Annotated in this window: 52 protein-coding genes and 3 tRNA genes (1 of these 55 cut by a window edge); 25 read left to right on the forward strand and 30 right to left on the reverse strand. The window is 71.6% G+C overall.

What is annotated here, in order from left to right:
- Positions 1-132: 132 nt before the first annotated feature.
- From ACIRS4_RS32070 to ACIRS4_RS32095, 6 genes are all read right to left on the reverse strand, one after another.
- Positions 133-555 (reverse strand): hypothetical protein, encoded by a 423-nt coding sequence (locus ACIRS4_RS32070; protein WP_404202702.1) that lies wholly within the window; start codon positions 553-555, stop codon positions 133-135.
- A 19-nt stretch (positions 556-574) separates the two neighbouring features.
- Positions 575-1,462 carry a carbohydrate ABC transporter permease gene (locus tag ACIRS4_RS32075; protein ID WP_404202704.1) on the reverse strand — a complete coding sequence of 296 codons (888 nt, stop codon included), beginning with the start codon at positions 1,460-1,462 and terminating at the stop codon, positions 575-577.
- Positions 1,459-2,379 carry a carbohydrate ABC transporter permease gene (locus tag ACIRS4_RS32080; RefSeq protein WP_404202706.1) on the reverse strand — a complete coding sequence of 307 codons (921 nt, stop codon included), beginning with the start codon at positions 2,377-2,379 and terminating at the stop codon, positions 1,459-1,461. The genes ACIRS4_RS32075 and ACIRS4_RS32080 overlap by 4 nt, the downstream gene beginning before the upstream one ends.
- Positions 2,379-3,692 (reverse strand): ABC transporter substrate-binding protein, encoded by a 1,314-nt coding sequence (locus ACIRS4_RS32085; protein WP_404202708.1) that lies wholly within the window; start codon positions 3,690-3,692, stop codon positions 2,379-2,381. The genes ACIRS4_RS32080 and ACIRS4_RS32085 overlap by 1 nt, the downstream gene beginning before the upstream one ends.
- Before the next feature lie 251 nt (positions 3,693-3,943).
- Entirely contained in the window at positions 3,944-5,341 is a 1,398-nt protein-coding gene (locus tag ACIRS4_RS32090; RefSeq protein ID WP_404202710.1) for an ATP-binding protein, read from the reverse strand.
- Positions 5,338-6,027: a response regulator transcription factor gene (locus ACIRS4_RS32095; RefSeq protein ID WP_404202712.1), complete on the reverse strand. Its 690-nt coding sequence runs from the start codon at positions 6,025-6,027 to the stop codon at positions 5,338-5,340. Before ACIRS4_RS32095 ends, ACIRS4_RS32090 begins: the two co-directional genes overlap by 4 nt.
- 142 nt (positions 6,028-6,169) lie before the next feature.
- Between ACIRS4_RS32095 and ACIRS4_RS32100 the strand changes: the two genes are divergently transcribed.
- The gene (locus ACIRS4_RS32100) at positions 6,170-6,727 is read left to right on the forward strand and encodes a hypothetical protein (protein WP_404202714.1); all 558 of its coding nucleotides are present in this window, start codon (positions 6,170-6,172) and stop codon (positions 6,725-6,727) included.
- Between the two features lie 22 nt (positions 6,728-6,749).
- On the opposite strand, the gene ACIRS4_RS32105 is transcribed toward ACIRS4_RS32100, so the two are convergent.
- A complete protein-coding gene (locus ACIRS4_RS32105; RefSeq protein ID WP_404202716.1) occupies positions 6,750-7,616 on the reverse strand; it encodes a spermidine synthase in 867 nt (288 codons plus the stop codon).
- Between the two features lie 31 nt (positions 7,617-7,647).
- Complete coding sequence (locus ACIRS4_RS32110) at positions 7,648-8,040, reverse strand: hypothetical protein (RefSeq protein ID WP_404202719.1); 393 nt, start codon at positions 8,038-8,040, stop codon at positions 7,648-7,650.
- 297 nt (positions 8,041-8,337) lie between these two features.
- On the opposite strand from ACIRS4_RS32110, the gene ACIRS4_RS32115 reads away from it, so the two are divergent.
- Positions 8,338-9,807: a tetratricopeptide repeat protein gene (locus ACIRS4_RS32115; protein WP_404202721.1), complete on the forward strand. Its 1,470-nt coding sequence runs from the start codon at positions 8,338-8,340 to the stop codon at positions 9,805-9,807.
- Positions 9,808-9,865: 58 nt separating this feature from the next.
- Here ACIRS4_RS32115 and ACIRS4_RS32120 read toward each other — a convergent pair whose 3' ends face one another.
- Positions 9,866-10,459, reverse strand: a complete 594-nt coding sequence (locus tag ACIRS4_RS32120; protein ID WP_404202723.1) for a histidine phosphatase family protein — start codon at positions 10,457-10,459, stop codon at positions 9,866-9,868.
- Between the two features lie 211 nt (positions 10,460-10,670).
- Here ACIRS4_RS32120 and ACIRS4_RS32125 point away from each other — a divergent pair, with 211 nt between their 5' ends.
- From ACIRS4_RS32125 to ACIRS4_RS32155, 7 genes are all read left to right on the forward strand, one after another.
- Positions 10,671-11,627, forward strand: coding sequence for a phosphatase PAP2 family protein (locus tag ACIRS4_RS32125; RefSeq protein ID WP_404202725.1), 957 nt, complete (start codon positions 10,671-10,673; stop codon positions 11,625-11,627).
- Positions 11,578-12,699, forward strand: a complete 1,122-nt coding sequence (locus ACIRS4_RS32130) for a hypothetical protein (RefSeq protein ID WP_404202727.1) — start codon at positions 11,578-11,580, stop codon at positions 12,697-12,699. The genes ACIRS4_RS32125 and ACIRS4_RS32130 overlap by 50 nt, the downstream gene beginning before the upstream one ends.
- A complete protein-coding gene (locus tag ACIRS4_RS32135) occupies positions 12,690-14,303 on the forward strand; it encodes a hypothetical protein (RefSeq protein ID WP_404202729.1) in 1,614 nt (537 codons plus the stop codon). Before ACIRS4_RS32130 ends, ACIRS4_RS32135 begins: the two co-directional genes overlap by 10 nt.
- The gene (locus tag ACIRS4_RS32140; RefSeq protein WP_404202731.1) at positions 14,300-15,640 is read left to right on the forward strand and encodes an AAA domain-containing protein; all 1,341 of its coding nucleotides are present in this window, start codon (positions 14,300-14,302) and stop codon (positions 15,638-15,640) included. Before ACIRS4_RS32135 ends, ACIRS4_RS32140 begins: the two co-directional genes overlap by 4 nt.
- A 325-nt stretch (positions 15,641-15,965) precedes the next feature.
- Positions 15,966-16,334, forward strand: a complete 369-nt coding sequence (locus ACIRS4_RS32145; RefSeq protein ID WP_130436614.1) for a hypothetical protein — start codon at positions 15,966-15,968, stop codon at positions 16,332-16,334.
- A 151-nt stretch (positions 16,335-16,485) separates the two neighbouring features.
- A complete protein-coding gene (locus tag ACIRS4_RS32150) occupies positions 16,486-17,118 on the forward strand; it encodes a bifunctional DNA primase/polymerase (protein WP_404202733.1) in 633 nt (210 codons plus the stop codon).
- Positions 17,109-17,182 (forward strand) — tRNA-Lys (locus tag ACIRS4_RS32155). Before ACIRS4_RS32150 ends, ACIRS4_RS32155 begins: the two co-directional genes overlap by 10 nt.
- Before the next feature lie 87 nt (positions 17,183-17,269).
- Here the strand turns inward: ACIRS4_RS32155 and ACIRS4_RS32160 are convergent.
- A complete protein-coding gene (locus ACIRS4_RS32160) occupies positions 17,270-18,568 on the reverse strand; it encodes a M6 family metalloprotease domain-containing protein (protein WP_404202735.1) in 1,299 nt (432 codons plus the stop codon).
- Positions 18,569-18,852: 284 nt separating this feature from the next.
- On the opposite strand from ACIRS4_RS32160, the gene ACIRS4_RS32165 reads away from it, so the two are divergent.
- Positions 18,853-20,721, forward strand: a complete 1,869-nt coding sequence (locus tag ACIRS4_RS32165; protein WP_404202737.1) for a putative bifunctional diguanylate cyclase/phosphodiesterase — start codon at positions 18,853-18,855, stop codon at positions 20,719-20,721.
- Here the strand turns inward: ACIRS4_RS32165 and ACIRS4_RS32170 are convergent.
- Entirely contained in the window at positions 20,700-21,866 is a 1,167-nt protein-coding gene (locus ACIRS4_RS32170; protein WP_404202740.1) for an LLM class flavin-dependent oxidoreductase, read from the reverse strand. The genes ACIRS4_RS32165 and ACIRS4_RS32170 overlap by 22 nt on opposite strands.
- 97 nt (positions 21,867-21,963) lie before the next feature.
- A complete protein-coding gene (locus tag ACIRS4_RS32175) occupies positions 21,964-22,695 on the reverse strand; it encodes an aspartate/glutamate racemase family protein (RefSeq protein WP_404202743.1) in 732 nt (243 codons plus the stop codon).
- 362 nt (positions 22,696-23,057) lie between these two features.
- Between ACIRS4_RS32175 and ehuB the strand changes: the two genes are divergently transcribed.
- From ehuB to ACIRS4_RS32205, 6 genes are all read left to right on the forward strand, one after another.
- A complete protein-coding gene (gene ehuB / locus ACIRS4_RS32180) occupies positions 23,058-23,972 on the forward strand; it encodes an ectoine/hydroxyectoine ABC transporter substrate-binding protein EhuB (protein ID WP_404202831.1) in 915 nt (304 codons plus the stop codon).
- On the forward strand, positions 23,969-24,613 hold the full coding sequence (gene ehuC, locus ACIRS4_RS32185) for an ectoine/hydroxyectoine ABC transporter permease subunit EhuC (RefSeq protein ID WP_404202745.1): 645 nt from the start codon (positions 23,969-23,971) through the stop codon (positions 24,611-24,613). The genes ehuB and ehuC overlap by 4 nt, the downstream gene beginning before the upstream one ends.
- Positions 24,610-25,260 (forward strand): ectoine/hydroxyectoine ABC transporter permease subunit EhuD, encoded by a 651-nt coding sequence (gene ehuD, locus ACIRS4_RS32190; RefSeq protein ID WP_356684533.1) that lies wholly within the window; start codon positions 24,610-24,612, stop codon positions 25,258-25,260. Before ehuC ends, ehuD begins: the two co-directional genes overlap by 4 nt.
- A complete protein-coding gene (ehuA, locus tag ACIRS4_RS32195) occupies positions 25,250-26,032 on the forward strand; it encodes an ectoine/hydroxyectoine ABC transporter ATP-binding protein EhuA (RefSeq protein ID WP_404202747.1) in 783 nt (260 codons plus the stop codon). Before ehuD ends, ehuA begins: the two co-directional genes overlap by 11 nt.
- A 133-nt stretch (positions 26,033-26,165) precedes the next feature.
- On the forward strand, positions 26,166-26,924 hold the full coding sequence (locus ACIRS4_RS32200; protein WP_404202749.1) for an IclR family transcriptional regulator: 759 nt from the start codon (positions 26,166-26,168) through the stop codon (positions 26,922-26,924).
- A 112-nt stretch (positions 26,925-27,036) separates the two neighbouring features.
- Positions 27,037-27,110: transfer RNA gene (locus ACIRS4_RS32205), tRNA-Lys, on the forward strand.
- On the opposite strand, the gene ACIRS4_RS32210 is transcribed toward ACIRS4_RS32205, so the two are convergent.
- The 4 genes from ACIRS4_RS32210 to ACIRS4_RS32225 form a co-directional block, all read right to left on the reverse strand.
- Entirely contained in the window at positions 27,076-28,743 is a 1,668-nt protein-coding gene (locus tag ACIRS4_RS32210; RefSeq protein WP_404202751.1) for an AMP-binding protein, read from the reverse strand. The genes ACIRS4_RS32205 and ACIRS4_RS32210 overlap by 35 nt on opposite strands.
- A 55-nt stretch (positions 28,744-28,798) precedes the next feature.
- Positions 28,799-29,260, reverse strand: a complete 462-nt coding sequence (locus ACIRS4_RS32215; protein WP_404202753.1) for a DUF3592 domain-containing protein — start codon at positions 29,258-29,260, stop codon at positions 28,799-28,801.
- A 102-nt stretch (positions 29,261-29,362) separates the two neighbouring features.
- Entirely contained in the window at positions 29,363-30,511 is a 1,149-nt protein-coding gene (locus ACIRS4_RS32220; protein ID WP_404202755.1) for an SPFH domain-containing protein, read from the reverse strand.
- A gap of 125 nt (positions 30,512-30,636) precedes the next feature.
- Complete coding sequence (locus ACIRS4_RS32225; RefSeq protein ID WP_404202757.1) at positions 30,637-32,013, reverse strand: peptidoglycan-binding protein; 1,377 nt, start codon at positions 32,011-32,013, stop codon at positions 30,637-30,639.
- 180 nt (positions 32,014-32,193) lie between these two features.
- Between ACIRS4_RS32225 and ACIRS4_RS32230 the strand changes: the two genes are divergently transcribed.
- Positions 32,194-32,267: transfer RNA gene (locus tag ACIRS4_RS32230), tRNA-Lys, on the forward strand.
- Positions 32,268-32,321: 54 nt separating this feature from the next.
- Here the strand turns inward: ACIRS4_RS32230 and ACIRS4_RS32235 are convergent.
- The 5 genes from ACIRS4_RS32235 to ACIRS4_RS32255 form a co-directional block, all read right to left on the reverse strand.
- On the reverse strand, positions 32,322-32,987 hold the full coding sequence (locus tag ACIRS4_RS32235; protein ID WP_404202759.1) for a class F sortase: 666 nt from the start codon (positions 32,985-32,987) through the stop codon (positions 32,322-32,324).
- Complete coding sequence (locus ACIRS4_RS32240) at positions 32,984-33,613, reverse strand: hypothetical protein (RefSeq protein WP_404202761.1); 630 nt, start codon at positions 33,611-33,613, stop codon at positions 32,984-32,986. Before ACIRS4_RS32240 ends, ACIRS4_RS32235 begins: the two co-directional genes overlap by 4 nt.
- Before the next feature lie 153 nt (positions 33,614-33,766).
- Positions 33,767-34,546, reverse strand: a complete 780-nt coding sequence (locus tag ACIRS4_RS32245) for an HAD-IIA family hydrolase (RefSeq protein WP_404202763.1) — start codon at positions 34,544-34,546, stop codon at positions 33,767-33,769.
- A gap of 132 nt (positions 34,547-34,678) precedes the next feature.
- Entirely contained in the window at positions 34,679-35,632 is a 954-nt protein-coding gene (locus ACIRS4_RS32250) for a hypothetical protein (RefSeq protein ID WP_404202765.1), read from the reverse strand.
- A gap of 188 nt (positions 35,633-35,820) precedes the next feature.
- Positions 35,821-36,918, reverse strand: a complete 1,098-nt coding sequence (locus ACIRS4_RS32255) for an ROK family protein (protein ID WP_404202833.1) — start codon at positions 36,916-36,918, stop codon at positions 35,821-35,823.
- Positions 36,919-37,146: 228 nt separating this feature from the next.
- Here ACIRS4_RS32255 and ACIRS4_RS32260 point away from each other — a divergent pair, with 228 nt between their 5' ends.
- The 3 genes from ACIRS4_RS32260 to ACIRS4_RS32270 are packed head-to-tail and all read left to right on the forward strand — an operon-like array spanning position 37,147 to position 39,616.
- Positions 37,147-38,217: a Gfo/Idh/MocA family oxidoreductase gene (locus tag ACIRS4_RS32260; protein WP_404202767.1), complete on the forward strand. Its 1,071-nt coding sequence runs from the start codon at positions 37,147-37,149 to the stop codon at positions 38,215-38,217.
- Positions 38,218-38,225: 8 nt separating this feature from the next.
- Entirely contained in the window at positions 38,226-38,717 is a 492-nt protein-coding gene (locus ACIRS4_RS32265; protein WP_404202835.1) for a heme-degrading domain-containing protein, read from the forward strand.
- A 44-nt stretch (positions 38,718-38,761) separates the two neighbouring features.
- Positions 38,762-39,616: an LLM class F420-dependent oxidoreductase gene (locus ACIRS4_RS32270; protein WP_404202769.1), complete on the forward strand. Its 855-nt coding sequence runs from the start codon at positions 38,762-38,764 to the stop codon at positions 39,614-39,616.
- A 225-nt stretch (positions 39,617-39,841) separates the two neighbouring features.
- Here ACIRS4_RS32270 and ACIRS4_RS32275 read toward each other — a convergent pair whose 3' ends face one another.
- From ACIRS4_RS32275 to ACIRS4_RS32290, 4 genes are all read right to left on the reverse strand, one after another.
- Complete coding sequence (locus ACIRS4_RS32275; RefSeq protein WP_404202771.1) at positions 39,842-40,699, reverse strand: fumarylacetoacetate hydrolase family protein; 858 nt, start codon at positions 40,697-40,699, stop codon at positions 39,842-39,844.
- Between the two features lie 100 nt (positions 40,700-40,799).
- A complete protein-coding gene (locus ACIRS4_RS32280) occupies positions 40,800-41,546 on the reverse strand; it encodes a YidC/Oxa1 family membrane protein insertase (protein WP_404202837.1) in 747 nt (248 codons plus the stop codon).
- A 122-nt stretch (positions 41,547-41,668) separates the two neighbouring features.
- A complete protein-coding gene (locus ACIRS4_RS32285; protein ID WP_404202839.1) occupies positions 41,669-41,998 on the reverse strand; it encodes a DUF6412 domain-containing protein in 330 nt (109 codons plus the stop codon).
- Between the two features lie 115 nt (positions 41,999-42,113).
- Complete coding sequence (locus ACIRS4_RS32290) at positions 42,114-42,929, reverse strand: class E sortase (RefSeq protein ID WP_404202773.1); 816 nt, start codon at positions 42,927-42,929, stop codon at positions 42,114-42,116.
- Positions 42,930-43,229: 300 nt separating this feature from the next.
- Here ACIRS4_RS32290 and ACIRS4_RS32295 point away from each other — a divergent pair, with 300 nt between their 5' ends.
- The 3 genes from ACIRS4_RS32295 to ACIRS4_RS32305 all read left to right on the forward strand — a co-directional run bounded on the left by ACIRS4_RS32295 (position 43,230) and on the right by ACIRS4_RS32305 (position 46,736).
- Positions 43,230-44,702: a glycoside hydrolase gene (locus tag ACIRS4_RS32295; protein ID WP_404202775.1), complete on the forward strand. Its 1,473-nt coding sequence runs from the start codon at positions 43,230-43,232 to the stop codon at positions 44,700-44,702.
- Positions 44,703-44,797: 95 nt separating this feature from the next.
- Positions 44,798-45,814 carry an SEC-C domain-containing protein gene (locus tag ACIRS4_RS32300; protein ID WP_404202776.1) on the forward strand — a complete coding sequence of 339 codons (1,017 nt, stop codon included), beginning with the start codon at positions 44,798-44,800 and terminating at the stop codon, positions 45,812-45,814.
- A gap of 427 nt (positions 45,815-46,241) precedes the next feature.
- The gene (locus tag ACIRS4_RS32305; RefSeq protein WP_404202778.1) at positions 46,242-46,736 is read left to right on the forward strand and encodes a very short patch repair endonuclease; all 495 of its coding nucleotides are present in this window, start codon (positions 46,242-46,244) and stop codon (positions 46,734-46,736) included.
- 447 nt (positions 46,737-47,183) lie between these two features.
- Here the strand turns inward: ACIRS4_RS32305 and ACIRS4_RS32310 are convergent, their stop codons facing one another.
- From ACIRS4_RS32310 to ACIRS4_RS32320, 3 genes are read right to left on the reverse strand one after another with little or no spacing between them, the layout of a single operon-like run.
- Positions 47,184-47,993 (reverse strand): protein NO VEIN domain-containing protein, encoded by an 810-nt coding sequence (locus tag ACIRS4_RS32310; protein ID WP_404202780.1) that lies wholly within the window; start codon positions 47,991-47,993, stop codon positions 47,184-47,186.
- A gap of 28 nt (positions 47,994-48,021) precedes the next feature.
- Positions 48,022-49,866 (reverse strand): DEAD/DEAH box helicase, encoded by a 1,845-nt coding sequence (locus tag ACIRS4_RS32315; protein WP_404202782.1) that lies wholly within the window; start codon positions 49,864-49,866, stop codon positions 48,022-48,024.
- Positions 49,866-51,275, reverse strand: a complete 1,410-nt coding sequence (locus ACIRS4_RS32320) for a transcriptional regulator (protein WP_404202784.1) — start codon at positions 51,273-51,275, stop codon at positions 49,866-49,868. The genes ACIRS4_RS32315 and ACIRS4_RS32320 overlap by 1 nt, the downstream gene beginning before the upstream one ends.
- Positions 51,276-51,395: 120 nt before the next feature.
- Between ACIRS4_RS32320 and ACIRS4_RS32325 the strand changes: the two genes are divergently transcribed.
- Positions 51,396-52,085, forward strand: a complete 690-nt coding sequence (locus ACIRS4_RS32325) for a hypothetical protein (RefSeq protein ID WP_404202786.1) — start codon at positions 51,396-51,398, stop codon at positions 52,083-52,085.
- 228 nt (positions 52,086-52,313) lie between these two features.
- On the forward strand, positions 52,314-53,681 hold the full coding sequence (locus tag ACIRS4_RS32330; RefSeq protein ID WP_404202788.1) for a DNA cytosine methyltransferase: 1,368 nt from the start codon (positions 52,314-52,316) through the stop codon (positions 53,679-53,681).
- A 57-nt stretch (positions 53,682-53,738) separates the two neighbouring features.
- Here ACIRS4_RS32330 and ACIRS4_RS32335 read toward each other — a convergent pair whose 3' ends face one another.
- A complete protein-coding gene (locus ACIRS4_RS32335) occupies positions 53,739-54,296 on the reverse strand; it encodes a hypothetical protein (protein WP_404202790.1) in 558 nt (185 codons plus the stop codon).
- A gap of 165 nt (positions 54,297-54,461) precedes the next feature.
- Positions 54,462-55,375 carry the 3' portion of a PIN-like domain-containing protein gene (locus ACIRS4_RS32340; protein WP_404202792.1) on the reverse strand. It continues 502 nt past the right edge of the window, so only the last 914 of its 1,416 coding nucleotides appear in the window; the start codon falls outside the window, past its right edge; the stop codon is at positions 54,462-54,464.

Below are 55,375 nucleotides of genomic sequence, written 5' to 3' on the forward strand. Positions count from 1 at the left end.
GGGGCGCCCCGGGGGGGGGGGGGGGGGGGGCCGGGGGGGGGCCCCCCCCCCCCGCGGGGGGGGGGGGGGGGGGGGGGGGGGGGCGGGCCGGGGGGGGGGGCCCCCCCCCCCCCGCTGTGCCACGAGCGCCGGTTACGTCCCGTCGAACAGCTCTTCGGCGGCCGAGGCGGTGAGAGAGCGGTCGAGCCAGGTGCCCAAGGCGTCCAGATCGGTGCAGGACGTGACACGCTCCCGCACCGCCTCGGACACCTCGATGCCACGCCGGTCGAGAATGCGGAGGATGTCCGCGGCGCGCCCCTTGGCCTCGCCTTTTGCCTCACCCTCGCTCATGGCTTCCTCGATGAGCGTGCCGCTGCCGGGGAAACGGGGGGTGTACGTGGCCATGAGGTGCCTCCACATTGCACGGGCCGGGCTGTCACCCAGGCCGACTTCGGTGAATTCCGCCCATCGCTTCGCGGTCTCGCCGCCGGTATCGGTCACCGCCGCCGCCAGCGCGTCCAGTATCGCAAGCAGGGGCCGGCCGCCGGTGGCTGTCCCTCCGGCGGCGGCCTCCATGTGTCTCGTGGAGCGGTCCTCAGCCCTTGTTGGCGCCGAGCGTGAGGCCGCTGACGAACTGGCGTTGCAGCGCGAAGTACACGATGAGCGTGGGGATCGCGGTGAGCAGCGCGCCGGCGGCGACCAGGTTGGGGTCGGTGAAGTACTGGCCGGAGAGGTTGTTGAGGGCGGAGGTGATCGGCATGTTCTCGCCGGTGGAGATCAGGACGATGGCCCAGAAGAAGTCGTTGTAGATCCAGATGGAGAGCAGCGTGGCCAGGGCCGCCATCGCGGGCTTGCACAAGGGCAGCACGATCTGCCGGTAGAGCCGCCACACGGAGGCGCCGTCGACGAGGGCGGCCTCGGTCAGCTCGTGCGGCAGGGAGCGCATGTAGTTGCTCAGCACGAAGGCGCAGAAGCCGGACTGGAACGCCACATGGATCAGCACGAGCCCGAGGGCGGAGTCGTACAGCTTGCCGCTCATGGTGATGCCGGGCAGGTCGACGAGCAGGTACAGGCGGTACAGCGGAGTGATGATCACCTGCTGCGGGAGCAGGTTGCCGGCCGTGAAGACCAGCAGCAGCGCCAGGTTGAGGCGGAAGTCGAAGCGGCTGACGTAGAAGGCGACCATCGACGACAGGAACAGCGTCAGCACCACCGCCGGGACGGCGATGATCAGCGTGTTGCCGAAGTAGTGCAGCATGTCGGACTGCTGATACGCGTTGGTGAAGTTGTCCAGGCTCAGCTTGTCGGGCCAGGAGACGTAGCCCTTCGTGCTGGTCTCGGCGTACGGGCGCATCGCGGCGAGCAGCGCCCACAGCAGCGGGGCGAGCCAGGCCAGGGCGGTGACGACCAGGAAGGCGTGCAGCAGGATCCGGGCGGGGCGGACGGGGGTGCGCCGCTTGCCCGCCGCGCTCGCGGTGCTCATGCGCGCCGCTCCTTCCGGAAGGTCGCCACCAGGTAGGGGATGATCACGGCGAGGGAGATCACCAGGAGGACGACGGCGATGGCGGAGCCGTAGCCGATGCGGCTGGACTCGCCGATGATGTTGTTCGTCACCAGGATCGACAGCAGTTCGGTGCCCTGGGCGCCCTTGTTGAAGACGAAGACGAGGTCGAAGGCGCGCAGGGCCTCGATGATCGTGACGACGAGGACGACGGTGTTGGTGGGGCGCAGGGCGGGGAAGACGACGTTCCTGAACGTCTGCCACTCGCCGGCGCCGTCCAGTGCCGAGGCCTCGCGCAGCGCCGGGTCGACGCTCTTCAGGCCGGCCAGGTAGAGGATCATCATGTATCCGGCGTGCCGCCAGGAGGCGGCGACCAGGACCGCCCAGAGGTTGAGGTCGGGGTCGCCGATCCAGTCGATGTAGTGGCCGGGCCGGTTGGCCCCGATGAGGCTGTTGATCAGCCCCGTGTCGGGGTTGTAGACGAGCTGCCAGACGAATCCGATGACCGCCATGGACACCACGACCGGCAGGAAGAACGCGGTCTGGTAGACCCGGCTGAACCGGATCTTCTTGTCCAGCTGCACGGCGAGGAACAGGCCGATCGGCGTCGGGATCAGGATGAGGACGACGAACCAGATGACGTTGTGCTCGACGGCCGGCCAGAACTGCGGGTTGGTCGTGAACAGTTCCTTGAAGTTCGCCAGGCCGACCCAGCGGATGGAGTCGAAGCCGATGCCGTCCCAGGTGGTGAAGGCCAGCGCGATCGAGGCGAGGGCGGTGATCCAGACCAGGGCCACGTGCAGGACCGTGGGCACACCCGCCATCAGCCCGAGCGTGACGCGGTCACGCCGGGTGAGCAGACGGCGGTGGCCCGTCTTGTCGTCGGTGTCGGTACTCATCAGCCGGACGCGAAGATCGTCTTCTTCTGCCGCTCGATCGAGGTCAGCAGGCTGTCGACGCCCTTGGGGTCGCGGATGAACTTCTGCAGCGCGGGCTGCATCACCGTGGAGGTGAAGTCGGGTCTGCTGTCCCGGTCCATGAACTGGGTGAGGCTCTTGGCGCCGGTGATCATCGCGTACGCCTTCTTCTGCAGGGCGGTGTACGAGGAGGTGTCGGCCTTGGTGGAGGCGGCGACGACACTCGGGTCGGCCTTGAGGTAGACCGCCTCGGCCTGCGGGGTGCCGAGGTACTCCAGCAGTTTGAGGGCGCCCTGCTTGTTCTTGGGGGCCTTACTGAGCATGAAGCCGTCGGTGGGCGCCTCGACGGTGTCCTGGCCGTACGCCGGGTCGATCTCCGGGAAGGCGAAGAAGTCCAGGTCGTCGAGGTCGGCCGGGTTCGTGAACTGCTGGGCGACGAACGTGCCCAGCAGATACATGCCGGCCTTCTTGGAGACGAGGGACTGCGCGGCGTCCTGCCAGGTGCGGCCGACGGCGCCGTCCTGGTGGTAGGGCAGGATCTCGGCCCAGTGGTCAAAGGTCTTGCGCACCTTGGCGTCGGTCCAGGAGGCCTTGCCGGCCATCAGCTCGACGTGGAAGTCGTAGCCGTTGGTGCGGAAGTTGATCTGGTCGAAGGTGCCGAGCGCGGGCCAGGCGTCCTTGTCGCCGAAGGCGATCGGCACGAGCTTGTCCTGCTGCATCCGCTTGCAGAGCGCGACGAGCTGGTCCCAGGTGGTGGGAACGGTGTAGCCGTACTGCCGGAAGACGCTTCTGCGGTAGAAGAGCGCCCACGGGTACGTGTACAGCGGGACGAAGTAGTACTTGCCGTCCTCGCCCTTGCTGAGCGCCTTCATGGCCTCGGGGAAGTCGCCGCCGATCTTCTGCCACACCTCGTCGACCGGGGTGGCGAGCTTCTTGGCCGCGAAGAACTGCATGCGGTAGCCGGCGAACCAGTTGAACACGTCGTCCGGGGTGCCCTGGAGATAGGAGTTGATCTGCTCCTGGAAGGTGTTGTGGTCCTTGGTGTTCACGTCGACCTTGATCCCGGACTGCTGGGTGAAGGCCGCGTAGATCTCGGCGAAGGCCTTCTTCGGCACGGGGTCGGACGCGTTGGAACCGACGGTGACCGTCTTGGGGTCGGCGGCCGTGCCGCTGCCGCCGCAGGCGCTCAGCAGGGGGATGCCGGCGCCGAGGAGGGCGGCGCCGCCCATGCCGCGCAGGAGGGTGCGGCGGCTGGGGGCGAGGCGGCCGAGGCCGGAGGGGGAGAGGTCGTGCATGTACGGCTCCAGGGGCAGGGTTCGGCCACACAGCCCGGCTGAAAATCAGGCCTCAATTGACCAGAAACGAACTTGACCGAACACGGTTGCGCAATGACAGCCCCGTTTCCCTGCATGCGTCAAGAGTTGAGAGCGCCGGTTGTCGAACCGTAATCGACCCGCTCGGCCCACTTCGCCCGATGTGAGATCGCCTGGGAGGCGCGCCGCCGATTCCGCCGCGAGATCACCTGCGAGATCCACGACGCGGCAGGTCAGGCGCGGGGGAAGACCGATCCCGGGCGGCGCGGGCGGCCCGCGCGGCGTCGGCGGACCGCCCCGCGGTGGCCCCGGCGCGGCGGCTCGTGCCCGCTCAGCTGGAGCCGGACACGCACCTCGGTCCCGCCCAGCACCGAGGACCCGATCCGTACGTCCCCGCCGGTCGACTCCGCGAGCCGGCGCACGATGTCCAGCCCGAGCCCGGTCGAGCCCGCGTTCCCGGAGCCCCGGCCGCGCGCCATCGCCGCCTCGGGGTCGGATATGCCGGGGCCGGCGTCCGAGACCAGCACGATCACCGCGTCCTCGGCGTCGTGCACGTCGACGGCGAAGGCGGTTCCCTGCGGGGTGTGCCGGAAGACGTTGCCGAGCAGCGCGTCCAGCGCCGCGGCGAGGTCGGCGCGGGCCACGGGGATGCGCACCGGCCGGTCCACGCCGGCCACCCGCACCGTGCGGTCCTCGTCCTCGGCGAGCGCCGACCAGAACGCCATCCGCTCCCGCACGACCTCGGCCGCGTCGCAGCCGGCGCCCGGTCCGGCGGCGGCCGTCCGAGGCTTGGCCTCCCGCGCGGTGCGGATGATCGTGTCGACCTCCCGCTCCAGCTGGGCGACCGCGGCCCGGGTCTGCTCGGCGGCCGGGGAGTCGCCGAGGGAGGCCGCGTTCAGCCGCAGCACCGTCAGCGGCGTCCGCAGCCGGTGGGACAGGTCGGCCGCCAACTCCCTCTCGTTCGCCATGAGTTGTACGACCTGGTCGGCCATGGAGTTGAACGCCACTGCCGCCAGCCGCAGTTCGCTCGGCCCCTCCTCGGGCACACGCGCCCCGAGTTCGCCCTCCCCCAGTTCGTGCGCGCCCTGCGCCAGCCGCTGGGCGGGCCGCACCATCCGCACGCCCAGGCGGTCGGCGACGGCGACCGAGCCGACGATCAGCGCGACGCCCACCCCGGCGAGCACCGCCCACGCCGTGCCGACGCCGTTGCTGACCTCGGCCTCGGGGACGTACACCTCGATCACCACGGTGCCGATGCCCAGCGCCACGGGCTGGAGCAGCACGGAACCTCCGGGCACACCGGCGGTGGAGGCGCGGCCCAGGGCGCGCACGGCCTCGACGTCGGAGCCGGCGGCACGCGGGCGGCCCAGGCGCGCGGCCGGGCGGCCCTCGCCCGCCGGCAGGTGCACCGCCATGCCGTCGTCGGAGCCGGCGGAGGCGACGACCCGCTCCAACTCGCCCCGGTCGGTGGCGATGGACAGCGCGGGGACCACCACGGCGGCCTCCCGCTCGGCGTTGGAGAAGGCGCGGTCGCGGGCCATCTCCTTGATGACCAGTCCGAGCGGGACGGCGAAGGCGACCACGACCATGGCGGTGACCGCCAGACAGACCTTGACCAGAGCCCACCTCACGACGGTGGCTCCAGCTTCACCCCGACGCCGCGCAGGGTGTGCAGGTAGCGCGGGCGGGCCGCCGTCTCGCCCAGTTTGCGGCGCAGCCAGGACAGATGGACGTCGATGGTCTGGTCGTCGCCGTAGGACTGCTGCCAGACCTCGGCGAGCAGTTCACGGCGGGGCACCACGACGCCGGGCCGGCCGGCGAGGAAGGCGAGCAGGTCGAACTCGCGGCGGGTGAGGTCCAGCCGGACTCCGTCCAACTCCGCCTGGCGGCGCAGCGGATCGACCGTCAGTCCGCCGACCCGCAGCACGGCGGCCGCCGGGGCCGCTCCCGCCCCGGCCCGGGACCGGCGCAGGACGGCCGCCATGCGGGCGGAGAGGTGCTCCACCGAGAAGGGCTTGGTGAGGTAGTCGTCCGCCCCGGCGTTCAGCAGCCGGACGATCTCCGTCTCGTCGTCGCGGGCGGTGGCGATGATGACCGGCACGTCGGTGATGCCGCGCAGCATCTTCAGGGCCTCGGAGCCGTCCAGGTCCGGCAGTCCGAGATCGAGGACGACCACGTCGAAGCGGAAATGGGCGACCTCGCGCAGCGCCTCCAGCGCCGTCCCGACGCTGCGCACCAGGTGCGAGGCTTCGGTCAGGTGCCGGATCAGCGCCGAACGCACGAACTGGTCGTCCTCGACCACGAGCACACTTGCCATGCGCGGCAACCTACGCCATGCGGGCGAGCCCGGTTCCGGCCTGTGGACAACTCGTCGTCTGTGGACAACCGGTGAGGTGTCCATGCGGCGTACGCGCACGTCAGTGCGACACCCGTGGGGCGCGTGGGGCAAGATGGCCGCGATGCGCAGCGGACTCGTACACCTGCTCGCGTGGTCGCTCGCCACGGGCGCGGCGGTCACGCTGTCGTGGTGGGGCGTCCACACGGTGATGGCCGGCACGGCCTACGACCCGCCGCGCGCCCTGCCGCTGACGGCGGGTGAGGCGACCGGGCGGGCCGAGGCGAGCGAACCGCCGGCGACCGGGACGAGCGGCCCCTCGTCCTCCCCTTCCGCGGATCCGTCCCCGGTGCGGCCGAGCCGCACGCCGGACACGTCGTCAGCACCGTCCCCGTCCCCCTCCGGCGCGTCCACCCCGGGCGCGTCCAGGGCGGCGGCCCCCGGAGGGGCCGTCTCCCCGGGCGAGGTCAAGAGCTATGACACCGAGGGCGGCCGGGTGGTCCTCGACCTCGGCGCGACGTCCGCGTCGCTCGTCTCGGCGACGCCCGGCGCGGGCTGGTCGATGCAGGTGTGGAAGACGCAGGTGTGGATCCGGGTGGACTTCGCCTCGGGCGCGGACCGGGTCACTGTCTTCTGCACCTGGCACGACGGACCGCCCCGGGTGGACGTGAACACCTACTGAACTCCGGTGCCCGATACGGCTCTCACTCGAAGACCGAGGGCGGCGGGGCCGGTGACGCCACGGCCGAGGCGTCCGTGACCGGTGCGGCTCCGCCGGTGAAGTCGAGGAGCGACCTGCCGTGTTCGACTCGGCCGGGGTGCGGGTCGGAGGCGGCCCGGCGGGTCAGTTCGGCGATCGGCAGGGGCAGGTCGCAGGCGACCAGGACGGCGTTGCCGAACCGTCTGCCGCGCAGCACGGCCGGGTCGGCGACCAGGGCGAGTTCACGGAAGCGGGCGGCCACGGTGGCTATCTGGCCGCGCAGATGGGCCAGCGGCGGCCCGTCGGCGACGTTGGCGGCGTAGAGCCCGCCGGGCTTCAGCGCCCTGCGGACCTCGTCGAGGAACTCGGACGACGTCAGGTGCGCGGGCGTGCGGGCCCCGCTGAACACGTCGGCCATGACCACGTCGGCCCATCCCTCCGGCACCTTGCCGAGCCCGTCGCGGGCGTCGGCCGACCTGACCCTGATCCGCGCCCCGGGGTCCAACGGCAGCTCACGCCGGACCAGTTGGACGAGACGCGCGTCGCGTTCGACGATCTGCTGGGTGGAGCGGGGGCGGGAGGCGGCGACGTACCGGGCGAGGGTGAAGGCGCCGCCGCCGAGGTGCACGACCTGCAGGGGCTTGCCCCGCGGCGCGGCGAGGTCGACGACGTGACCGAGGCGGCGCTGGTACTCGAAGGACAAGTACGTCGGATCGTCGAGGTCGACGTGCGACTGCGGCGCCCCGTCGATCAGCAGCGTCCAGGCCCGCGCGCGGTCCCGGTCGGCCACCAGCCGGGCCTGCCCGCCGTCGACGGGTTCGACGACGGCGACGGCGTCGCGCTCGCGACGAGAGGTGCGGGACCGTGCCATGAGGGCATTCTCGCAGGTGCGGCGTGGGGCCTCAGCGGCAGTTGTCCGCCGCCTCGATGACGCGGGCCGCCTCGCCCAACGCTCTTCGCAGGACCGCCGGATCCGTCGCGAGATCCGCCTCGCCGGGCGGGACCAGCCAGTCCGCGCCCTCGACCGGCGGCTCGGGGGCCAGCCGCAGCCCGCGGCCGTCCGTCCCCGTGCACGTGCTGCCCGGCACGTCCCAGGCGGCCGCCGTGCCCGCGGGGACCACGAAGCCGAGCGTCCCGCCCCCGTCGTCGTGGAGCACGGGTCCCACCGCGTCTCCCGGACCCCGCCTGCGCAGGATGTCGACGGCCTCCAGCCCCTGCCTCGTGGGGACGGTGACCACGTCACACCCCGGCTGCGGCTCACTGCACTCGACGTCGACGTTCCGGCTGGTCTGCATCCCGGCCTCCACCACTGAACCCCTCCTTCGGCGAGCGGCGCGGGAGTCGGGCGGCTCCCGGTCCACAGGGCTCAACGCGTCACGCCCGTCAAGGGCTACGGCGGAAGTCCGCCGCAAAGGATGGCAGTTCATGGCAGATCTCGTAGGAGATATCCGGTTTGTGGCCAAACACCGCGTGGCGGTCCGGTCACAGCAGGTACGTTCTTGCCGCCGGACAACAGGGTGATCACCTCGGACGATCGATCGGCTCGCCCCGCGCCCGGCATGGTTCGACGGTTCGCACGAGAGGACCCGGCCATGGCGTCGTCGACGGTGCCCCCACCACGGCCCGACCGGCCCCCACGACCCAACCTCGCCTTCCGGCGACTGCGCGGACAGCGCTCGCCGGCCGAGTTCGCCGCGCTGGTACGGCGGGCCGCGCGCGAGATCGGCGAGCGGGTCAGCTGCGACGCGCGCTACATCGGCCGGGTCGAGGCGGGGGAGATCCGCTGTCCCAACTACGCCTACGAGCGGGTGTTCCTGCACATGTTCCCCGGCCGCACTCTCACCGACCTGGGGTTCGCACCCCGTTCGTCCGTACGCGGGCGGGGGGCGCGCATGGAAGAGGAATCGCCCCCGGCGCACCTCGGCCGCCCGACGCGCTCCCCCGCGGGCGCGCCGGGCTCCGATGAGACGCGCCGGACGTACGAGCCGTATGACACGCAGGACCCGTACGACACGCACCACGACCACGAGGAGAGCGACGTGCTGCGTCGCGCATTCATGACCGGCGGAGGCGCCACGGTGGCCGCCGCCTCGCTGGGCCCGCTCGGGTTCGCCCTGGAGGCGCCCGCCCCGGAGCGTCCCGTCCGCCGCGCCGGGAGCAGCCACGCCGGCGCCCTCGAAGAAGCGGTCCGCAGGATCCGGCTGCTGGACGACCGGCACGGCGCGGACGGTCTCTACCGGCGCGCCGCGACACCGCTGCGCGCCGCCTACGCGCTGCTGGACGCAGGGGCGACCCGGCAGGCCACCGTCGACCGGCTCCACTCGGGCGCCGGTGAACTCGCCATCTCCGTCGGCTGGCTGGCGCACGACTCCGGCCGCTTCGACGACGCCCGCTCCCACTACGCCGAGGCCCTGGCCACCGCCCGGATGACCGGCGACCACGCACTGGAGGCGCACGCCTTCTGCAACACCGCGTTCCTCGCGCGCGACGCGGGCCGCCCGCGTGAGGCGGTGCGGGCCGCCCAGGCCGCGCAGCGCGTCGCCCGCCCGCTCGGCTCGCCCCGGCTGATGTCCCTGCTCGCGCTGCGCGAGGCGGGCGGCTGGGCCGGGCTCGCCGACCGCACCGGCTGCGAGCAGGCCCTCGCCCGTGCCCAGGCCCTCTACGCGCGGGGCGACACGGACGCCGACCCCGAGTGGATGTCGTTCTACGGCGAGGCCGAGCTGGAGGGGCTGGAGGCGCAGTGCTGGTCGACGCTGGGCGACTGGCCGCGTGCCGCACGCCACGCGCGCCGGGCGGCGGACCTCCAGGACCCGCACTTCACCCGGAACATCGCCCTGTACACAGCCGAGCTGGCGGACGACCTCGCGCGCGGAGGCCGGCCCGACGAGGCCGCGGCGGCGGGCCTGCGCGTCCTGAACCTGCTGAGCCAGGTGCAGTCCTCACGCATCCAGACCATGCTCGCCGGCACGGCCAGGGTCCTCCTCCCCCACCGCCGGGCCTCGGGAGTCTCGGACTTCCTGGAGAAGCACGCGTCGACACCGCGCGGAGTGACGCCGGCGTGAGGCGTCCGCGGCACCGGGCGCCCGGCCCTGAAGTCGAGCGCCCCCCGGGGCAAGCCCCCTACGCCAAGTGCCCCACGTCGTTCCAGCTCTCGATCGCCGGCTCCCCGTAAGCCCATCCCAGCACCGACAGCGACGTCGGATTCAGCCGTATCCGCCCGGCGAAGGACAACGGCAGCCCCAGCCACCGCGCCCCGATCGACCGAAGTATGTGCCCGTGCGCGAACACCAGCACGTCCCGCTCGGCCGAGCGCGCCCACGCCACGACCTCGTCCGCCCGCGCCGTGACCTCCGCGAGGGACTCCCCGTCCGGCACCCCGTCCCGCCAGATGAGCCAGCCCGGCCGCAGCGCCTGGATGTCGGCGGGGGCGAGCCCCTCGTACGCCCCGTAGTCCCACTCCATCAGCGTGTCCCACCGCGCGGCCCGCTCGCCGAAGCCCGCGATCTCGCACGTCTCCCGCGCGCGTGCCAGCGGGCTGGTGCGGACCTCGACGTCGGGCAGCCCGTCGAACGGCTCCCGCCGCAGCCGCTCACCGAGCAGCTTCGCGCCCCGGCGGCCCTCCTCCAGCAAGGGAACGTCGGTCCTGCCGGTGTGCTTGCCGGACAGCGACCACTCGGTCTGTCCGTGCCGGGCCAGCAGGATGCGCGGTGCCATGGGGGACCTTTCCGGGAGAACCCTGGGGAATCCAGGGGACGAATCGCGGGGAAGTCCCTCCATCATCGCTCACCCTGGGGGTGGGCAACCCGACGGGCGGCCCCGGCGTCTTTGAGGGCCGGGGACGTCCTTGCAGGGGGCGCGAGCACACGCCGTACAGTGGCACCTCCGTGCCACCGGCGCGGCAGCGACGAGAAGGGGGAGGCATCGGATGCCGCAGACCGAGACACCGGACACCGGGGCTATCCCGCGGACCCGGCTGCGCTGGTGGACCGAGCTGCCGCTGATCCTGCTGGTGTACGCCTGCTACACGGCGGGCCGTCTGCTCGCGCGTGGGGACGTCTCCACGGCCGTCGACCACGGCCTGGCCATCCTGCGCGTGGAGGAGTTCCTCCGCATCAACGCCGAGCACCCGCTCAACCGCCTCTTCACGGACCAGGCGTGGATCGGCATACCCGCCGACTTCTGGTACGCGTCGCTGCACTACGTGGTGACGCCGGCGATCCTCGTCTGGCTGTTCCGCTCGCGCGCCCTGCACTACCGCGCAGCCCGCACCTGGCTGATGGCGTCGACCCTCATAGGCCTGATCGGCTTCACGCTGCTGCCCACCTGCCCGCCCCGTCTGCTCTCGGCGGAGCACGGCTTCGTCGACACGATGGCCCAGTACAGCTCGTGGGGCTGGTGGGGCGGCGCGGCGAGCGCCCCGCGCGGCATGGGCGGCATGACCAACCAGTACGCGGCCATGCCCAGCCTGCACGTCGGCTGGGCGCTGTGGTGCGGGGTGATGCTGTGGCGGTACGGCGGCACCCGGCTGGCGAAGACGGCGGCCGTCGTCTACCCGCTGGTGACGACGATCGTGGTGATGGGCACCGCGAACCACTACTTCCTCGACGCGGTCGCGGGCGCGGCCGTGATGGGGGCCGGTCTGCTGCTGACGCCGCTGGTGCTGCGCCGCGCCGAGCGGGTCCGCCAGTGGCACGCGACGCGCACCGGGCTCGCCCCGACGGCGGCCTCTGTCGCCACCCCCGCCCCGATTGTCAGTGGCGGATGCCAGACTTCCACGGGTGAGCGAATTCCACGGCAGCGCGAGTCACGGTCCGGGAGCGGAGCCGAACCAGGTGCCTCCCCCTCGGACGCGGGGGACGGCGCTGCGGCGGCGGCTCGCTGAGCTGCGCGGCCCCGACGTACCGGCCAAGGCGCTGGACGCCCGTGCCCTCGCGGCGCTCGCCGCGAACCCGGGATGCAGCCGGCGCGCCATCCTCGACGGCGCCGGGGTGAACAAGACGGCGCTGGCGAGCGCGCTGGGCTCGCCTTCGGCCTTCGGCCAGTCGCAGTTCGCCCTCACGCGCGGCAACGCCTTCGAGGCGAAGGTGAAGGCGGACGGCGGCACGGAACTGCTGCGTCTGGTGCACGAGAGGCTGGACCCGCGCGCCGAGCCCCCCGCCGGGGCGAGCGTGCCCGACCTGACGGCGGTCGGCCCCGAGGGCCGCACCGCGCGGACGGCGCTGGCCCTGCGCGAGGCCACCGCCGCGGCCGGGACGTGGACGCTCCTGGACCATCCGATGCTCGCGCTCGACGTCGCCGGCTCCCCCGCCTTCCTGGAGCCGGACGCCGTCGTGGTGCACCCCGACGGCAGCTGGACCGTCGTGGAGATCAAGTCGTTCCCGATGCTGGACGGCTCGGCGGACCCGGCGAAGGTGGGCGCCGCGGCCCGGCAGGCCGCGGTGTACGTGCTGGCGCTGGAGCAGGTCGCCGCCCGGCTCGACCCCGCGCCGCCCGTGCGCCACCGGGTGCTCCTCGTGTGCCCGAAGGACTTCTCCAACCTGCCCACCGCCTCCGCCGTGGACGTCCGCAAGCAGCGCGCGGTCACCCGCCGCCAACTGGCCCGGCTCACCCGCATCGAGGACATCGCCGACGCCCTGCCGGAGGGCGTCTGCTTCTCCCCGGAGCTGCCCGCCGACCGGCTCCTGGCCGCCGTCGAGTCGGTCCCGGCGACGTACGCGCCCGAGTGCCTGTCGGCGTGCGAGCTGGCGTTCCACTGCCGCGGCCGCTCCCGCGAGGTGGGCGCGGTGACGACTCTGGGCCGCCCGGTCCGCGCCGAACTGGGCGCGCTGACGACCGTCGAGGACGTGCTGGCGGCGGCGCGCGGGGAGGCCGGCGATCCCGACGACCCCGCGGTCGCGGCCCTGCGCCGGGCGGCGCAGCTGCGCGGCGAGGCGCTGGAGGCGATGTGTCGCTGATCACGACCCTCGCCCGGCTCGAAGCCGTCGCCACCGGAAGGGCCCAGCCCGCCGCGACCGTCCGCCACCGGCATCTGTCCACGCGGCCGCTGGTGTTCGTGCCGCTGACCACCGCCGGCGAGGCCGGCGCCCCGCTGGGCGCCCTCGTCGGCGACGACCGGGACGCGCCCCGACTGCTGGCCGTGCCCCAGCCGCGCGACCGAGACCAGAGGTTCGCCTTCCTCGCCGAACTCGCCGACGTCGTCCTGCCGTACGTCGACTCCTACGCCGACGTCGTGGAGGCGGCCGAGCGCACCGAGACCGACCCGGAGAGCGGCAAGCGGGTCAAGGTCGAGGTCGACCTGTGCGCCGACGCGCCGCAGCTGATCGTGCCGAGCCGCGCCGGCGTCGACTTCGTGCGCCTCCTGGGCCGGTCCATGCGGTTCAGGCGTACGGCGGAGCAGGATCCGCAGACCCCGTATCCCGCTCCCCCACGTGTGCCGCTGCTCGGCCGGTGGCTGACGCACTACGCGGAGCGGGCCCGGGTGCCCGGCTCCTCGCTGCTGCTGGCCGCGACCGAGGTGCTCGGCCGGCACTGGGCGACGGGGCAGTCCAGCCTGGAGGACCAGCACCTCGGGGCGCTGCTCGCCTGGATCGACCCGCCCGGGGACGCCACGGGCGCCGAGGCCGCGCTGCGCGCCGAACTCGCCCGGGACGCACAGGGACAGCTGCTGTGCCCGCCGGCCGGTCCGGCGACCGACCCGGCCTTCGACAACAAGCTGCTCGCCCCCGCCGTCGAGCGCTACGACCGGGCGCGCGTCGCCCTGGCCGCCGCGGAGGACGGCGTGGAGGCCGACGACCGGCTGGGCGCGCTGTCCGCCGCAGAGCGGGAGATCCGCGACCTGGTGGAGAGCCGGACGCGGCCCACCTGGGACGCGGTGTGGCGCGGCCTGGACCTGCTGCGGACGCTGCCCGAGGGCGCGCACGTCGAGGAGCGGTGGACCCGCGACCGCTGGTCGTTCACCGGTCACCGCGACCGGGTGGTGGCCGGCGAGCCCCCGCAGCCCCGCCGCGACGACGCGGTCACCGCGGCCAACAAGCTCGCCACACGCGAGCGTGAGCAGGCCCGGCTGGAGGCGCAGGAGGCGCTGGACGACCCGCTGGTGATGGCGGGACGACGGCTGGCCGGGGAGGCGTTCGCGGGCGAGGTCGTCGACGTCGTCATGGCGTACAGCGAGAGCAAGCGGCCGAGCCCGCGCCCGCTGGTCACGGTCCGCACCGACGACCGGCCGCATCTCGCCGAGCGGGCGAAGGTGTACCGCTCCCTGGGCGGCAAGCCGCAGACCGCGGAGTTCGCGGGCCGGGAGGAAGGGGACGACGGGGCACGGGGCGGCGGGGAGCTGCTCGTGCTGCGGATCGTCGACAAGATGGGCCGCGGCAGGGAACCCGAGCCGGGGTCGGTGCCCGAGAAGGGCGACCGGGTCTGCTTCACGCTCTTCGAGCACGAGCAGCGCGGCGGCGCGAAGCTGCCCGACCCGGAGGAGACGCCGTGGACGCACGGCGGGCCGCCGGGTGAACAGGCCCCCGAAGCACCCGACTCCGTCACCCGGGAGGACCTCCTGTGACGACCGATACCGCCCTCGACCCCGGTACGGCCGCCGCGCGCGCCACCGACGCGATCCTCCGCGACACCCTGCACGGCACCGCTCGCGGCGTCGTCGTGGACTCCCCTCCCGGCGCGGGGAAGTCCACGCTCGTCGTCCGAGCGGCGCTCGAACTCGCCGACGCGGGACGCCCGTTGATGGTGGTGGCGCAGACCAACGCGCAGGTCGACGACCTGGTGCTGCGGCTCGCCGCGAAGAACGGCGAGCTGCCGGTGGGCCGGCTGCACAGCAGCGACGCCGACGCCTACGACAAGGCGCTGGACGCCCTGCCGAACGTGCGGACGTCGGCCAAGGCGGGCGACCTCTCCGGTCTGCCCGTGGTGCTGTCCACGGCGGCGAAGTGGGCGCATGCGAAGGTCGACGAGCCGTGGCGGCACGCCATCGTGGACGAGGCCTACCAGATGCGTTCGGACGGGCTGCTGGCCGTGGCCGGGCTGTTCGAGCGGGCGCTGTTCGTGGGCGACCCGGGGCAGCTGGACCCGTTCGCGATCGTCGGCGCCGAGCAGTGGGCGGGGCTGTCCTACGACCCGTCGGCGTCGGCGGTGTCGACGCTGCTGGCGCACAACCCGGAGCTGCCGCAGCACCGGCTGCCGGTGTCCTGGCGGCTCCCGGCCTCGGCGGCGCCCCTGGTCTCCGACGCCTTCTACCCGTACACGCCGTTCCGCAGCGGCACCGGCCACGGCGACCGGCGGCTGTCCTTCGCCGTGCCGTCGGACGGCTCCGGCCCGGACCGGGTGATCGACGAGGCGGCGCAGTCCGGCTGGGGGCTGTTGGAGCTGCCCGCGCGGCGCACGCCCCGTACCGACCCGGAGGCGGTGCGGGCGGTGGCCGCGGTCGTGCGCCGCCTGCTGGACCGGGGCGGCGCGGCGACGTCCGAGAGCTCGGACGGCCCCGTGCCGCTGACCGCCGACCGGATCGCCGTCGGCACCGCCCACCGCGACCAGGCGGCCGCGATCCGGGCGGCGCTCGCCGAGCTGGGCGCCGCGGGCGTCACCGTCGACACGGCCAACCGGCTCCAGGGCCGGGAGTACGACGTCACGGTGATCCTGCACCCGCTCTCCGGCCGCCCCGACGCCACCGCCTTCCATCTGGAGACGGGCCGCCTCTGCGTCCTGGCCTCCCGCCACCGCCACGCGTGCGTGGTGGTCTGCCGCGAGGGCGTGAGCGACCTCCTGGACGACTACCCGTCGACGGAACCGGTCCAACTGGGCACGCTCGTCCGCTTCCCCGACGGCTGGGAGGCGAACCACGCGGTGCTCTCCCACCTCGCCGAACACCGCGTGCCCTGGCGCCCCTGACCGACGCCGACACCCCGCCCACGCCCCCGCCGGACGGCGTCCGGCACGCCGCCGGAGGCGGCCGACGGTCACAGTCCCGACGGCTGGGAGGCAAATCACGCGGTGCTCTCCCACCTCGCCGAACACCGCGTGCCCTGGCGCCCCTGACCGGTGCCGCGCCGGGTTGCTTTCGGCGTCGTCAGGGGCGCTCGGGGTGGGTAGGGAACAACGCGGGGAGCGGGGGCCTTGAAGGGTCGGGGCTCAGGCCCCCTTGTGTGAGCGGGGGACAATGGAAGGTGGTCCGCTCACCAGTGGCGCCATCACGACCGTAGGAGGAGGACCAGACATGGCGGAGCCCACGCCGCGTCGGAACGAACCGCGGCTACGCCCCGCGCCCCTGCTCTTCGAGCCCGCGGAGGCCGCCGGCGATCCTGAGCACTTCTTCGACCTGGAGTCGATAGACGATCCGGGCGCGCTGCTGGCCCGTGCGACGGAGCTGACGGTGGCGTTCCAGGCGGCGGCCGACCGGGCGCTGGAGTTCCAGGCGATGGCCGCGGCGCAGCTCGCCGATCCGCGCCGGTTCGACCGGATCACCCCGGCGGACATCGCCGCGCGGGCGGAGTGGACCGAGGACTACGCGAAGAAGATGGTCGAGTTCGGCCGGGACCTGCTGCGGGGGGACGTCGAGGGCCGGGGGCACGTCGATCCCGTCTGACCTCGCGGCCGACCGCGTCCGACACTCCGGGTGAAGGCATGGCATATGCCAGGCGGGCAAGTTGCGGGCAAGATACCGCCTTGCGCCCGCTCTCGTCCCGGATTCCCGCAACCCTGGGCGATCGTACCCTCACCGCCGGTAGACAAGAGGCATGAGCAGCGCTTGGGACGCCTCCGCCTCTCCCGCCCCCCTCACCGGTCACGCCGGGCAGTCGGGCGTCGCCGCCGTCACAGCGGACGGCGCCGCCTGGCTGGCCTCCGCCGGCGCCTATCCGCGCAGCACGCTCGCCCTGTGGGAGGAGCGGCCGAACGCCCCGGTCGTGCTGCCCTGCGGCTCCGTCTTCGACGTGGTGAGCGCGCCCGTGATGTTCGGCCGGCTGATGCTGGACCGGCTGTGGGGCGAGGGGCCGGGCTCCGGGCCGGTGGCCGCGTTCCGCGGGCGGACGCTGCTGTTCGCCGCACCGGGAACGGCCCAGCGGCTGCCCTCGCTGCTGGAGTGGGAGGAGTGGAGCGCCGACGGCCGCCCCGACGGCCGTACGGGCACGGTCCCGCCGCTTCTGTGCCACGGCAACGGAGACGCGGTCACCGTGCCGGCGCCGCTCGCCTCTCCGGGGGACACCTCCACCCGCTGGGTGGTCGCCCCGGACACCCGTCACCCGTGGCTTCCGGGCCCCGAGATCCTGCTCTGGGCGGCGGTACGGGCGGCCCGGTCAGCTGTGCGGATATCGATTTCTCACCCCGCCGACCAGGATGCTAAGGTCTACGACGTCAGCAGGCGCCGCTAGCTCAGTTGGTTAGAGCAGCTGACTCTTAATCAGCGGGTCCGGGGTTCGAGTCCCTGGCGGCGCACGACAATCGACGGCGGGGCCGGTCACACAGTGACCGGCCCCGCCGTCGTCATGCGCGCCCTGCGGAGCCACCCCGCGGGCCCACCTGTCACACCCGTCGCCCCGTGGTGATGTCCACCGTCCACGCCCCCGCCAGGGTCCGCCCCTGCACCTGGACCCGCACGTCCTCCCCCGGCACGGTGAAGGCCTCCCCCAGGGAGACCGGGGCGTCCGCGAGGGGCGGGTAGACGGAGTTCTCCCAGCAGGCCTCGGTGCCGGGGTGGGCGTCGACCACCTCGACCGGGCCGCGCCCGGACTCCTCGCCGCTGTGGACGCGGTAGACGAGGATGCCGGCGCGGCAGGCGGAGCCGTCGTTGCCGACGGGACCGCGCGCCTCGAAGGCGAGCACACTGTCGGCGCCGGTGCGCACGACGGCGAGTTTCACGCCGCCCCCCAGCCCGAACGCCGTCGACCTGGACGGCAGCGTCAGCGGTGTGCCGGGCGCGGCGCCGAGCGGCTCCAGCGTCAGCCGGGCCCGCTCCCCGCCCCGTACGCACACCACCTGCCGGGGGTCGAGCCAGCCCAGCTTCCACTTGTGCCAGGCGAACAGGTCCGGGGCCAGTCCGAACTGGCTGCCCATCAGGTCCCAGTCACCCACATGGGTGTCCCAGTCGCCCTTGCCGTCGGCGGGCCGGCGGTAGAGGTCGGGCAGGTCGAAGACGTGGCCGGTCTCATGGGCGAGGACCAGCCGGTCCGGCGGATGCCGCTCGAACACGGTGACGATCCGGCGGAGGTCGGTCCCGTCGGCCCGCAGCGGGGTGCGCAGATTGACGACCTTGGTGGCGTCCGAGTCGACCCCGGGCGCGTCCGGGTCGGCGACGAAGTAGACGAGGTCGTAGCGGGAGAAGTCGACCTGGCCGTCGGCGGCGGCGAGCGCGTCGCGCAGATAGGCGGCCCGGTCCTCGGCCGCCCAGTCGCGCCGTATGGCGTATGCGGTGGACGGCTTCGGCATCCGGATCCAGCGCCGGAGCGGATGCGGGCGCAGGCTGAACCTGCCGTAGGACGCCCGGCGGAAGTAGTCGCTGGTGGCCGGGAAGTGGTCGGCGGTCAGCTCGGCCGGGGAGTTCGCCGGCTTGAAGTCCGGGAACGACAGGAAGACCATCACCGCGTCCAGCCCACGGGCCGGCCGCGGATAGGAGGCGTTCCAGGTGTCCAGCCCTTCCGAGTGGTGGGCGGCGGTGCGCTTGAGCGCGCAGGGCGCGGCCGCGTACGGCTCGGTCGGGCGGGCGCTGACCAGGCAGCACGAGGCGAACGCCGTGAGGGTGGTGAACAGGGCCGCGGTGCTGCGCAGTCGGGGACGCGAGAGCGTACGCGGCACGGAGACCTCCGGGAACGGTTCACGGGACACCGCACCCAGCCTGTGTTGGTTTGTCGTACTACGTCCTGTTTTTCTGCCCCGGACGAGTGAGGAGGCGGAACCGGAACACCGGCGCCGACACCCCGGAACACTCACGGAACGTCACAAGCGGTCGGCGATCCACGGAACCCGGCCGGGTGCGGGCAGAAACGATCTGTCAGAAGCACCGGTTGTTCCGGGACACTGGGCAGTGGCTGCGCGCGTCCGTGGGCAGCCTCTATGATCGGCACACTTTCCTGCGCGGACAGAGATCGAGTGCACTGCGGGAGCGAGCGGTGAGCGGAACGTCCGAAGGGCCGACGCCCGCGGCAGACCTCGACCGGTCCGCCGCCACAGAGAGTGAGACCCCTGCATCTCCAGGTGGCGAGCCCCTGGACGGCGCCGGCGGCGGCCCGCCCGCGCTCCGTCGCGTCCGCTCCGCCTACCGTTCGGTCTTCGCCGCGGCGCCCCTCGCCATGGCCGTCGTCGACCGCGCGGGCCTGATCGCCGACGCCAACGAGGCGTTCGCCCTGCTGCTCGGCGGCGGGAGCGAAACCCTGGTCGGGCGGCCCGCCGCCGATCTGCTGGAGCTGGCCGCCGACGGCCGCACCCGGCACGCCTACCGCGAGGTGCTGTGCGGCCGCCGGGCCGAACTGCGCTGCACCCGTCGGCTGAAACAGCCCGACGGCCGGTCGCTGTGGACCCAGATCGCCCTCACGCCCCTCGACGAGGACGGCGACGGCATCCTGCTCTCCGTCACCGACATCAGCGCCCACCACGACCTCCAGGCCCGGCTGCGTCACCTCCAGATGCACGACCCGGTCACCCGGCTGCCCAACCGCACCCTGTTCTTCGAGCGGGTCACGGCCGCGCTGGAGGCGGAGGTCCACAACGAGCGGGGCACCGGCCGGATCGGGTTGTGCTACCTGGACATCGACGGGTTCAAGGCGGTCAACGACACCCTCGGCCACCGGGTCGGCGACCGGCTCCTGGCCGCCGTCGCCGAGCGGCTCACCGCCTGTGCCGAGGAGGCGGGACGCACCCGGCCGAGCGTGCCGCTGGTGGCCCGGCTAGGCGGGGACGAGTTCGCGCTGCTGGTCGCGGACTCCACCGGCACCGAGCAGGTCGCCGACCTCGCCGAGTCCGCGCTCAAGGCGCTCCAGGCGCCGTTCGACCTGTCCGGGCAGCGGCTGAACGTGTCAGCGTCGATCGGGGTCGTCGAACGGCACGCGGCCGGCACCACCGCCACCGGGCTGATGCAGGCCGCCGACACCACGCTGTACTGGGCGAAGGTCGACGGCAAGGACCGCTGGACGCTGTTCGACCCGGAGCGCAACGCCCATCTGATGACCCGCCAGGCACTGGCCTCCACGCTGCGGCCCGCCATCGAGCGCGGTGAGTTCCGGCTGGAGTACCAGCCGCTGGTGGGCATGGCGGACGGACGGCTGCGCGGGGTGGAGGCGCTGGTGCGCTGGGACCATCCGAGGTTCGGTCCGCTGCCGCCGAATCGGTTCGTCGCGCTGGCCGAGGAGGACGGCTCGATCGTGCCGCTCGGCCGCTGGGTGCTGGACACCGCCTGCCGGCAGGCCCGCCGCTGGCAGACCGACCACCCCGACGAGCCGCCGCTGTTCGTCAGCGTCAACGTGGCGGTCCGTCAGGTGTGGGACTCCGACCTGGTCGCGGACGTGGCGCGGATCCTCGCCGAGACGGGGCTCTCCCCGCGACTGCTCCAGCTGGAGCTGACGGAGTCCGCGGTGATGGGCTCGGCGGGGCAGCCGTTGCAGACCCTTCAGGCCCTCAGCGACATGGGCGTGAACATCGCCATCGACGACTTCGGCACCGGCTACTCCAACCTCGCCTATCTGAGCCGGCTGCCGGTGTCGGTGCTGAAACTGGACGGCTCGTTCGTGCGCGGCTTCCAGCACGAGGGACCGGACGCCCCGCCGAACCCGGCCGACGAGGTCGTCGTCGAGGCGATGATCGCCCTCGCCCACCGGCTCGGGCTGACCGTCACCGCCGAGTGCGTGGAAACCTCCGCGCAGGCCACCCGGCTGCGCAGCATCGGCTGCGACACCGGGCAGGGCTGGCTGTACTCCCGCCCGGTGACGGCGGACCGCATCTCGGAGCTGCTGGAGAGCACCTCCTACGCGGTCGGCAACCCGTAGGCGTCGGCGACGAGTTCGTAGGAACGCAGGCGCAGTTCGCCGCGGTGGGCGTGGCTGGTGAGCATCAACTCGTCGGCGCCGGTGCGCTTGTGCAGGTCGTCGAGGCCGGAGCGGACCTCCTCGGCGGTGCCGTGGACGATGTTGGCCGTCCAGGAGTCGACGAACTCCCGTTCCAGCGGGCTGTATTCGTACGCCTCGGCCTCCTGGGGGGAGGGGAACAGGCCAGGGCGGCCGCTGCGCAGCCGGACCATGTTCAGGCCGGTGGCGCGCACCTGGCGGCGGGCCTCGCGCTCGTCGTCGGCTGCGAGCACGGAGACGCCGATGACGGCGTACGGCGCGTCGAGGACCGCCGACGGCCGGAAGGACTCCCGGTACAGGTCGAGCGCCGGAACGGTGTTCTGCGCCGAGAAGTGGTGGGCGAAGGCGAAGGGCAGGCCCAGCAGTCCGGCCAGACGGGCGCTGAAACCGGAGGAGCCCAGCAGCCAGATCGGCGGGCGGTGGCGGGACTGCACTCCGCCGGGCGAGGTCGCCTGGACCGGGCCGGGCACAGCGTGCACGCGGCGGTAGGGATGGCCGTCGGGGAAGTCGTCGTCGAGGAAGCGGGTGAGCTCGGACAACTGCTCGGGGAAGTCGTCGGCGCCCTCCTGCGGCCGGTCGGTGCGGCGCAGGGCGGCCGCGGTCGCGCCGTCGGTGCCGGGGGCGCGGCCCAGACCCAGGTCGACACGGCCCGGGGCGAGGGCCTCCAGGGTGCCGAACTGCTCGGCGATCACCAGCGGGGCGTGGTTGGGCAGCATCACACCGCCCGAGCCGAGCCGGATGCGGTCGGTGTGGGCGGCGAGATGGGCGAGGATCACGGCCGGCGAGGAGGAGGCGACGCCCGGCATGGAGTGGTGCTCGGCCACCCAGTAACGGTGGAAGCCGCGGGACTCGGCGAGCCGCGCGAGCTCGACGCTGGTGCGCAGCGCGTCGCCGGCGGTGCGACCGGAGCCGACGGTGACCAGGTCCAGCACGGACAGCGGCGTGGGGGCGGCGCCGTGCGCCTCCCCCCGGATGCCGTCGGCCGCCCGCCGCTCGTCCGCCGGCGTGCGCGTCCCTCCCGGCGTCCGCTCCGGCTCGGGGCCTGCCGCCGTCTCGTCTGCCGCCACGGGTTCCTCCTGGTCTCGGCGTGCGCTGTCCTCGCACAGCTAACAGGAGGCTGTCCCCGCTTATTCCTCGCCTCGCGCGCCGCGGGCGTGCGCGGGCTCACACCTGCACGAGCGGCTCCCGGGTGAACAGCGCGCCCAGGCCCGGCGCGTTGACGCGGCGGTCGGCCAGGCGCAGCCCCTCCCAGACGGTGACCTGGTTGGCGGTGAGGACCGGCTTGCCCAGCTCCTTCTCCAGTGCGGGCAGATGGGCGGCCGTGTGCAGGGCGGTGTCGGGCAGCAGCACCGCGTCCGCGTCGGGGGTGTCGGCGGCGCGGGCCAGCGCGAGCACCTCGTCCTCGCCCCACGCGCCGACCTCGGCGGCCGTGACGCTCCCGGAGCTGTGCACCGCGCTCACCTCGACGCCGCCGGCCCGCAGGAACTGAGCGAAGAGCCCGGCCACGTCCTCGGGGTAGGGCGCGCCCACCGCGACCCTGGCGGCGCCCACCTCCTTGGCCGCGTGCACGAAGGCGAAGGAGGTCGAGGAGGCCGGCAGCCCGGCCGTCACGGCCAGCGAGCGCACCTGCTCCTGCGCGCCCTCCCAGCCGTGCACGAAGCCTCCGCTGGTGCAGGCCCACACGACGGCCTCCGCACCGGACAGCCGCAGCTGCTCGACGCCCTTCGCCAGCCGCTCCGGCGTGCCGATCTGCCGCAGCACTTCGATGCGGTGGGCGTCCTCGCCGATGTCCGTGTGGACCAGGTCCACCCGGATGTCACTGCCCAGGAGCTGCTCGATGCGGGCGTAGTCGTCCTCGGCGGAGTGGCCCGGGTAGAGGAGTCCGAGTGCGGTCATGACCAGCCTTCCTGCGGTTCTTCCGGCCGTGCGGGGGGCCGCTGCCGCGCCCCCTCGTCCAGCGGGGCCGCATCGGGCCCCCTGGCTCGGGTACCCATTCGTCGCCGCGCCGCCCACATCGGCGCCGCTTCGGCCGAGATCGCCGGGGTCGCCCGCCTCGACACGGGTCCTGGCGCGCCGGCCGGGCGACCGCGGCGGCCCGTTCACCGGCCGCAGCCGCGCCGGAGTCGCGAACTCGCCCGAGAAACCACCCGATTTACTGCGGCGGGCCGGTCGCCGGTGGACGTAAAAGCCGAACAGTGCAGGCACATGACGGAAATCCGGTCCGCATAAGTCGCGTCGTCCCGGGTAGCCGCGCCGCCATGGCTCCACCGAACAGGTATGTCAGACAAAGCCCACGGTCGACGGGCCCTAGTCGCCGGTCGCTGCTCGCGGGGGTGGCGGCGCTCGGCGCGCTGGGCGCGGCGGGCTGCTCACGTGTGGCCACGGCCTCCACCGAACCCGGTGGTGACCTGCTGGAACGGCTGCGCGCCCAGGGGGTCGTACGACTCGGCATCGCCGGTGAGATCCCCTTCGGGTACATCGACAAGGACGGCCGGCTGACCGGCGAGGCGCCGGAGCTGGCCCGGGTGATATTCAAGCGGCTCGGCATCGACGAGGTGCAGCCCGTGCCCACCGAGTTCGGGTCCCTCATTCCGGGCCTGAATTCCCAGCAGTTCGATGTCGTGGCCGCCGGGATGTATGTCACCCCGGAACGCTGCGGGCAGGTGATATTCGCCGATCCCGACTACCAGATGCTCGATTCCTTCATCGTGCGGAAGGGAAATCCCAAGAACCTTCACAGTTATCGGGATGTCGTGGAGAAGAAGGTGAAGTTCGCGACGGGAACCGGTTACGCGGAGATCCAGTACGCCGTCGAGGCGGGGTACAAGGAGAGCGACATCCTGATCGTGCCGGACCAGGTGGCCGGTCTGAACGCCGTCGAGGCGGGCCGTGTCGACGTGTTCGCGGGGACGGCGGTGACCACCCGTGAGGTGGTGAAGAAGTCCGCGAAGGCGGAGGCGACCGCGCCGTTCAAGCCGGTCGTGGGCGGCAAACCGCATGTGGACGGCGGCGCGTTCGCGTTCCGGCAGACCGAGACGAAGCTGCGGGACGCCTTCAACGTCGAGCTGCGCAAGCTGAAGAAGAGCGGCGAGCTGCTGCGCATCCTGAAGCCCTTCGGGTTCACCGAGGCGGAGATGACCGACCTCACGGCCAAGGAGCTCTGCCGCGGATGACTGCCGGACTCTGGGACCTCGTCCTGCGCGGTATCTGGACGACCGTCCAACTCCTGTTCTTCAGCGCCTTGCTGGCGGCGGCCGTGTCGTTCACCGTCGGGATCGCGCGCAACCACCGGCGGTGGATCGTCCGCTTCCTCGCGGGCTTCTACACCGAGGTGTTCCGCGGCACGTCGGCGCTCGTCATGATCTTCTGGGTGTTCTTCGTGCTGCCGCCCGCCTTCGGCTGGCAGCTGGTGCCGATGTGGGCGGGCACGCTCGCGCTCGGCCTGACCTACGGCGCGTACGGCTCGGAGATCGTGCGCGGCGCGCTGGGCGCCGTCAGCCCCGCCCAGGCGGAGGGCGGCATCGCGCTCGGCTTCACGCCCGGGCAGCGCATGCGCAAGATCCTGCTGCCGCAGGCGGTGCCGGAGATGATCCCGCCCTTCTCCAACCTGCTGATCGAGCTGCTCAAGGGCACCGCCCTGGTGTCCGTCATGGGCATGGGCGACCTGGCCTTCAGCGGCAACCTGGTGCGCCTGGCGCTCCAGGAGAGCGCGGAGATCTACACGTACGTCCTGCTCCTGTACTTCGTCATCGCCTTCCTGCTGACGCGGGTGATGCGCGGTCTCGAGCACCACCTGAAGGCGGGTGTCCGATGAACTGGGACTGGAGCGCCGTCTCCGACTTCATGCCGATGTTCTGGGACGGCCTGCTCGTCACCCTCCAGGCGCTGGTCCTGGGCTCGCTGATCTCCTTCTCGCTGGGCCTGGTGTGGGCGCTGCTGATGCGGACGCCGACGCGCTGGGTGCAGTGGCCGGTGGGGGTCGTCACGGAGTTCGTCCGCGACACCCCGCTGCTGGTGCAGCTGTTCTTCCTCTTCTACGTGCTGCCCGAATGGGGCGTGACCCTGTCCGCGCTGGCGACCGGAGTCCTCGCGATCGGCCTGCACTACTCGACGTACACGATGCAGGTCTATCGGGCAGGCATCGACGCGGTGCCCCCCGGCCAGTGGGAGGCGGCGACGGCGCTGAACCTGCCGAGGACGAGGACCTGGCGCGCGGTGATCCTGCCGCAGGCGGTCCGCCGCGTGGTGCCGGCGCTGGGCAACTACGTCATCGCGATGCTCAAGGACACGCCGCTGCTGATGACGATCACCGTCCTGGACCTGCTGGGCCGGGCCCGGCTCTTCTCCCAGGAGCACTTCCAGTTCACCGAGCCGCTGACGGTGATCGGCGTGGCCTTCATCGTCATCTCCTATCTCGCCTCCCTCCTCCTGCGCACACTGGAGCGACGCCTTGTCCGTTGAGACCAGCAAGACCACACCCGACGCCGTGCCGCAGAGCACCGAGCTGATACGCCTGGAAAAGGTCACCAAGCGGTTCGGGGACAACACCGTCCTCGACAACCTGGACTTCTCCGTGAAGCCGGGCCAGCACGTCACGCTGATCGGCCCCTCCGGCTCCGGCAAGACGACGATCCTGCGGCTGCTGATGACCCTGACCAAGCCCGACGAGGGCACGATCACCGTCGACGGGCAGCGCCTCTTCCCCGCTCCGGAGAAGCAGGTCCGCGAGGTCCGCAAGAAGATCGGGATGGTGTTCCAGCAGTTCAACCTGTTCCCGAACATGAGCGTGCTGAGGAACCTCACCGAGGCCCCGGTGACCGTCCTCGGCCTGTCCAAGGACGAGGCGGAGGAGCGGGCGCGCGAGCTGCTGGACATGGTGGGCCTCGCCGACAAGTGCGACGCCAAGCCGTCCCGGCTGTCCGGCGGACAGCAGCAGCGGGTGGCGATCGCGCGGGCGCTGGCCATGCGGCCGCAGATCCTGCTGCTCGACGAGGTGACCTCGGCGCTCGACCCCGAGCTGGTCGCCGGAGTCCTCGACCTGCTCCGGGACATCGCCCGCTCCACCGACATCACGATGCTCTGCGTGACCCACGAGATGAACTTCGCCCGGGACATCTCCGACCAGGTCCTGATGTTCGACTCGGGCCGGGTCATCGAGTCCGGCCCGCCGGAGAAGATCTTCAGCTCCCCGGAACAGGAGCGCACCCGGGAGTTCCTCGGCGCCGTCCTGTGACCCGCTGAGCACGAGGTGTGAGCGGACCGTCGGGGTTTCTCGCCGACACCTCCTCCCCGCCGCCCCCTCGGCCGTTATCGTGGACCTGATTCGCCGTCAGGATCAGGCCGGAAAGCGACCGCAGGGGGAGACCGTGGCGCTGACGCACGAGCCGACCGCGCCGTACCACTCGGCCCAGGACGCCCTGCGCGTCCTGGAGACAGTGGCCCGGCACAGCAGCGGCGTCACCGACGCCGACCTCGCCCGCCGGACCGGCCTCGGCAGCCGGCGGCTCACACCGCTGCTGAGGATGCTGCGCCGCGAGGGGTACGTGGAGCAGCTCGCCGAGGGCGCCTACGTCACCGGCGCCGCCCTGGCCCGGCTGGGCTCCGCGCACCGGCGTGAGCAGGCGCTGCGCGAGAAGCTCCAGCACGTCCTGGACGAGCTGCGCGACCGGGTCGGCGCGGCCGTCTACGTCAGCCGGTACGTCGACGGCGAGGTGACCGTCACGCAGTACGCCGACGGTCCGGCCACCCCCGCGGTCAACGAGTACGTCGACTTCCGCTCCTGCGCGCACGCCACCGCGCTCGGCAAGAGCCTGCTCGGGCAGCTCGACCACAGGGGCCGGCGCGACCATCTCTCCCGGTACCGGATGGCGCGGCTCACCTCGCGCACCATCACCAGCGACAAGCTGCTGCTCTCCCGTCTGGAGTCCCAGCCGCCCACCGTCCCCGTGCTCGACCTCCAGGAGTACGCCGTGGGCACGGTCTGCGCGGCCGTGCCGATCACCGCCGGCGGCACCGCGGGCTGCCTGGCGCTGTCGTTGCCCGTGGAGCAGGCCCACCGGCTGCGCCGGGCCGCCGACACGCTGAACCGCGGCGCGACGCCCGTGCTGCTCTCCCTCGTCCTGTGAAGCCCGGCCGGAGGGCCAGGCCGGCGGCCCGGCCGGTGGTCCGTAGCACCCCCTCGGGCCAGGTATTATTTTCTTCGTCGCCGGCCGCGGAAACGCGGTGGGCGGGAGTCATGCGCCGCTAGCTCAGTTGGTTAGAGCAGCTGACTCTTAATCAGCGGGTCCGGGGTTCGAGTCCCTGGCGGCGCACCGATGAAGGGCTCCTCGTGAACGCGAGGGGCCCTTCGGCGTCCTCCGGGGTGAGTCTGCGGTAGGCCCGCTCGCCGGGCGGCCGCCACCACACCGGGTCCGCGCACCGCAGGCCCTCCGCCCTGAGCCGCGCCCGCTGGATCTTGTTGGTGGCGGTGACCGGCATCCGCTCCACCACCCGCACGAACCGGGGCGCCATCTTCGTCCCGAGGTCGGGCTGGTCCCGCAGGAACGCGGCGAACGACTCCGGTTCGAACTCCCCGGCGAGCGTCGCCATCACCTGGTCCCCGGTCACCGGGTCCGGCACCGCGTAGACGGCGACCGCGAGCGCCCCCTCGTAGCGCGCGATGATGTTCTCGATCATCGCGGCGGCCAGATTCTCGCCGTCGACGCGCAGCCTGTCGTCGGTGCGGCCCGTGAAGTACAGGTAGCCGTCCGCGTCACGGCAGAAGAGGTCGCCGGTCCAGTACGCGCCGTCCGCGCCCCTGCGCCGCTCGGCCTCCGCGCCGGGGTTGCGCCAGTAGCCCTCGAAGGGATTCGGCCCCCGGTTCACCAGCTCGCCGATCGCCTCCTCCCCGTTGAGCAGCCGCCCGGCGGCGTCGAAACGGGCCGGCGGACACTCGGCGCGCGTGTGCGGATCGAGGACGACGAGGCCGGGTCCAGCCGGTCCGACCGCGCCCGCGGGGGTCCCCGGCGCCCATTGCACGGCCGCGCCGCCCTCCGAGGAGCCGTACCCCTCGACCAGCCGCACCCCGAAGCGCCGCTCGAACGCCGCCGCGTCCACCGCCCCCGCCTCGGTGCCGAAGCCGAGCCGCAGCCGGTGGTCCCGGTCGTGCGGGCCCGGCTCGGTGGCCAGCACGTACTGGATCGCCCGGCCCACATAGGTGAAGTACGTCGCCCGGTGACGCCGTACGTCCGCCAGGAACCCCGACGCCGAGAACCGCCGCCGCAGCGCCACGCCCGCCCCGGCCGCCAGAGCGGGCGCCCAGTCGGCGATCACGGCGTTGCCGTGGAACATCGGCATGCACACGTAGTGGACGTCGTCCGGTGTCACCGCGAACTGCGCCGCCAGGGAACGGCCCGCGGCGGCCAGCCGGCCCTGGCTGCAGAGCGCGGCCTTGGGAGCGCCGGTCGAACCGGAGGTGAAGCACAGGAGGAGCCGGTCTCCGGGTGCGGCCCGGGAGGGGTCCGGGCGGGCGTCTGCGCGAGAGGCGAGCAGTTCCTCGTACTCCGGTGTGCCGGTGATCAGCAGCCGGACTCCGGGCAGGTCCAGCCCGCGCAGGAGGGGGAGACGGGCCTGTTCGGTGATCAGCAGCCGGCACTCGGTGTGCAGGATGTCCCGGGCCAGCTCGGGGCCGCGCCGGGTGGAGTTGATCCCGGCGACGGCCGCCCCGGCGAGAGCCGCAGCCGCCAACCAGAGGGGAAAATCCGGGGTGTTGTCGAGGAGCACCCCGATGTGCGGTGGCGCGTCCGGCGGCAACAGCTCGTCCAGCAGTGCCGCCCGCGCGGCGGCCCCGGCCGCGACCTCGTGGTGGGTCAGGACGCCGTCCTCCCACCACAGCCCCGGCCGGTGGTCACCCCACCGGGCGGCGACGAGTTCGGCGACGGTCGCGACGCTCCCCACGGACTCCATGGACGCGCAAAATAATTGACTATCCGTCACATGTGGAGAGGAGCGGGGCACTTCGTCACGGCAGCAGATCGCCTCCGGCGGAGAACATCATGTGCGCGACGGCCATGAAGCCCACGCAGAAGGCGATGAACACGGCGCAGAAGGCCGTCAGGCAGCCGGCGCCGGCCATGAGCGCGCCTCGTCGCGGGGTGAGCGCCGTCGCCCCCTCGGGCCGGTCCGGCACGTAGTACACGGTGACGACGTCGCCTTCGAGGGTGGTGCCCGGACCTCCGCCCTCGTCGAAGCGGAACACGCGGCCGTCGCGCGCGGTGAACTCGTGGACGTGGTGGAGCGTGGTGCGCACTGAACTGCCGCCACCGCCGCTGGTGCGCGTGTACGTCCGCAGGCAGCGGCCCTCGGCCGTGACGCCGCTGCTCCAGGCCGCGTTCACCCGCCGGGTGCGGCCGAGGGCGCGGTGGAGGACGAAGAGCATGCCCGCGATCATGAGCGACGGCACGACGTAGAAGAAGGCTTCCATGAACTCCCCCGAGTCTCCACGCCGACCGGTCGAGCCGGCGTGCGGGAAACGTACCCGTGCGCGGGCCCGGGAGAGCTCAAGGGAGGCTCAGGATCGGTCCGGTCAGGGCGTCTGCTCCCCCCGCCCCGCGCAGAACGCCACCGTCAGGTCCTTCACCAGCGCCTTGCGCTCGTAGTCGTCGAGCTCCACCAGCCCCCGCATGGTCAGCCGGGTCACGGTGTCCTCCACCGAGTCGACGACCGAGGTCAGCACGGTCGCCCGGTGCTGGGCGTCGAGCGCGGCGATCCGGCGGCGGTTCATCGCGGCGGCCACCTCCGGGGCGTACTCCACCCTGACCGGCTGCACCGAGAACACCTCCAGGCCGATCGCACCCGCGTCCCGCGCCACCCGCCGGGTCAGCGCCTCCCCGGCCGCCTCCACCGAACCCCGCCCCGAACCCGGCGTCTCCACCGGGATCCGGGCGATCGCCGCCTCCACGCACTCCCGCAGATACGTCTCGTGGTCCTCCACGCCCAGCGTCGCCCGTGCGGTGTCCCGCACCCGCCACACCACGAGCGCCACCACCCGCAACGCCACCCCGTTGCCGTCGGCGGCCGGCATCGGCTCGCTGCGCCAGTGCCGCAGCCGCACATCGACCCGGCGGCGCAGCAGCAGCGGGTTCACCCACAGCAGCCCGGTCCGCCGGACCGTCCCCCGGTAGCGGCCGAACAGCCCCAGCGTCCAGGCCAGTCCGGTCCGCCCACGGGCCAGTCCGCCGAACCCGAAGAGCCCGAGGGCGCCCGCCCCCGCGTACGCCGCCCACTGCGCGGGACCCAGTCCGGCCCCCGCGTAGCCGGGCAGCCGCAGCGCCTCCACGACCACCGGCGGCAGGACCCCCGCCCACCACGAGGCGGCCACACAGCCGACCGCCCCGCAAGCGCCGGCTGCCACTCCCGCCGCTCCGGGCAGCACCCGGGCGGGCCGCTCGACGAGGTCGGGATCCACCTCCGCGAGGGGCCGCTCCCGCGCCGGCGCCGGCCTGCGGAACCTCGGCTGCTCCTCCGTCCCCCGCAGCCGCGGCTGTTCGCCGGTGCCGGCCCGGCTGCCGACGACGGCGGGCCCGAGGGGCACCGGCCGCGGCGCGGGCTCGTCGCGGAACAGCAGATGGACGGGGATCTCGGTGGTCGCCTCGTTGTGGATCAGCCGGACGGGCCGGGGGGAGGGCCCCTCGGGCTCGGGCGTCTGGGGAGTGGTCGTGTCGGTCGTGCTCATGCGTGCCTCCAGCCTCCGCGCCAGATACGTCATGACAGTGAAGGGATGCCTGTGGGCTCCGCCTGTGAGCCCGCGTCGGGGCCCCGCCGGCGGGCCCCGCGCACGAGCCCGCTCCGCGGGTCCGCCTAAGAGAAGAGCCTCCGCCAGGTCTCCGGCCCGGGATAGCCGTCCGCCGCGCCGCCGCGCCAGCCCTGGGCACGCTGGAAGGCCTCGACGGCGCGCCGGTCCGCCTCGCCCCAGCGTGGGCCGGGCCCCGTCGCGTAGAACCGGCCGAACCCCTTTTTCACGAGCTGCCGGCCCAGCCGGGTGACATGCGCGCCGGCGGCCCCGGGACGGAACACGCCCCGGCCCGGATAGGCGGGGGCCCGTGCGGCGGCGGAAGCAGGCCCGGCGTGGGCCGCCGGGGACGAGGCGGGCGGCCCCGGCGCGCCGAGCGGGATGTCCCTGCCCGTGCCGGTGGCCAGCAGCCGCCAGGTGCTCGGGCCGGGCACCCCGTCGGCGTTCGCGCCGCTCCAGCCCTGGGCGAGCTGGAACGCCTGGGTGGCCCTGCGATCGGCCTCCGACCAGCGCGGTCCCGGCCCCGAGGCGTAGAAGGGATCGGCGCCGCGCTCGACGAGGAGCTGACCGAGCAGCGTCACGAACGGGTTGTTCGCGCCCGGCCCGAAGGAGCCGTGGCCCGGGTAGGCGGGCGCGGAGCCGTCGTACGTCGCGCCCGCGCCGCCCGCGCCGCTGCTCACCGGGGCCTTGCCCGTCTCCTGCGCCGTCGTGCCCGCGGTGAGGCCCTTGTAGCGGTAGGGGACGTAGCGGTCGGAGTTGGACCAGTAGGCGTAGGGGGTCGCCAGTCGGCGGGTGTGCGGGCGGGTCTGCTCGTAGGCGACGTAGTAGGTGCGGGTGCTGTCCGTCCAGCCGCCGAAGAGGATCACGTGCGAGCCGTTCTCCGGGTTGTCGGGGTTGTGGAAGAGCAGCATGTCGCCGGGCTGGAGCTCCGCCTTGGTGATCCGCGTCGCGAACTGGTGGAGGCTGCCCGTCCACTCGTTGCCGGTGAGCCCCCAGGCCATCGAGACATAGCCCGAGCAGTCCTGCCGGTACCCGTCGGGCCAGAAGGCGCTCATGCTGTACGGCACCTGCGCCGTGACCCAGGTCTGGGCGCGCCGGATGATCTCCGCCCGGGTCGTCGCCGGCGTCTTCACGGTGTCCGCCGGCAGCGCCGGCTTGCCGCCCGGCCCGTGCAGCGGCGCCTTGTGGCCCTGCGGGGTCTGCGGCTCGTCCTCCACGGGGACGCCCGGCCGGCCGGGCAGGTGCGGGGCGGCGAGCGCGGGGGCGATGTGGCCCGCGCCGAGCGCCGCCGAGGCAGCGGTCGCGACGACGACCGCGCGCTGGACGGCCGGGCGGCCGCCGAACCCGGCGGACCGGGGGCGCGGGCTCAGCCGCCGCTGGTGAACGCATCCGGGGCAGTCACAGTCGCTCGCGGGATCGACTTCCTCGAACACCGGAGTCTCCATGCGCTTCCCCTCATACTCCAGATGGAAATGTCCGCGATGTGCACGTTCGCCAGTCTTTCCCAACTGTCCGGCGACCGCGCCCGCTGACGGTCCGAATGGCGTACGCGGGCCCGGGGGACGGCCGGGCGGACCTGGTCGGGAGCACCGTCGTACGTCCTGTAGAGTTGTCGACGTCAGCAGGCGCCGCTAGCTCAGTTGGTTAGAGCAGCTGACTCTTAATCAGCGGGTCCGGGGTTCGAGTCCCTGGCGGCGCACGACACGGAAGGCCCCTCGCGGAAGCGGGGGGCTTTTCGCTGCGCCTCCGCCTGTCAGGCCCCCGTGCCCGTGAGGTACGCCGACACGATCACGTTCGCCGTGTAGCTGTGGCTCACCCGGTCGAAGGAGCCGCCGCAGGTGATCAGCCGCAGCTCGGCGCGGCCCGGCTCGCGCACCCCGTAGGCCCGGTGGGCGTCGAACCCCTCACGCGGGACGACGGCGACGTCGTCGACGGTGAACTCGGCCACCTTGCCGTCGTCGCGGGCGACGCGGATCGTCCCGCCGGCCTTCAGCGTGCTCAGCTTGTAGAACACGGCCGGCCGGGTCTCGGTGTCGACATGCCCCACCATCAGCGCCGTGCCGACGGCGCCGGGCCGCACGCCCGCCCCGTACCAGCCGACGACGCCCGCCTGGTCGTAGGGCGGCGGGTCGATGGCGCCGCGCGCGTCCAGGCCGCGGGCCACCACCGGGGCCTGCACCCCGAGCTCCGGGATGTCCACCCGCCGCGGCAGCGCGCCCCGCAGCGGCTCGGCGGCGGGGGGCAGCGGCATGCCGGCCGGGCGGCCCACGCCGGCCACGTCCCCCGTGGCGGCGGTGGACGCCCCGGGCCGCACTCCGGTCGCCTCACGTCCCCACAGCCACAGCCCGAGCAGCAGCACCACCCAGGCCAGCGCGGTGAGCAGACGCCCGGAGGAGCGCTCCCGGCCGGCCGCCGTCATCCCGCTCCGCTGCGTCGGCGTACGGTGCGCAGCGCCACGGCGACGGTGGCCGCGCCCGCCAGGACCAGGCCGGTGACGGCGTGGGCGGCGCCGGGAGCTCGGACACGGCCACCGCCGGCGGACGCGAGCGGCGCCGCGCCGCCGCCGCCCGCGAGGACGGGGGCGACGGGAGAGGCGGGAGCGGAGGCGGTGTCGTCACCGGAGCCGGTCGCGTCGCCGGACGCGCCGCTGTCGGTGCCGTCGCCCTCGGACTGCCCGTTCTCGGTGCGGCCCGCGGGGCCCGCGACGATCACGATCTTCTTCTCGAGCCGGAAGTCGGCGCAGGTGATCGTCACACCGTAGGAACCGGTGCGCAGCGAGGTGCGGATCCGGGTCTCGCCGGCCAGGACGCTGCCGTCGGAGCCGACGAGGCGGGCCGCCGAGACGAAGGCGGCCGAGACCGCGGTGCCGGTCGTCCCGCGGCAGCCGCTCACCTCCAACGAGACCTCGGAGCCCAGGGAGGGCGTCGACGGCGTCACGGAGACGCCTTCTCTTCCGCCCTCCCCGTCCGCCGCGTGGGCCGTCGGGCCGAGTGCCGCGGTGAGGGCGGCGGCTCCCACACAGAGAGCGACTTTCAGTGAACTCATCGTGAACCTCCCAGCTATCTGGAGGCTCCTCCCGGGCGTCGGACCCCGCACCTCCAGCGGGGGTGCGGGTACGCCGAACGGGTGAGTGGGGTGTCGTGGCGGGCGGCGGGGCGGCGGTGGACGGGGCCGGGGCCCGGGCGGCCGCCGCCCGGGTCAGATCCGGTCGACCAGGTCCGCGATCGAGTCGACGACCTGCGACGGGCGGTACGGGAAGCCCTCGACCTGGTCGGGCCGGGTCAGCCCGGTGAGCACCAGGAACGTCTGCATCCCCGCCTCCATGCCGGCCAGCACGTCGGTGTCCATGCGGTCGCCGATCATCGCGCTGGTCTCGGAGTGCGCGCCGATGGCGTTCAGCCCGGTGCGCATCATCAGCGGGTTGGGCTTGCCCGCGAAGTACGGCTTCTTGCCGGTCGCCTTGGTGATCAGCGCGGCGACGGCGCCGGTGGCGGGCAGCGGGCCCTCGGTGGAGGGGCCGGTCTCGTCCGGGTTGGTGCAGATGAAGCGGGCGCCGTCGTTGATCAGCCGTACGGCCTTGGTCATGGCCTCGAAGGAGTAGGTGCGGGTCTCGCCGAGGACGACGTAGTCGGGCTCGTGGTCGGTGAGGATGTAGCCGATGTCGTGCAGCGCCGTGGTCAGACCGGCCTCGCCGATGACGTAGGCCGACCCGTCGGGCCGCTGGTCGTCCAGGAACTGGGCGGTGGCCATGGCCGAGGTCCAGATGTTCTCGATCGGCACGTCCAGGCCCATGCGGCGCAGCCGGGCGTGCAGGTCGCGCGGGGTGTAGATCGAGTTGTTGGTCAGCACGAGGAACGGCTTGCCCGACTCGCGCAGCTTCTTCAGGAAGGAGTCGGCGCCGGGGATCGGGACGCCCTCGTGGATGAGCACCCCGTCCATGTCGGTGAGCCACGACTGTATCGGCTTGCGGTCTGCCATGTGGTGCGTCTCCTGGCGTGCGTACGGGCAGGGGCGGGGGCGCCGGAACCACGGCGTACCGACGCCCTCAGCCTAGTCAGCGCCGAGCGATCCGGACCCCGTCGGTCCGCCTGTACCCACGGACGCGGTGGGTCAGCGCCGGCGGCGCGCCTGTACGAGGGCGGCGCCGGCCGCGATGAGGCAGACGGTGACCGTGAGGACGCCGGCCGGGGAGGCGAGGCCGGTGAGGGCGAGTTCCTCGGCCTCGTCCGCGAAGGAGGGCGTCCCACTGGGCGAGGGGGACGGCTCGGGATCGGCGGGTGCGGTGCCGCTGGGGGGTTCGGTGCCGGTGGGGCCCGTGGTGCCGGTCGGCGTGCGGCCGGGGGCGGTGGCCCCGGGGCCGGTGGGCTCCGGGGCCGTGGTCGCGGGGGCGCTGGTCGCGGGGGCCGGTGCGCGGGGTCCTGCCTCGACGGTGAAGCGGTAGTCGTTCGACTGCCCGATCCACTCGCCGTCGTCCCCGTGCCGCTGGACGACCGCCGCGTTGAGCGTGACCGCGTCGGGCACGGCGTCCGAGGTGAACGACAGGCGCAGCTTGACGGTCAGGGGCTTGCCGGGGGCGACGGTGAAGCCGGGGAAGGGGGTGGCGGGGTCGGGACCGGAGTCGGCGCCTTCGCCCTCGTCCTCGCCTTCACCGGAATCGGCGGGCGGGTCCATGAGGGCGCCGACGAGTTCGTCCTCGTCGGTGGTCTCGAAGCGGACGGGACGCGGCCGGCCGTCGGCGTAGAACTCCAGCCGGGGCTGCGACGACTTCATCGCACGCGCCGAGTCGACGAGGACGACCACCGGATGGACGCCGGTGCAGGTCCGGCCGGTGGTGTTGGTGAGGTCGAGATACCAGACGCCGTATCCGCCGCCGGCCCGGTAGGAGGGGGGGCCGCCGTGGATCCTGCTGGTGAGCGGGAAAGCGCCGGCGTCGGCCGCGGCGCAGGACGACCCCGGCGGCGCGGCGTACGCGGGCTCGGGGAGGGACACGGACGCGGGCAGGGACACCGGTACGAGAACGGCGGCTGCGGCCAGGTGGAGGGAGACGGGCGTACACAGTCGCATGAACATATGACCTAGCCGGAGCGGCGGCGGCGCGGAGCCTCGCCGCACCGCACGACCGCACGAAGTCCGCTCGTTCGGCGGGCCGACTCAGCCCGTCCGGGGGTGCTCCCCCGGGGAGTTCGAGGACGATCGGATGCGCACCCCGAAGCAGGCTCGCGCCCCGTTCCGGCCGAACCCCACAGCAGGTCTCAGCCGCCCGCGCGTCCGAACACCGGCGCGAGGAGCAGCTGGGCCGCCCCCTCCGCCACCCCGCGCGCCCCGCCCGGCGCAAGGCGTACGGGCACCCGCTCCACCGGGGCCCCCTCCCGCTCGGCGTGGACGGCGAGGACCCCGGCGACCCCGTCGACGAAGGCGTCCGGGGCGGCGGCGATCGTCCGCCCGCCCAGCAGAAGGAGATCGATGTCGAGAAGCCCGACCAGATTCGCGGCGGCCACCCCCAGCACCCGGGCCGCCTCGGCGACGTCCCCCCGGGCGATGGCCGCGAGGCACAGGACCTCGACGCAGCCCCGGTTCCCGCAGGGGCAGGGCGGCCCGTCCAGCTGGACGACCTGGTGGCCGAACTCGCCCGCCCCGGTCCGCGCCCCCCGGTGCACGCTCCCGCCGATCACCAGACCGGCGCCCAGCCCCGTGCCGAGGTGGAGGTACGCGAAGGAGCCGCGTTCACCGCCCACAGCGAGAGAGAGTGCGGCGGCGTTGGTGTCCTTGTCGACGACGACCGGCGTCCCGAGCCGCCGCGCGAGCGCGTCGCGCAGCGGGAAGCCGTCCCACTCGGGGAACCCGGTGACCCGGTGCAGCACGCCGTGGACGTGGTCGAGGGGGCCGGGCAGGGCGACGCCGACGCCGAGGAGAGCGGCGGCGCGACCGCCGGAACCGCCCAGCGCCTCGCCCGCCAGCCCCTCCGTCTCCCGGACCACCGCCCCCACGACGGCCCCCGCCCCCGCCCCCAGGTCCAGCGGCACGCATCGCTCCCCCACCACACCACCGTCGAGGTCGGCGAGGACCACCCGCAGCTCGTCCCGGTCGAGATGGACGCCGACCGCGTGCCCGGCCTCGGGCACCAGCCGCAGGACGGTGCGCGGCTTGCCGCCCGTGGAAGCCCGGCGGCCCGCCTCGGCCGCGAACCCCTCCTCCCTCAGCCGCGCGGTGATCTTGCTGACGGCCTGCGGGGTGAGCCCGGTGCGCTCGGCGAGTTCGAGCCGGCTGATGCCGTCCGGTCCGGCGCCGCGCAGCAGATCGAGCACGAGCGCGGTGTTGTGGCTGCGGACACCGAGCAGGTTCGCGCCCACGACGGCATGCCCCGCCGTACGGCCGGCCGCACGCCGTGCCGCGGGGGCGCCGCCCGATCCGCCGCCCTCACCACCGCCGGCGCCGTGCGGCGCATGGAAGCCCCCGCCGTCCGCAGTGGCGTGCGCCGCCTTGCCGCCGCCGTACCTCACACCTTCGTCCATCCCGCTCACGCGCCCCATTGTCTCCCGCGCTTGCACTTTGGCAACAGCGTTGCGAAAGTGGGCTGCATGACTGCTGGCACTCCCCTCCGCGTGGGCCTGATCGGCTACGGCCTCGCGGGCTCCGTCTTCCACGCCCCGCTGATCGCCGCCACCGAGGGCCTCTCCCTGGACACGGTGGCCACCTCCCACCCCGAGCGGCAGGCGCAGGCCCGCGCCGAGTTCCCGGACGTACGCGTCACCACGACCCCCGACGCGCTCCTCGCCCGCGCCGGCGAACTGGACCTGGTCGTCCTCGCGTCCCCGAACAAGACGCACGTGCCTCTCGCCACCGCCGCGCTCGAAGCGGGCCTCCCGGTCGTCGTCGACAAGCCGATCGCGGGCACGGCGGCGCAGGCCCGCGAGCTGGCCGCCCTCGCCGAGGAGCGCTCCCTGCTGCTCTCGGTCTTCCAGAACCGCCGCTGGGACAACGACTTCCTCACCCTGCGCAAGCTGCTCGCCGAGGGCGCGCTCGGCGACGTGCACCGCTTCGAGTCCCGCTTCGAGCGCTGGCGGCCGCAGCCGAAGGGCGGCTGGCGGGAGTCCGGGGACCCGGCAGAGATCGGAGGTCTGCTGTACGACCTCGGCAGTCATGTCGTCGACCAGGCGCTCACCCTCTTCGGCCCGGCCGCCTCCGTGTACGCCGAGTCGGACGTCCGCCGGCCGGGCGCGGAGGCCGACGACGACACCTTCATCGCCGTCACGCACACCAGCGGCGTCCGCTCCCACCTCCATGTCTCCGCGACGACCGCCCAGCTCGGCCCGCGCTTTCGGGTGCTGGGCTCGCGCGCGGGCTATGTGAAGTACGGCCTCGACCCGCAGGAGGCCGCCCTGCGCGAAGGTCTGCGCCCCGGGGCGGCCTGGGGCGAGGAGCCCGAGTCCCTCTGGGGCCGGCTCGGAGCCGGGGAGTCCCCGCTGACCGGCGGCGGAACCCCTGTACCGACCCTCCCAGGGGACTATCCGGCCTACTACGCTGCGGTGGCCAGGGCATTGATCGACGGCGGGCCCAACCCGGTGACCGCCCTGGAGGCGGCCGCCGCCCTGGACGTCCTCGAGGCGGCCCGCCGTTCGGCACGAGACAAAGTGGCGGTGTCGCTGTGACCCACGAGATGACCCCCAAGTTCACCCCGGAGATCACCCCGACCCTGGAGGAGCTGCAGGCCCAGGAACGGCGGCTGGTGTTCCGCCGGTTCACCCATGACGACGCCTGGGCGCTGGGCTCGCTCCTGATGGAGATGGCCCGGGAGCGCCAGGCACCGGTCGCGGTGGACATCCACCGCGCGGGCCAGCAGCTCTTCCACGCGGCACTGCCCGGCTCCACCCCCGACAACGACGCCTGGATCGCCCGCAAGCGGCGGGTGGTGGAGCGCTACGGCGCCTCCTCCTACCTGGTCGGGGCCCGCTTCCGCGCCAAGGGCACGACCTTCGAGGAGTCCTCCCGCCTCGACCCCGGCGGGTACGCGGCGCACGGCGGCTCCTTCCCCATCCATGTGGAGGGCGTCGGCGTGATCGGCGCGGTGACGGTGTCCGGGCTGCCGCAGCTCGAAGACCACCGGTTCGTGGTGGAGGCGCTGGAGGAGTTCCTCGGCGAACAGCGGTAGGAACGCAGGAATGAAGGCGGGGTCCGTCGTCGTTGACGCCTGCCATGAAGGAGATCATCGGACGGTACGGAATCTGGAGTGTCGGCCTGCGTTCGGAGGACCCGGCCCGGCGCACCGAACTCACCGAGACAGCGGCCGAGTTGGAGGACCTCGGGTTCGGCGCCATCTGGCTGGGCGGCAACACCTCCGCCGCCAACGCGCTGCCGCTCGTCGAGGCGACCTCGAAGATCGTCGTCGGCACCAGCATCCAGAGCATCTGGCAGCACGGCGCGGCCGACTCCGCCGCGCGTCTCGCCGAGCTGGAGGCGGCTCACCCCGGCCGCTTCGTGCTGGGCCTCGGGGTGAGCCACGGGCCCCGGGTGGAGGGCTACCGCCGTCCGTACGCGGCGATGGTCGACTACCTCGACGAGCTGGACGAGGCTGGCGCCCCCGCGGGCTCCCGCATGCTGGCCGCCCTCGGCCCCCGGATGCTGGAGCTGTCCCGGGACCGGGCCGCCGGCGCGATCCCCTACCTGGTCACCCCCGAGCACACGGCCCAGGCCCGTGAGACCCTCGGCGACGGCCCGGTGCTCGCCCCGGAGTTCAAGGTCGTCCTCGAGACCGACCCGACCCGCGCCCGCGCCCTCGCCCGCACCTCCCTCGCCCCGTACCTGGCCCTGCCGAACTACACCAACAGCTTCCTGCGCCTCGGCTTCTCCGAGGACGACCTCGCCGGCGACGGCAGCGACCGCCTGGTCGACGCGCTCTTCGCCTGGGGCGACGAGAGCCGCGTACGGGAGCGGATCGACGCGTTCCACCAGGCGGGCGCGGACCACGTGGCCCTGCAGATAGTGGACGGGGCCCCACGGGACACCCTGCCGAGGCAGTCGTGGCAGAGGCTGGCGAGCATCCTGACGTGAACCGGGAACACGGGACCAGGAAACCTGCCTAAGAGGCGCGGGGAACCGACGTGAACCGGGAACACCGGACCGGAAGACCTGCCTGAGGGGCGCGGGGAACCGACGTGAACCGGGAACACCGGCCCAGGAGACCTGCCTGAGGGGCGCGGGGAACTGCGCGACCAGCCCGGAACGGCCCGCACGCTGAGCCACAAGCCCAGTCCCCCGCGCCCCCCAGCGGAGCGTTCACGCGTCTTTGAGTTCCTGCCGCTGACGCCCCAACCCCCCGATCTCCAACTCCACGACGTCCCCCGCCCGCAGGAACGGCTTCGGCTCGGGCAGCCCGAGGGCCACCCCCGCGGGCGTGCCCGTGTTGATCACATCACCGGGGTACAGGGTCATGAACCGGCTGATGTAGCGCACCACTTCGGCGACCGGGAAGATCTGCTCGGCCGTCGTCCCGTTCTGCTTCAACTCGCCGTTGACCCAGAGCCGGAGGCGCAGCGCCTGCGGGTCGGGCACCTCGTCGGCAGTGACCAGCCACGGCCCCAACGGGTTGAACGTCTCGCAGTTCTTGCCCTTGTCCCAGGTCCCGCCGCGCTCGATCTGGAACTCCCGCTCGGACACGTCGTGCGCGACCGCGTACCCGGCGACATGGGCGAGCGCCTCCTCCGCCGACTCCAGATAGCGGGCCGTACGCCCGATGACGACGGCCAGCTCCACCTCCCAGTCGGTCTTGACGGAGCCGCGCGGCACCAGCACGGTGTCGTACGGCCCGACGACGGTGTCCGCCGCCTTGAAGAAGAGCACGGGCTCGGCGGGCGGCTCGGCCCCGGTCTCGCGCGCGTGGTCGTGGTAGTTCAGCCCGACGCACACGATCTTGCCGATCCGGCCGACCGGCGGCCCGACGCGCAACCCGGCCGCGTCCAGCGCGGGCAGCTCGCCGGCCTCGGCGGCGGCGCGGACCCGGCCCAGGGCCTCGTCATCGGCGAGGAGCGCGCCATCGACGTCGTCCACGATCCCCGACAGGTCCCGCAGGGTCCCCTCGGCGTCGAGCAGCGCGGGGCGCTCCGCCCCCGCCGTGCCGACTCGCAGCAGCTTCATGGTCATCGTCTCCCTGGGTGGCGGGCCGTCCGCCGACGCGTGCAGTCATCGGAGGTCTGCCCGATCCTTCCGACCGGCGGGTCACTCCACAAGACCCGGTTCACGTACTGGACCGTGCGCTGTCGCCGCCCGGCCGGTACAGCACCGCGCGTTCGACGGTGCTCCAGGCGGTGCTGGTGATGACGTACAGCGCGGCGGCCAACGGCACGAAAGCCACCGTGACGAGGGTGAAGAACGACAGCAACGGCATGACCTTCGCGACGGCGGCCATCCCGGGCGCCTCCTCGCCGGCCGTGGCCCCGGCCGTCGCCCCGACGGCGGCCGTCATCCGCTGCGAGAGCCGGTAGTTGAGGGTCGCGACCGCCGTGACGACGGCGAACAGCACGAGATAGACCGACCCGGCCGCGCCGAACATCCCGCCGGCGGTGAGGGCGTCGGCCCAGCGGTCGCCGAGGGGCGCGTCGAGGAGCCGGTGGGTGAGCAGGTCGTTGGTCTCGCCGCCGACCGAGGAGTGCGAGAAGACGTAGTAGAGGAGCAGGAAGGCGGGCGCCTGGAGCAGGCTGGGCAGGCAGCCCGACAGCGGGGACACCTGTTCCTCGGCGTGCAGTTCCAGTACCGCCCGCTGGAGTCGCTCGGGGTCGCGCGCGTGCTTGCGGCGCAGTTCGGCGATGCGCGGCTGGAGCGCGGCCCGCGCCTTCTGCCCTCGGGCGGCGGCCCGGGACAGGGGGTGGACGAGCAGCCGTACGAGCGCGGTGAACAGGACGATCGCGGCGGCGGCCGCCGAGGCCCCGAAGAGGGGCGCGAGCAGATCGGCGAACCGCTCAACGAGGTGGACGAAGGCGGACAGGAGAACGGACATGGGTGAGGAGCCCTCCGGGGGGTCTCGTCGTGCCGGGAAGAGTGCGGTCGGCATGACGGCCCCGCGCGGGGCGCACACGGGTGCGGGTGTGCTGGAGCGGCGCTCGTGCCCTACGCGACGGCCGTCGGCAGGGCGAGACCGGGCGCCCTGGGCCTGGACCGCCCGGAGGCGTCGGGATCGCGCTGCGGCAGGAAGGCCGTACGCCGGTCCCGGTCGCGGATGGCCGTGCGCACCCGGGTGGGCGCCACGGCCGGCGCGCAGCGCGCGGCGACGAGACGGCAGACGGCGAAGGCCGCGCCGGCGGCGGCCGTCGCGGTCGCGGCGAGCGCGACGGTGACGGAGAGGCTGCCGGTGTCGAGGGCGAGGACGGCGAGACCGAGAAGGGCGAACAGGAACGCGGCGACAGGGCTGGGAAGGGTGCGCGCGGGCACGTTCCGCATGCCGGTCCGCTGACGGATCACCGCCCTCCCCCTCCTCTCAAGTCGCGTCCCGCCGTGGGCTCTTGCGCCCCTCGGGTACTACGGGTACTACCTGTATACCCGATCGCGCCCGCGTTCAGGGCAGCGCAGTGGCGACCAGCCTCGCCCACACCACCAGCCGGTATCTGGAGGTGTACTCCGGTGTGCAGGTGGTGAGGGTGAGGTAGCGGCCGGGGCGGTCGTACCCGTAGGCCGGATGGACCAGCGACCGGGGCACGGCCCGCAGGACGCCCGCGTCACGGGCCGAGGTCTGCGGCAGGACGAGATCGACGGCGTACGTGTACGTCCCCGCCGCCGTCCGCACCTCGACGGTGTCCTCGCGCCGCAGCCGGTTCAGGTACCGGAACGGCTCACCGTGGCTGTTGCGGTGCCCCGCGAGGGCGAAGTTCCCAGGCTGCCCCGGCTGCTGGGTGCCGCTGTAGTGGCCGGCGTACCCCTTGTCGAGGACACCCCGCTTCCCGGTGCCCTCGGCGACGGGGACGCGGAGGTGGAGACGGGGGATGCTGAGGACGGCGTAGGCCTGGGAGGGGGCGGGGCCGTGCCCGCTCGGCGAGGACGGCCCCGCACCGCCGCCCACGTCACTCCCGGAACGGCCGGAACTCCCTTGTGAACCCGGCTCTTTGAGCGAACCGGCGTCGTCGAGCCCACCGCCTGCGTCACCGGGAGCACCCGCACCCCCGGAAGCGCGGCCCCCCGCCCACTCCCGCTCCAGCGCCTCCACCCTCCGCTCGGCGCCCTCTCGGGCCTCACGGTTGGTCCACCACAGCTGATGGACGACGAACAGCAACCCCAGCACGCCCGCTGTGAAGACCAGTTCGGCGCCGCACCACAGCACGCGCCGGCGGCGGGCGCGCCGCCTCCGGACACCGTGCTCGACGACGGGAACCCGCATACGGATCACGCCCTTCCCCGACGGGCCGACCGACCGGGCGCACGATAGAGCCGAAGGCGAGAGGTCTCCAGAGCCGCACCCGCGGGCCTTCCTCCCGCACCCCCTTCCTCAACCGGTTCGAGAAAGGGGTGTCGGAACTCTCGACAACACCATGCGCCACGCCCGATGCTTCGTGACGCGCATCGAGCGACGCGCATCCCCCACCAGGAACCACCCAGTCCTGCACTCACATCCCCCCGCGAGCCGCCGGCCCGCCCGCAACGGCGGGCCCGGCTCGGTCGAGTGAAGCGGAGAAGCCGAATGATCCGACGCAGAACACTGCTGACCGCCGCGGGCGGTGCGGTGCTCGGCAGCGCCCTGGCGACCGGCACGGCCCACGCCGACGCGACGATCGCCGTCAGTCCCTCCACGTCGTACGGCACTTGGGAGGGCTGGGGCACCTCGCTCGCCTGGTGGGCCAACGTCTTCGGCGCCCGGAACGACTTCGCCGACCTGTTCTTCACCACCGACTCCGTGACGTACAACGGCACGGCGCTCCCCGGCCTGGGCCTCACGCTCGCCCGCTACAACCTCGGCGGGTGCAGCTGGAACACGGTGAACGGCGAGTCGATGGCCGTCTCCCCGAACATCCCCCGCTTCAAGCAGATCGAGGGCTTCTGGCAGGACTGGAACAACGAGGACCCCGCCTCCTCGGCCTGGAACTGGTCGGCGGACGCCAACCAGCGGGCGATGCTCCAGAAGGCGTCCCAGCGGGGCGCGACGACCGAGCTGTTCGCCAACTCCCCCATGTGGTGGATGTGCTCCAACCACAACCCGTCCGGGGCGGCGAACGGCGGCAACAACCTCCAGTCCTGGAACTACCGCCAGCACGCCTCCCACTTGGCGGCGACGGCCCTGTACGCCAGGAACAACTGGGGAGTGAACTTCGGGACGGTCGACCCCTTCAACGAGCCGGCGTCGTCCTGGTGGACGGCCACCGGGACGCAGGAGGGCTGCCACATGGACCCGGCGGTCCAGGCGGCCGTACTGCCCTACCTGCGCAGCGAGTTGGACAAGCGCGGTCTGACCGGCGTCCGTATCGCGGCGTCCGACGAGACCAACTACGACACCGCCCGCTCGACGTGGTCGTCGTTCGGCTCCGCCACCAGGGCCCTGGTGAACCAGGTGAACGTGCACGGCTACCAGGGCTCGGGGGGCCGCCGGGACCTGCTCTACTCGGACGTGGTGACGGCGTCGGGCAAGAAGCTGTGGAACTCGGAGACGGGCGACAGCGACGGCACCGGGCTGACCATGGCGTCGAACCTCTGCTACGACTTCCGCTGGCTGCACCCGACGGCCTGGTGCTACTGGCAGGTCATGGACCCGTCGGCGGGCTGGGCGATGATCGCGTACGACGCGAACACGCTCCAGCCGACGACCGTCCAGACCAAGTACTACGTGATGGCCCAGTTCAGCCGCCACATCCGCCCCGGCATGCGCATCCTCGACACCGGCGTGAGCTACGCGGCGGCGGCCTACGACCCGACGGCCCGCAGGCTGGTCGTCGTCGCCGTGAACACCTCCTCGTCCGCCCAGACCCTGACCTTCGACCTCTCCCGCTTCTCCACCGTGACCGGCGGCACGGGCGGTCTGGTCCCCCGCTGGAACACGGTCACGACGGGCGGCGACCGGTACCGGGCGTACACGAACACGTACCTGAGCGGAAAGTCGGTGGCGGTGCCGTTCGCCGCGAAGGCGGTGCAGACGCTGCAGGTGGACGGCGTGACGATCTAGGAACCCGCCGCGGGCCGGACGGCCGCCCGGCCGCCCGGCAACTGCCCGGCCTGCGGGTCTCACCTTTGTCACCGGCGGGCAGTACGGTGTCGGTCATGCGCCCCGACACGCCTGCCGAGAACGTCGACCACACCGCCGAAGCGGCACGCCTGGAGCGGACCGCCGGCCTGTACCCGGAGGACGCCGAAGCCCTGCTGCTGCAGGCCGCGGCCCACCTGGAACTCTCCGGCGACCGCCCCGCCGCGACCGCGCTCTACGACCGCCTGCTGTCCTCCGGGGCCCCGCTGGACGAGCCGCACCTGATCAGAGCGCTCAAGGCGTCGAACCTGTGGGAGTACGGCCACGAGGCCGAGGCCCGCGCGATCATCGACGGGATCCGGGCGACGGCCCCGCGCGACGCGGCCCCGTGGGTGATCGTCGCGGAGTCGCTGGAGGCGCACGACGAGCTGGAGGCGGCGGAGAAGACGTTCACGGAGGCGGCGCGGCTGCTGCTGACGGACGTGCCGGAGCCCCCGCACTCCACGCACCCCCTCCTCTTCGGCCGCCACCGGGTGCGCCGCATGCTGGGCGCGGCCCACGACGAGTGGGACACCCTGGCGGACACCCTCCACACGTCCCCCGTCTCCCTGGACGAACTCCACGACCCCAAGAGGGTGTGGTCCCTGGGCTCGGACAACCCACTGGAGCTGGAGGCGGAGATCTCCCGCCTGCGCGCGGAACTGGGCGCCTACCGGGAGGCCCTGTCCCGCCCGTTCCCGGTGGCGGTCCTGCACTGGCCGGCCGGCGAACTGGCGGAACTGCTGTCGGCGTACCCGTCGCTGTCCGAGGAGTACCCCTCCCACCCCGACCACCTCGCGACGATAGAGGCCTCCCTCCGCGAACTGTCGGCCTCCGGCACCCCCAACCTGGGCATCGTCACGGGCACGGTCCCGTCCTACGAGGCCTTCGCGGCCTCGGAACTCTCCTCCCCCACCGACACGACCCTCCTCCCCCAGTACGCGACGACCCTGGCAGCCCGAGGCCGAGCGGTGGCCTGGCCCCCGGAGAGGGGGGCGGGGTGCTGGTGCGGGTCGGGAGGGGCTTACGCGGCTTGTCATGGGGGCGACGCCTAACGCCGCATGCCGACGGCCCGCCCCACGACGCCCCTGCGTCCCGCACGCGCCGGGCGTCGCCCTGACACAACACGGCGCGGGCCCGCCGCACACCTTCGGCGTGCCGTCGAAGCGTGATCGCGCCCCCACCCCGACGCACGCCCTGTTCCACCCACGCTGCACCCGCTTCACCCGGGCCGCCGCCCGCTCGCATCCACCGAGCTCTGGAGCGGCCCCTGGTCAAGGGTGGCCCGAAGGGCCATAGCCGCAAGCGTTGCGGAATGCAGCGCAGCGAAGGGAGACTCCCTCGAGACGAGTCGCAGAAGCACGACATACTGTCCGGGAAGCGAGCGGCCCTGGCTCACCCCACCTCTTGCGGATAGCGGCCTGCTCCCCGCCTTGAGAACCTCCGTGTCATGCGCCTCCCAGCCGTATTACGCTCAGCGGTGTGTCCAAAGATGCCGAGTGGGAAGCCCCAGAGGGTTCCTGGGCTTCATCCGCAGCCCGCCGTCGCAACATGCAGGCGATCCGCAGCCGTGACACAAAGCCCGAGAAGCTGGTCCGACGGTTGGTTCACGCCCGAGGGCTCCGCTACCGCGTTGCCGCACGCCCTCTGCCGGACCTGCGCCGGACAGCGGACATGGTGTTCGGCCCTGCAAAAATCGCCGTCTTCATCGACGGCTGCTACTGGCATGGCTGCCCCGAGCACTATGTGCCCCCTAAGACGAATCAGGGCTACTGGTCCGACAAGGTACTCCGCAACATGGAACGTGACCGCGACACGGATCAGCGGCTGAGGAAGGCGGGGTGGCTCGTCCTTCGCTTCTGGGAACACGAGTCGGCGGAAGAGTGCTCGCTCGCGGTCTGCAAGGCGGTGGCCGACCGAAAAGTCCGGGGTAGCAAGACACACGATGCGGGCGACGGCACGGAAGCAACTCCTTGAATCCACGCAAGGAGTACGAGTCCAGGTCACCTACCTTGCTGACGGAGCGGATCACAGGGCTACGAAACCGGTACCGGCGCAAGTTCCTGATAGCGGACGTAGCGGCGACAGAGAAACCGCCACTCGGTCTCCCGTGCTTCCCGGGTATGCCGAGGCCGGCCGGAACGTGCCTGTCGCGACAGCAGAGACAAATGGCTGGAACTGGATCGGATGGATCGACCCCCTGTTTCGAAGCAGCGCTCGCCGCTGCCTCCAGCGGCCTCGCAGGTTACGTGCCGGTCTACGGTAAGACCGCACCGCTGCGTGTCATGGTGCGGGCGGTGTGACCTTCGGCCTGGGCCAGTTCGTCGTCCTAGGTCATGGTCCAGTGGCGGACGGCGGTAAAGGCCGAATGGTGCCCTGAGCTGGATGCCCCCCAGTGGCCCGCCGAGCCCGTCGAGTTCCTGCTCAGCCCGGCCTTGGCGTACCCCTGAGCATCTCGGGGGCAGTCGAGACAAGTATCGGCACAATGCTCGGAATACCCGGCACTGGTATCTCTGGAGGGATATCGAGCCGACAGGATTCCCAGCGTCCTTGAGCGCTGCGGTCTGCAGGAACCTGATCCGCGATCCACTCCCTCGGGACAGCTGCTACTGTCCTGATCCTCAACTCTGGTGTGAGGCGAACCGTCACCAGTTCCCAGGCCGGATCCCGCAGCATGGTCTCGTACTCGTTACGGGAGATGTAAACCGTGAGTCGGCCAACACGCACCGTGGTTTTCACTTCGAGATGGGCGGAGTGCTGCCGCGCGTCTACGAAGATGTCGTATCCGTGGCCGTCAGACCATGCGGCTACGTGCTCCACCCGGCCTTCCGCTGATTTGGAGAGCAGCTCTACGAGGGCGAGCTCGCCCGCTGAGCCGATCCGAGAGCGCTCTTCCGTGTCTACCTTCCCCCACGCGGTACTCACTTGCGCGTATGCCTCCTCTGGGAGGAGGCCGAGAGTCTCCGCCGCGCGCAGAGCGTCTTCCGGGAGTTCGTCCGGTCTGCGGACTAGCAGGTCAGCATCCCGGAACCAGGGCACCCCGCTATGGGCCACCGCTGCTTCGAAGACCCTGTGCTCCACGGGCACGACACTGTCCGGCTCGTCCAGCAGGCCTGCCTCCCGGATCCAGGCGTATGCCGCGTCGTACTGCGTCGGCGTGATGTCGCTGAAGTCGTTATGCGTGGTGAAGAGGGCACGTACACGTGCGATACCGCTGGCTGGGAGTCTGTCCAACCAACGGACCGCCGCGCGCAAGACCGGCTCAGGCGGCACGGGCACGGAGGTGACCCATCAGCGCCTGGAGGTCTCGTTGATCCAGGCCACCGCCGATAGCTGGCTCTTCCTCAAGGTCGGCCAGTTGCTGAACGGCAGGATCGTCGAGGATCCCTCCCATGAATTGCAGCTTGTCACTCAGCCGTTGATCGACGATTTCGTCGATCGTGCCCTCCGAAGCGAGCACCGTGATCCGAGTCTCGGTCTCGGGATCGAGCCCGAGACGGTGAATCCGGTCAAGGCTCTGCAGGAAACGGCCGGCCGCGAAGTCGCGGTCAACATACACGGCGTCGTGGCAGTGGTGGTGGAGACTGATCCCCTCGCCGAGGGTACCGGGATTGGACAAGAGGACCATGCAAGCCGGATCGCTCCGGAATCTGCTGATGGCCGTCTCACGATCAGCGTCATCCAGGGCGCCGTACACCAACGCAGGCGAGAACTCCTTGAGCATGCGCTCCAGAGTGTTGAGGCTCCGCACGAAGGTCGACCAGACCAACGTCTTGCGACCTTGAGCCGCGTTCCGACTGACGATGGCCAGGACCTCACGGTACTTCGGTGACATCTCGTAGCTTGGAAGGTCCCTCATGAGCTCGAAAAGCGGCGTTCCCTCCGGCACGGAAAGCGGAGGCACCTGGTACGACAGCGGTTCATAGCGTGTCGTGCCCACCGCGAGCAGCGCGGGGCTGGTCGCCGCCATCAGCATGTAGACGATGACTTTACCGAGGGCCAGAAAGTCGCCCTCGGCACCTGCAGCCCGGGCCGAGAAGCGCCCGACGAGCGCCTCGTACACCTCTTGATGAAGCGGCGGCAAGGACACAGTCGTCAGGTTCGTCGTAACAGGCGGCAAACCGAGTTCGCCTTTGGTGGTCCGGGTGAACAGGGGGCGCAGAACCCGGCTAGCCTTCGCCAGGTCTCCGCCGGCCACAGCTTGGATAACCTTCTGGCGGCCATGACCGGGCCATACGAAGCCGAAGAGGTTCTCCAGATCCTTCACGCCGTTCGGTGCTGGTGTCCCCGTGAGGATCAGCCGGTGTCGGCTGCGTGGCCCAAGGGCGAGACAGGCGGCGCCGTCCGTGCCGTCGGCTCCGCGCTTCATCCGGTGTGCCTCATCAAGCAGAAGCATGGACGGCCGCGCAGCCAGCCACTGGCCCAGCTCGTTGACGACGCCGTCCTGCCGCAGACGTTCGTAGTTGACGATCAGCGCGTCCGTCCCCAGGCCGGCATCCTTGGAGAACACGTCCATGCTGAGAGGTTCACTCAGACACTGCTGGTTCTCGTGTTTCCAGGACTCATAGCAGGACTTCGGCCCGACGATCAGAAGCCGCTCGATGCCCTTGTTGCGCCGCAGAGAGTGGAATACAGCGAGACCCACACGGGTCTTGCCAGCACCAGGAACAGAGAAGTTAGCCCCATGGCGGAGGGAGAGCAGCTTTGCGATGTCCCGGCGCTGGAACTCCGTGAGATCCCCTACCCAATCAGGGCCAAGCAGACCCCGGATATCTTCTGGGTCGACTTCCCCGTCCGGGCGAGCTGAGGAGTCCAGGCGCTTGGCGACGGTCTGTGCGTCGATGGCGGAATCCTTGGCCAGCGCGGCCAGTTGCGGGTCCCAAGCCACGCTACTGGGCTCAGGCCACGTGGCGAGCGCTACCAGGTTCGTCAGAAGGTCATCGATCTCGACCTCCATGGTTCCAGGTGATCGTTGAACACTGCTCTGGAACCTCAGTGCCAGCCGACGCAGGTCGCTCTCATATCCGTTACCCGCGCGAAGGCGCGCGCGAGTCACTCCGTCGCCGAACCCGATGTCCAGACTCACCGCGGTGGACTGCCCCACCATCAGTTTTCCCGTGTGGCGTCGAGCAGCCACGCAACCCCGTTGCCTGGCGAACTGAAAGTTCGCCCAGCCTGCTTGGCAAGACGCGCAAGACTCGCCTTCAGAGTGAGCAGCGCATCATCGAACGCGTCCTCATCCAGGGCCCGCTTGGCCTTGGCCTCAGCGAACTCAGCAGCGCACTGGTTGACGTAGTCGGCCGCGTCGGTGAGGCGCTCGGGCACGGCTACCTGACGCTTGTGCAATTCGGCGTTCGCGCCCGCCAGCTTGACGGCGGCGTCGAACGTCTTCCGCGCGGTCTTGATGAGCACATCAGCCTGCGCCACGACCGCCGCGTCCAGCTTGTCGCCTGCCTGCGCCGCCGCCTTCGCCTGAAGCAGCGCATCCGTAAGGGCGCGTGTGGCCTTGACGGTGGCGGTAGCGTCCGGGATGGCCACGCCGACCAAGCCGGGGATCGCGACAGCGGCGGACTCTTGCGCCGGCGGCCTCAGTTCGCCGGGCAGACGCTCCTCGAGGTAGCGGTTGTGGAAGTCAGCTTCAGCAAGACGCACCGTCGTCTTTGCGTAGTTGAGCACGACCATCGCCAGCCGCGATTCCTTGAGCTGCTCGGCAGCATCCGGGTCGGTCTTAGCCAGCTTGATGTAGTCCCGGTGCAGTTCCCGGAGCTTCTCCTGATGGTCCTCGAAGTCGACCAGCCGCAGGGCTGCGCCCTCCGCGGACTTGCTGCGGTCGATCGCATCGTTGATCAGCTGGTAGACCCAGCGGTCCTGTTGAAGAGTGGTCTTCTTGATGTTGAAGTCGCGGGCTACATCTTCTTCACGACGGCCATCGGCCAGCTCGTCTTCGATCGCGATGAGGCGGTTGATGTACGAGTACTCACGCCGTTTGTCGCGGCGCAGCTGCAAGGCCAGTTCCACGCTGTTGATGTCACGGCGGGAGGTGTCCTTCGGCAAGACGCCAACCCGGATGTTCTTGATTCCCAGGTCCTTGAGCGCGGCACAGCGAGTGTTGCCGTCGACCAGGATGCCGTCGGGGCTGATGATCCCCGGCTCCCTCTGGCCCCCGTCGTCCAACTCGTCCTGCAGAGCTAGGTAGTCGGGGTCGGTCTGGCTCGGGTTCGACGGTCGGCACCGCAACAGATGATGCAGATACGTTTGTGCGGATTCGCTCCAGGGCTCTTCCTCCAACACCCGGTTGCGCGCCGGGTCGAGGGTGCGCTGTGCGCGGATGCGGTGTGTGTCGGGGTTGAAGTAGAGCATGTCGACCGGCATAGAGATCACGTGCAGATGCTTCTGCTCGCCGCGCCACTCGACGGTGATCTTCGCCCCGTCCTCGGCCATGGCCTGTTTCAGTCGCTCGTCCACCAGCGAGCGGATCTTCTCGCCTTCAGGCGGAACGCCGAACCTCACAGCCATAACCAGAGCCTCCCCAGAGCCAGACGTAGCTTGCAGCGCCATCATGTCAGGCCCCGCTGACAGAGGACGTGCCCATGTTCCACAATCAACATCTCGATCACTTGGAGAACGGAGCATGAAGTGACGCCGCCTGCCTGGAACGACCCTGAGCTCAAGGCTGGAACCATGGTCCGCGGGGCGCTCTGGCTCGTCCAAGTGATCGGAGAAGGCAACACCTTCACCAAGGAGCAGATCCGCAACGCGTTCCCTGGGATCTCGCAGGCGGACAGGCGGATAAGGGATCTCCGCGACTACGGCTGGGTCCTCCTCACGAACTCTGACGACGCAACGCTGACGGCTGAGGACCAGCGGTTCGTCAAGACGGGTGTGGCAGTGTGGGATCCGGTGGCCCGTCGTGCCGCAGCCCCTCAGAAGGCCATCTCCAGCAAGGAGAAGCAGGAGATCATGGCCCGTGACGACTACATGTGCAGCGTCTGCGGCATTTCCGGAGGCGAGCCCTACGTCGACGACTCCAACCAGACCGCTGTGCTCTCCATCACTCGCCGCGAGACGGTGCTCCCAGACGGACGGGAGAAAATTCTGCTCATCACGGAGTGCAAGCGATGTCGGGCAGGCGGTCACGGCCAGCCCGCACGGGCCGATGAGACGGTGGCCGATATCAGGGCCCTCGACCCCGGCGACCAGCGTCGGCTGCTTCGTTGGATCGAGCGCGGGCGCCGAGGTTCCACGTCTCTAGACAGGGCCTGGAACGCCTATCGGCGACTCCCTGCCGATGCCCGGGACGAAGTGCGTGCGGCTCTCGAAGGGTGACTGCTCGGCAACAAATGGGACATCTGGGCCGCGTGGGTTTCCCGCATGTCAGTGGACCGCCGTACACTTCACAACCGCTCGGCTCACCATTTGGGTGACCCGTCGAAGATCGACGACTAGGGTGCTGCTGCGGACGCGTGAGCAAGCGGCGGCCCGCTGTGATACAGAGCCGAGCGCAATACCCTCGGCTTCGCGCTGGCCTGGCCTGCGCGCCTGAAAGGAGATCCCATGGCGGCTTCGGAGCGCGGCAAACAGCTCGAGGTCGTCGAGATCTGCGCGGGCGCGGGGGGCCAGACCCTCGGACTGGAGCGAGCCGGATTCCGCCACCGGATTGCGGTAGAGCTGGACGAGAGCGCTGCGGGCACGCTGCGCCACAATCTCCGGGACGTACTCGGATACAGCACGGAAGAAGCGAAGAAGGCTGTGGCAGTCGGCGATGTGGCCGACCCTCAGACGTGGAATCCTGCCGAGCACAAGGAAGTCGACCTGCTTGCTGGCGGTGTGCCGTGCCCACCGTTCAGCATCGCGGGCAAGCAGCTGGGGGCCAATGACGAGCGCGATCTCTTCGCGTGGGCGATCGAACTCTGCGGCGACATTCAGCCGAAGGCGCTCCTTCTAGAGAACGTCCGAGGGCTGAGCGCCAATCGGTTCACCGCATATCGGCAACACGTGCTGGACAAGCTTCATGAATACGGCTATATCGGCGACTGGAAGCTTCTGCACGCCAACGAGTTCGGCGTCTCCCAGCTCCGGCCCCGCTTTGTGCTCGTGGCTCTCAAGCGGGAATACGCGGAGTACTTTGATTGGCCGACGCCTCACAAGGAGGCCCCCCTCACCGTGGGGGAGCTTCTGGCGGACCTCATGGCTGCAAACGGCTGGGAGGAAGATCAAGTCGACGCATGGGTCAGGCGGGCCAACGACATCGCGCCGACGATCGTCGGTGGTTCCAAGAAGCATGGCGGTGCCGACCTCGGCCCTACGCGGGCCAAGCGGGCCTGGGCAGCTCTCGGTGTGGACGCCATGGGTGTAGCCAACGAGGCCCCAGTAAAGGGGTGGCGAATTCCGGAAGGTGTCCCGGGACCAAAGCTCACTACCGCGATGGTGGCCCGAATCCAAGGCTGGCATGACTTCGGGCCGGCCGAAGAGGTCCGCTCTGGCGCAGACGGCGATTTTCGTTGGAAGTTCCACGGCCGCAAGACCTCCATCTACCGGCAGATCGGCAATGCCTTCCCCCCTCCGGTTGCCAAGGCACTGGGCGTGGCGATCCGGAAGGCCATCCAGCAGGAGGGTGAGCGACGAACCCTCGTAGAGAACACCGACCGAGTTCTGGATCCGGTGTACAAGCTGCTGCGGGGCCTCGACCGCCCTCAGACTGTCGACCAGATCATTGAGAAGCTGACCAAGCAGGGCATCTTGCTCGAGCAACCGGAAGTTGAGCGGCGCTTGAACCACCTTGGCCACGACTTCGCGGTGACGTTGACGACTCGCTCCAACGGAGCTATTGCTTACAGCCTTGGCGAATTCAAGGCATTCATCGGACAGGACGACCATCAACGGCACGACCTCTTCACTCAACTTCGCGCGAAGATCAGTTAGGCGGTCGGCGGCTGCGGGGCGATCTTCTGGCGACGGCATCACCCCGCTATTCGCGCGCTACTTAGTCAGGCTAGCCACAAGGCGCTCCTTCTCGCCTCCAGGGAGAGACGATTTCTTGATCTCCTTCGCGATGAGTTCCGGCACCTTCGCGTAGTCGATGTCCAGGCCCAGCAATGTGTACGCCTGGGTGCCGTCCACCTCGGACGTCGTGATGTTGAATCCCAGCTCTCGGAGTTCTCTGGTACGCCGCTCCGTATGGACGTTGTCGCGGTTCGCGAGGCGGAGTCTGTCGCTACCGACTGGCTTTCCGATGCTACGCAAAAGGATCATGAATAGGAGTTCGTGCGTCTTGCTGCCATAGGGCACCTTGAGGAACTGTTCTGGAATCTTGTCCGCGTAACGATTCTTCATCTCGCCCTGAATCCGGTCCCTGAGTTGCGTGAACTCGGGGCACGCGGCGGGAAGCTGCGAGAGTATCAACGCCTGAATGGACTGGGCGAGGTGACGCTTTGCGAAAAGGTACGCATCAATGATGTCGTCCGGTGACGCATCATCCTTCGCGAAGGCGGCACTCAACTCTCGCACGGCATAGGCCGATGTCGGCTTGAGGCTCATCCATACCTCGTTCTGCCCTTCGTTCCCTGCGCCCATAGCAGCGTCTCTTTCGTCGACGTGGGAGCGGAAACGGTGACGACAGCGCACCGGGTAACGGCAGCGCGTTAGGTCTCTTCACCGCGTCCGCAGGAGTTACGAAATCATTCGTCCCGCTGGTCAGGCCAGCTAGCGGGAGAGCTGATTCTCTGAGGCTTGCTCCGAGGCCAGCGCGCAGAGCACGCCGCGGTCCGCTGGCGGCGCGGACGCAACAAGTTCGAGGAACCAAGGCGCGATCCATGAAGAGTCGCGGTGGATCCAGTCCCCGGAAGGCAACACGGTGCCGGGCTTCCAACTGGGTGCGGGCGCCTTATTGCCCCGCACAGCGGCCACGAGCACTACGCGAGGTTCCCCTTCGGTGACTTCGCGCCGCCGCAACTGCGCTGTCACCCCGACAAGCCACCACTGGGCCAGACGATCGGCTGAATCCGACGATTCCATAGTGCTGCGGACCACGGGGGAAGTGAGTCCAGCAGACCGGTAGGAGGCAAGAGCCAACTCGTTATCAGGGGCCAACTGCAGGGCTGTCGTAGCCGTGATCACGGTACCGTCGTCCGACGTCGGGGGCGTGAACGTCTCGGATACTCGCCGGATCTCTTCGTAGGTGTCGGCCGCAAGGTCTGCGTTCAGATACTGGCCAACCCCGGCGTAGAAGTCTGGTGGAGTTTCGAGACGCAGTTCGGCACCGGCACGACGGTGCATCTCATCTAGCATCGCGGGCCACGGGCGCTGCTTGCCATTACTGGTGTCGTACCAGTCTTCTTTAACATCGTTCGAGACGAAGAGCACCCGTCGATCCCCTTCCGGCAGCAGGGCAGCCTGCTGGATCACTTCCTCCCATATCAAAAAATCGCCCGCAGCCCTGAGCGGAGTACCCTTGTCAAAGTCTGCGAACCCGGGCGGTATCTGATTCGGGAAGCGGAATGCCACAGCCTCGTCCAGTCGCCGCTGCAGCAGTTGGTCATCGGGCTGAGGGCCGACTCGGTTGCCGTAGAGGTCTGCCACCCGCGGCAAGATCGGATCTGCCGTATCTACATTGGCAG

Origin of the sequence: Streptomyces sp. NPDC101166 (assembly GCF_044768125.1) — a bacterium.
Classification (GTDB): Bacteria; Actinomycetota; Actinomycetes; order Streptomycetales; family Streptomycetaceae; genus Streptomyces.

Excerpts from the sequence above, each read along its gene's own strand:
- ACIRS4_RS32070 (WP_404202702.1), bottom strand. The coding sequence starts at position 555 with ATGGAGGCCGCCGCCGGAGGGACAGCCACCGGCGGCCGGCCCCTGCTT.
- ACIRS4_RS32075 (WP_404202704.1), bottom strand. The coding sequence starts at position 1,462 with ATGAGCACCGCGAGCGCGGCGGGCAAGCGGCGCACCCCCGTCCGCCCC.
- ACIRS4_RS32080 (WP_404202706.1), bottom strand. The coding sequence starts at position 2,379 with ATGAGTACCGACACCGACGACAAGACGGGCCACCGCCGTCTGCTCACC.
- ACIRS4_RS32085 (WP_404202708.1), bottom strand. The coding sequence starts at position 3,692 with ATGCACGACCTCTCCCCCTCCGGCCTCGGCCGCCTCGCCCCCAGCCGC.
- ACIRS4_RS32095 (WP_404202712.1), bottom strand. The coding sequence starts at position 6,027 with ATGGCAAGTGTGCTCGTGGTCGAGGACGACCAGTTCGTGCGTTCGGCG.
- ACIRS4_RS32100 (WP_404202714.1), top strand. The coding sequence starts at position 6,170 with ATGCGCAGCGGACTCGTACACCTGCTCGCGTGGTCGCTCGCCACGGGC.
- ACIRS4_RS32105 (WP_404202716.1), bottom strand. The coding sequence starts at position 7,616 with ATGGCACGGTCCCGCACCTCTCGTCGCGAGCGCGACGCCGTCGCCGTC.
- ACIRS4_RS32110 (WP_404202719.1), bottom strand. The coding sequence starts at position 8,040 with ATGCAGACCAGCCGGAACGTCGACGTCGAGTGCAGTGAGCCGCAGCCG.
- ACIRS4_RS32115 (WP_404202721.1), top strand. The coding sequence starts at position 8,338 with ATGGCGTCGTCGACGGTGCCCCCACCACGGCCCGACCGGCCCCCACGA.
- ACIRS4_RS32120 (WP_404202723.1), bottom strand. The coding sequence starts at position 10,459 with ATGGCACCGCGCATCCTGCTGGCCCGGCACGGACAGACCGAGTGGTCG.
- ACIRS4_RS32125 (WP_404202725.1), top strand. The coding sequence starts at position 10,671 with ATGCCGCAGACCGAGACACCGGACACCGGGGCTATCCCGCGGACCCGG.
- ACIRS4_RS32145 (WP_130436614.1), top strand. The coding sequence starts at position 15,966 with ATGGCGGAGCCCACGCCGCGTCGGAACGAACCGCGGCTACGCCCCGCG.
- ACIRS4_RS32150 (WP_404202733.1), top strand. The coding sequence starts at position 16,486 with ATGAGCAGCGCTTGGGACGCCTCCGCCTCTCCCGCCCCCCTCACCGGT.
- ACIRS4_RS32175 (WP_404202743.1), bottom strand. The coding sequence starts at position 22,695 with ATGACCGCACTCGGACTCCTCTACCCGGGCCACTCCGCCGAGGACGAC.
- ehuB (WP_404202831.1), top strand. The coding sequence starts at position 23,058 with ATGGCTCCACCGAACAGGTATGTCAGACAAAGCCCACGGTCGACGGGC.
- ehuC (WP_404202745.1), top strand. The coding sequence starts at position 23,969 with ATGACTGCCGGACTCTGGGACCTCGTCCTGCGCGGTATCTGGACGACC.
- ehuD (WP_356684533.1), top strand. The coding sequence starts at position 24,610 with ATGAACTGGGACTGGAGCGCCGTCTCCGACTTCATGCCGATGTTCTGG.
- ACIRS4_RS32210 (WP_404202751.1), bottom strand. The coding sequence starts at position 28,743 with ATGGAGTCCGTGGGGAGCGTCGCGACCGTCGCCGAACTCGTCGCCGCC.
- ACIRS4_RS32215 (WP_404202753.1), bottom strand. The coding sequence starts at position 29,260 with ATGGAAGCCTTCTTCTACGTCGTGCCGTCGCTCATGATCGCGGGCATG.
- ACIRS4_RS32220 (WP_404202755.1), bottom strand. The coding sequence starts at position 30,511 with ATGAGCACGACCGACACGACCACTCCCCAGACGCCCGAGCCCGAGGGG.
- ACIRS4_RS32225 (WP_404202757.1), bottom strand. The coding sequence starts at position 32,013 with ATGGAGACTCCGGTGTTCGAGGAAGTCGATCCCGCGAGCGACTGTGAC.
- ACIRS4_RS32235 (WP_404202759.1), bottom strand. The coding sequence starts at position 32,987 with ATGACGGCGGCCGGCCGGGAGCGCTCCTCCGGGCGTCTGCTCACCGCG.
- ACIRS4_RS32240 (WP_404202761.1), bottom strand. The coding sequence starts at position 33,613 with ATGAGTTCACTGAAAGTCGCTCTCTGTGTGGGAGCCGCCGCCCTCACC.
- ACIRS4_RS32245 (WP_404202763.1), bottom strand. The coding sequence starts at position 34,546 with ATGGCAGACCGCAAGCCGATACAGTCGTGGCTCACCGACATGGACGGG.
- ACIRS4_RS32250 (WP_404202765.1), bottom strand. The coding sequence starts at position 35,632 with ATGCGACTGTGTACGCCCGTCTCCCTCCACCTGGCCGCAGCCGCCGTT.
- ACIRS4_RS32260 (WP_404202767.1), top strand. The coding sequence starts at position 37,147 with ATGACTGCTGGCACTCCCCTCCGCGTGGGCCTGATCGGCTACGGCCTC.
- ACIRS4_RS32265 (WP_404202835.1), top strand. The coding sequence starts at position 38,226 with ATGACCCCCAAGTTCACCCCGGAGATCACCCCGACCCTGGAGGAGCTG.
- ACIRS4_RS32270 (WP_404202769.1), top strand. The coding sequence starts at position 38,762 with ATGAAGGAGATCATCGGACGGTACGGAATCTGGAGTGTCGGCCTGCGT.
- ACIRS4_RS32275 (WP_404202771.1), bottom strand. The coding sequence starts at position 40,699 with ATGAAGCTGCTGCGAGTCGGCACGGCGGGGGCGGAGCGCCCCGCGCTG.
- ACIRS4_RS32285 (WP_404202839.1), bottom strand. The coding sequence starts at position 41,998 with ATGCGGAACGTGCCCGCGCGCACCCTTCCCAGCCCTGTCGCCGCGTTC.
- ACIRS4_RS32290 (WP_404202773.1), bottom strand. The coding sequence starts at position 42,929 with ATGCGGGTTCCCGTCGTCGAGCACGGTGTCCGGAGGCGGCGCGCCCGC.
- ACIRS4_RS32295 (WP_404202775.1), top strand. The coding sequence starts at position 43,230 with ATGATCCGACGCAGAACACTGCTGACCGCCGCGGGCGGTGCGGTGCTC.
- ACIRS4_RS32300 (WP_404202776.1), top strand. The coding sequence starts at position 44,798 with ATGCGCCCCGACACGCCTGCCGAGAACGTCGACCACACCGCCGAAGCG.
- ACIRS4_RS32315 (WP_404202782.1), bottom strand. The coding sequence starts at position 49,866 with ATGGTGGGGCAGTCCACCGCGGTGAGTCTGGACATCGGGTTCGGCGAC.
- ACIRS4_RS32320 (WP_404202784.1), bottom strand. The coding sequence starts at position 51,275 with ATGGCTGTGAGGTTCGGCGTTCCGCCTGAAGGCGAGAAGATCCGCTCG.
- ACIRS4_RS32330 (WP_404202788.1), top strand. The coding sequence starts at position 52,314 with ATGGCGGCTTCGGAGCGCGGCAAACAGCTCGAGGTCGTCGAGATCTGC.
- ACIRS4_RS32335 (WP_404202790.1), bottom strand. The coding sequence starts at position 54,296 with ATGAGCCTCAAGCCGACATCGGCCTATGCCGTGCGAGAGTTGAGTGCC.